Here is a 54,659-nt window from a genome sequence, read left to right on the forward strand (position 1 = left end):
GTAATAACCTTGTTCGGAATATCAACAATGCTTTGAAGAAGAACAGGAACCTTCTAGAAGCTATCGTGCCCGAGGGCGAGGTGATGGCCAAAGCCCATAGAGACAAGCTGACTCAGGGCGGCTTCCAGTTTCGCTACATGACGCATACCTATACGAACCGCAAAGGCAATATCTACTATTACTGCTACGACTACGGCTACCTGCCGCTGGAAAACGATTGGTTTTTGGTGGTAAAGGGGAGGGAGGAGTAGCTTCACGGGTAGTAACCTCGGATAAATCCAAGGTAGGGAGGTTGATGATACACCTCGTTCGGGGTATGTTTCACTTTTTTTAATTGTAACTTTTGGTTTTGTTTCTCACCACCCACCCAGAATAAATTCAGGGTTTAGGAAATGGGTCGTACCTACGGCACTTTGATTATGGTGATCTAATTGCCAGTGCCATCGGCACGGTTTTCTAGACAGCCTGGAATTTATTCGAGGCTGATTGTGATGATGAGGCGTAGGTTCTTTGGCGTAACCTCGGATAGATCCAAGATTACATGGATTTATGAGATGTGGAGGCTGGGGAACGCTCTGGTCGTTCGGATTATAGATTTTTGCTGATGTTTCTTACCATCAGCCACCCAGAATAAATTCAGGGTTTGGGAGATCGGTCGTACCTACGGCACTTTGAGTACGATGATACAATTGGTTAGTGCCATCGGCACGGTTTTCTATGCAGCCTTGAATGAATTCAAGGCTGCTTGGGTCATCAAATAGGCTCTTTAAACAAATATTCGCTGTCATAATCAATTTCGAATCGTTCCAGAAATTCAATGTATTCTTCAATGAAGCTCTGCTTGTTGTGATGGGCTTCCTGGTTTTTGATGTAGTTGAAGACATTGTTCACCTGCGATTGATTGTATGAAAACGCACCAAAGCCTCCCTGCCATTCGAAGCGTTGCGGGGTGAGCTTGTTGTCATTGATCCATTTCGATGACTTGGCCTTGGCAGACTTCATTACATCAGAAATGGCAAGTGAGGGTTTTAAGTTAAAAAAGCAGTGTACATGATCGTCGACTCCGTTTACGATGATGTTCTTGCATCCCGTCTCGTTGATGAGGTTTCCTATGACTGCCATCAGGTCAGCTCTCCATTCTTTTTGGACAAGTGCTTGCCGAAATTTTACAGCAAAAACAGTTTGGATATATACTTTGTTGTAGGTGTGGGGCATGGGCTATTTGATTCGATTGATAAATTAAAATACAGATATCCCGATCATAGAACAAAAAGATCGCACCCCAACCTTTTATTTGGGAAATTGGCTTGTAACCTTTTCCTCCCACCTAAGTACTCACTCCAGCCGAAGGAAGGGCCAGCAACCAAAGTTGTGTGCCTTCTGCAACCCTTCTCTTTCCGGCTTGTCACTGGAAATAGACTAGTCAAAAACTCAACATCATGCTTAAGAATTTCCTCATCGTTGCCATTCGAAGCCTTGGCAAAAACCGTCTCTATTCGATTATTAATATTTCAGGGCTTTCGGTAGGTTTCACGTGCAGCCTGCTCATCTTGCTGTGGGTAGCCGACGAAACCTCATTCGACTCTTTTCACCCTAAAGCAGACAGACTGTATCAGGTATGGGGAAATGCGGAGTTTGATGGCAAAATCAACTCGTGGCGGTCGGTGCCGTTGCCAACTTATGAAGCTTTGAAGGATGCTCACAGTGGCATAGCCAACACCACGGTGGCCGATTGGGGCGGCACTCACCTGCTCAAAGTGGGAGAGAAGCGGATGACGCAGCAGGGCTATTACGTCGGGGAGGAGTTTTTGGAAATGTTTGAGTTTCCCCTGCTGGTAGGGGATGCTGCAACTGCGCTGGACGACCCGTCTTCAATTGTCATTACAACGTCTTTGGCCAAGTCACTTTTCGGAGACGCTGATCCAATGGGTCAGGTCATTCGGGTGGACGATAAGAGTTCATTGAAAGTAACCGGCATTCTCAAAGACATACCCAATAACTCTTCCTTTGAGTTGGAGTACCTGATGCCCTGGAAGCACAGAGAGGCCATCAATCCCTGGGTGGTTGAAAATAAGACCAATTGGGGCAATTACTCTTTTCAGGTATACGTGGAGTTAGTAGATGCCAACAAGCGTGAAGAGGTAGTGGCAGGCATTGAAAACATGCTTTATGAACACGGCGAAACGGAGCTGATTACCAAGCTGTTTCTTCACCCACTTTTGAAGTGGAGATTGTACTCCTCTTTTGAAAACGGAAAGATCACCGGAGGCATGAGCGACTACGTGAGGCTGTTCACGGCAATCGCTATTTTTATTCTCGTTATTGCCTGTATCAATTTCATGAACCTTTCCACCGCCCGCTCCGAACGCCGGGCCAGGGAAGTGGGTATCAGAAAGAGCCTTGGCTCGAGAAAGGGGCAGTTGATTGCGCAGTTCCTGGGTGAGTCACTCTTTCTGTCAATGCTTTCGTTTTTTATCGCTGTGATCATCTCTCTTTTGGTGCTGCCAGCTTACAATAACCTGGTAGAAAAGGAACTGGTGATTGACTTCACTTCATCTCAGTTCTGGATCTACTCAATCGTTGTGGTGTTTGTAACAGGTATACTTTCAGGCAGCTACCCGGCATTTTACCTCTCTTCATTTAACCCGGTTCGCACCCTGAAGGGGTCTTTTTCTGTGGGTAAGAGTGGTGCAACACCAAGAAAGGTACTTGTTATCATACAATTTGCTTTTGCCATTATGCTGATGATCAGCACAGTGGTGATATTCAAGCAGATTGAGCTGGCTAAGAACCGGGAGCTGGGCTACAAGCAGGAGAACCTGATCACCATTCAGAACAATGAAGAGATAGCGAAAAACTACTACATCTTCAAGGAGGAGCTGGAGCAGTCCGGTTATGTAGAGTCTGTAACTCGTTCTAACAGTGCCATTACTGATATCAACTCCAACAACTTTTTGGGCTGGCCCGGCAAACCAGAAACACAGCGGGTGATTTTCACAACGATTGCCTGCGAATACGACTATGCCAAGACCATGGGCATTGAAATGCTGATGGGGAGGGATTTTTCTAAGGAATTTACAACAGATACTGCTTCAATCGTGATCAACAAGGCGGCTCTTGATTTGATGGGACTTGAAGATCCACTGGGCACACCGCTGGATCTTTGGGGTGGCAAACGGAAGCTGATTGGCGTGGTGGACAATGTGATGATGGGCTCACCTTACGATCCTGTCAAACCTATGTTCATGATTTTGGATCCCAATTGGACGGATGCCATTACGGTGAGGCTAAAAGCTACGGATGACTTGCAAGGGTCGCTGGCGGTGGTAGGCGACATCTTTAACAAACACAACCCCGCCTACCCATTTGAGTACACTTTTGTCGATGTGGAATTCCAGAAGAAATTCACTACCATCAATATGACTCAAAGGCTGGCAACTATCTTTTCCTTTCTTACCATTTTCATTACAGGATTGGGACTGTTTGGCCTTGCCTCATTCACGGCGGAGCAGAGGATCAAGGAGATTGGGGTAAGGAAAGTGCTTGGCGCTTCAGTGTTCAGTTTGGTAGCACTAATTTCCAAAGACTTTACCAAGCTTGTGCTTATCGCTTTTGCCGTGTCTGCCCCAATGGCCTGGTACCTGCTAAGCAAATACCTGGAGCGTTATACTATACACACTAATATAGACTGGTGGATATTTCCGTTGGTTGGTATTGTAGCTCTTGGCTTTGCTTTGGCAATTGTTTCGGATCAGGCAAGGAGGGCGGCGCTCACCAATCCTGCCAGGTCGCTGAGGAGTGAGTAAAGTTTAGTCAGAGAAACCGGGAATGCGTGCTTGATCGATATACCAGTAACCATACTGGTGTCTGAAGCCAAGTAATGCACTACCGGCAAAAGAAACTTTTACGCCATTTGGAGTAAATGCGGAATAAGCCAGGTCGACGACAACCCTGGCTTTTTTCTTTTTTAGGCTAAAATCAACTTCTGTGATTTCTTCCTTCGTTACTTCAAAGTTTTTCCAGGCGGCCTGAAATAGTTTTATTTTCTCGACAAAGGCTTCTTCCGAAACCTTCTCCTGTCCACTTTGATGCAATTCCTTGCACAGGATGTATTTTGCAAATTCATTCCATTCACTTTTCAGTAGCTGATAGATAAACTCCTCTGTATGCTGCGTGAGATCGTGGTTATGATTGGGGTAAAACTCCTCATAGGTAAAGTGGCTCACCATTCCATCCATACGAACATCGTCCATTTCATATATGAAAAGCTCATCAACGATAAACTTGTAAATAACACGGTCACTGTAGCCATCCAGGTAGTCGAGGCAAACCCCATGCTCGCCCATGTACTCAAGTAGCTCGTTGAGCTTTTTGGTAATTGAGGCGTCGTCAAGATTCTCTTCGGCTTCGAAAGCCGGCTCACCAATGAGTTTGTAGACAGAAATTTTTTTAGCGTTTTTGTGCAACTCCTCGAAGTTTTGAATGTAGTTAAGCCATTCATTTTCTATCGTGGGGCTCAGCTCTGTCTCTGAACCTTCAAAAAATTTGGCTCCTTGTTCTGCCATCATCTTCAACTTGAGAAGGCTGTTCTCCTGCCGAATTTTTTCTTCGGGGGTTAGCTCGTTTTTATCTTCCTCCATTAGATAGTGTTGTTTCCTCATTTAAGCTAAGAAAAATTTTCGGAAGGAACAGTCGAAATAGACCCCAGATGAATGGAGACTGTAATTAGCAATGTCGAATATGGGACGGTGAATTGGAGGGGGGGGGTTGATTGAAAAAGTCAATTTTTATCATTGACAGCAATTCTTTAAAAGTAGCTCGAAACTCCTATCTGTACACCACTAACAAGTGCCGGTGGGTTCCCCAGCAAGTCTGTTTGCTGCATGTAACGGTAGTTGGCCCGCAGTACTGTCTGTGCTGTAGGCCGGAAGCTTATCGCTGGCACAATCGCCCAAAGGTGTTCTGAGATATTGCCGCCTGTTTCCTCAAACTTACCGGCATTCCAGTCTATATACTCCAGCCTACAGGCCACGTTCAATACGGCCTTCTCAAAACCCAGCATTGGCCGGTTAAGAACGGGTTGCACAATGTCGATAAAGCCACCTCTCTGCTTGTTGCCGTAAGTCTGGCTGTAGGTTTCGGGCACATCTACCATCACCCAGGCCCATTCACCCACGATATATGTTTTGCTGAACGGCAGCGTGGTGTTGACGTCGACGGCCACCACATCAAGACGCCTTTTGTCGTCAAGCACAAGGCCATCGTCTTCAAACTTGTTAAACACCCCACCCATGTACGACAGGCCGATTTCTCCTACCATATTGTGCCTTATCGCAAACTTACCGGTGACCAAAGGCTGCCCATTGCTGCTTTCTTCAAACCTGTCCTTATTGGCCTTTGAAGCAGGCAGGAATGTTTTGTTTTCAGCATTGCTAATGATGGAATCGTCGAAGCCGTTGGTTACGTAAGTTTCGTAGCCAAATGCCCAGTCATTTACATATTGCTTGCCATAAAGGCCAAAACCGACATTACTCCAGGTAGCTGGCAGCATTTGGGTCATAGCAATTGGTCGATCCACGAATTCCCATTTTGGGCCGTCGTGGTTTTGGTTGAAGGCCCCGATTGGATTCATGACCACGCCCCCACGTAAATTAACCAGAGGATGAAAGCTAAAATCCATGGCTGCAAATTCTATGGAAATCTCTTTGCCACCTTCCTCCAACTCTAGCTCCGATAGAAACTTAATCTTTCTATGGATGGTGGATGCGACAAACAATGTCATTCTTGGTATGCGGAAGGTGTGTCCTTCCGTGACACCATCTTCACCCATGTACTGGTAGTCGGCTTCTACATACCCACCAAGAGAAACGGGCATTTTCCCCATCTGAAGAAACGGCCTGTTGTAAACGGCGTCCATGTTCATCCCTTTTGCCATGGTGGTATCAACAGGTGATCGTCGCAACAAGGCGCTGTCTATTTGGGCTTGTACAGCTAAACTTAGGTTGAAAAATATCAGGGTAATGAAAATTGATTTCATGAGAGGTCAATTTTTAACATATCATTCTCCTCGTCAATGAGGAATCTTCTCAGGTTTTTGTCCGCCGGGCCGTTTTGTACCGCTCCGGTACTGGAAAATTCGCTGCCATGAGCAGGACATTGAAGCCGGTCGCCAAACACTTGCAGTTCTGTTCCCTGATGTGTGCATCGCATGAGTACGGCACTGAAGTCCGTATCCGATAACCGGTAAACACAGATCGGATATTCCAGCTTTTCATTTTGCACTACCACATACCTCCTGAATGCCTTTTGTCCCTTTTTCTCTTCTTCAAAAGAAGAGAGGGGAACCAGTAAAGATGACCCGGTTATCTGTCCGGTAATGTATTTTGTTCCGGCGCAGCTTTGCAGAAGGCTTAGGCCTCCAAGCATACCCACACAGCCAATGCCACATGTTTTGATAAATTTTTTTCTGTCCATGGCTACAGTGATTTAAGAAATTTGAGGATAGCATCTTTGTCTTCTTTGGCCAGGAACTCAAACTGCGTTTTACTGAATTGCCCCTCACCGCCATGTAGCAGGATAGCCTCTTCGATGCTTTTTGCCCTGCCGTCGTGTAGCAGAAAATAGCTACCCCCTTGTGAGTTGGGTGAAAGCCCCAATCCCCAAAGAGGCGGTGTGCGCCATTCGTATGTTTCAGCGGAGCCTTCTGTGTAACCATCATCAAGCCCGGGCCCCATGTCGTGCAGGAGCAGGTCGGTGTAAGGGTAAAATTTCTTGTTGGAAAGCGCTTTGATACTTGTTTCCGGGGTTGTCCACTCTTGAATATGGCAATTGGCACATCCAATTGACGAAAACAGCGCTTTGCCTTTCACCACGTCAGCATCAGAGCTCGCCCGGGGTATGGGTTCCTTGAGCGTTTGAAGATAAAACACCAAATCGTGAACGACCTGATCAGACACTTCCGGATCGGTAGGCAGGTGAGTGTGTGGGTCAACGGGCTCGAAGGTGGTAGTAACGCCGATGTCCTGGTTATAGGCGTTTACGGTTTGATGAAGCAGGTCAATAGCGGCCGCCTTTTTCCCGAACCTGCCAATGTACTTGCGGTCAACAGCTATATGAGTTGCAACGGGCTGAAAGTAGAGCGGAGGAGTGATGTAGTTGGGCACGCCCGAAATGCCATCTCCGTCGCTATCGTCGGGGTCAGCATTGGCAAGAATTTGCGCATCTGTCAAAGCTTCAAGGAAACCGAGGCCAGTATTGGCGGGTGGAGTAAATCTGGAGAATGAGACTCCATCAGGAAGCTGCTCTGGCTCATATCCTGGCACGGCCCTGTTTTGCAACTGTGGGCCGCCTTTTCCAATGAACGGGTTGATTCCAGGAGCTGATTGACCAAACCGAGTAAGGGTCGTAAAGGGGTGCCCTTTGCCATCTCCGGCGTGACAGCTCCCGCAAGATGTGGCGACAAATAAGGGGCCAAGCCCGTTAGCAGACGAGAATACTTCGGCATTAAAAGCAAAATCACCGTTAAGGAATCTTTTTCGCTCAGAATTGGAAAGCCCTTCTACGGGTCCATCAAGCAGTGTATTTTCTTCGGGTGCCTCAGGAATGATCCCCTGGCAGCCACTTAGGACAAGGCAAAACAAACATAAAAAGCATAACGACTTAGTTAATTGCATTTCGACCAACCTTTATTAATTATTAGACAAATATACTCGTTAAATTTTCAAATACAATAAAATTAATTTAGGTTAATCTAAAAATATAAAAGCAAAACTACCTTTTTGAGAACTAATCAGATTATTTTTTGATGAGCCGCTGTTGCCAGCTTTGCGAAGGAGTTGACAGGCGGATGGTGTAAACACCTTTTGGTAGCAAACCGATTGCTATTTCAACAGACTGTCCCGGGCTGGTATCCAGGGAGCGACTAAGAACCTCCTGCCCAGCCATATTGATGATGGATATAACAGCGTCATTTTGCTGCTTGAGAAGTTTAATAGCTATGGTCTCACTTGCCGGATTTGGGAATAAATTGAAGATGTCCGCTGCAGTTTCAACCCCAGTTACTTCCAATACCTGGTACGCCATTGACACAGAATCCGCACAGCCTTCTTCATTGTGGGCTATCAACATCACGTCATAAATCCCAGCGGAATCGAATGCCAGCAGGGGCTGCTGGGAAATGTCTATCAGGCTTCCGTTGATCACCCATTCCCATGAAGTAGCGCCTGGCGACAGGCTTGTAAAAGTGGCAGTTCTTTGTTTTTTCAGGATGAGGACTTCCGGCTCAATAAGGAAGTCTGCAGAGAAGTCGTAAGGATATATTGAAACTTCAACAGGGTCACTTTCTATAATAGAGTCGATCCCTTTTACAATTAGCTTCACAGTGTCCGTCACGTTCAAAACATCGAATCTACTTCCCTTGTGCAGTGGCTCCCCGGTGTTTGCTGAGGTAAAAAGAAAGTTGCTCCCGTTTTCCGGCACCAGAGTGAAGTTTTCGCCGGGGCAAACTGGGCTGTCGGACACTATCGGTAGCGCCGACTTGGTGAAGCTCAATAGTTTTGAAACTGATGAGGTACATCCCTGCTCATTGCTGGCCAACAGTCTGATGGTAATTTCGGTTTGCTCTCCCAAAATCAATTGGCTATTCATGGTGTCTCCTATGAGGCTGTCGGCTAAATACCATTGGTAGCCAGTGGCATTGCTGCTTTGATTGACCAGAAGGATCGCCGATTCGAACTGAGTAGTATCAGGGAGATAGGTGAAGTCAACGATGGGTCGATTCAGCTGTACAGAGACCAATACCTTGCGGCTTTCAAAAAGACTGTCTGCATTGGCCACGTAGAACGAAGTGTCTTTATCAAGCAGCCCGGAGGTGAAAAAAGCACCTTCGAAGACTGCGGCCTGGCTGGTCGAATCGGTATAGACTTTTATTTTTGTGGCATTTGCAGCCTGAATAGTTGCGGAGGCATTTGCGCAAATTACTATAGCATCGATGACCGGCTGTGGAGCTCTGTTAGCCACCAAAACAGCTTTAGTGGAGTTGGAAACACACCCTGCTTTGCTGCTCGTTGTTAGTGTTATGTCATAGGTACCAGGCTCGTTGTATTTTGCCTGAGCATTTTCTAAAGTGCTTTGGGAACCATTGCCAAAGTCCCAGGCCCAGCTCACTGCTTTTTCGCTTTGGCTGGCGAGGCTGATGGTGGGGCTAACACCTGGCTCAAGCAGAACAGTGTCTGAGCTAACACTGAAATTGGCGTCGAGGCCGTCCATATTAACCTGCACAGAAAACAAGTCGCCTGTGTAGTTGTTGTCAGCGTTTCGTACGAAGAAGGTGGCGGGTGATTTGATGGTATCTGTCAGGTAGTCATTTCCGTGAATCAGCAGCGTGTCTGTGGCTCCGGCGTCTGCGAAGAAATCAAATGAAGTGCCACCGGACAGGCTGATGATAACCGGAGAATCCTTACAAGCCAAAACCGTTGCAATGGTTCTGGGATTGTTTTGGAATTCAGCATACCTGAGGCGAGCTCGTTGCACGGCGGTAATAAGGGCATTTTTTGATTCCCCAGTAACCCAGGCAAAAGCTACTTTTTCACTCTTAAAGGCGCCAAGGTTCCCGATCTTCACACCATTCATTTGTGCGGTGTTATTGCCTGCTCCACTTTGGCCGGCAGTTGTTTTGACCATTTCTGCACTCAGCCAGGCAAACTTGAGCGAATCCGAAAGCAGCGAGTCGGTCACGGCTATGTTTTCGTTCAGGTTATCGATGTCGGCTGCATAAAAAGTTGGAGTATTGTTTGTGAGCAGGGCTATCCCGCCATAGATATTGTCTTCGTCAATGTAGGTAACTCCAAGTCTTAGAGAGTCGACCCATTCAGTGCGGTTATTGTCGCCGACGCCGATGTTCCAGTTGGTGAAGAGTCCTGCATGAACGTTCTCGATAGCATCTGCGGAGGTGTTTGTGACCCGATACTCAGTGATCAGAAAGTTTCTGTCGTCAGGAGAATTCCAGGACAGGGTTTTCTGTTCCACAAGAGTTGATAGGGATTCACTGAGGGTTGCTGTAAAGCTGTTTTCGTAGTAATTGTCGGCAACCGTTCCGCCGAATAACTTGAGGTGCTTGTTAACGGAGAAATCGTTATTCCTTGTTCCATATACGAGGTTATTGGCAACATTGTCAGCTAATGTTGTATCACTATTACCGAGGAGAAACCCAGCATGGCTAGCCACACTGATATTTTGAAACTTGACCCCATTGCCTGCTTTTAAAGAGTCCATTGTGTAGCCAAGGTCTCCTTTCGAGTTAATGGTAAGTGATAGATTGGAAGACGAGGTAGTGGTCGAATCCGGCTGTGTAGTGAACTCAAAATATTGAGTGTCGGCGTAGCCTGACGCTTTGATTTTCGCTTTGAAGACAACTCTGGAATCAGGAGGAGTATTTTCATCCAGAATAGCAGAAAATGCATAGTTGGTAGAGTCAAATGTGGCCAGGTAGGGGGTAGTCCAGGTGTTGCTGCTTAACGTTACCAAATCACTAAGGGGTTCGAGGGTAATTTCAAGACCTGAGGCCGGCTTGAGCCAATTAATGGCTTGCAAATCATAGTGTACAGTGTCGCCAAAAAAGACCTTCTTCCCGGCTTGCGTATACAAAGAATCTTTCACCAAACGCACCGAAGGAGAAAGCGTATCAGTTAGGGCACTGTACATGTTGAGCATACCCCGGCCCAGCAGACCCTTGTACTGAGCATTACCAGCCAGCCCATCCACCGACGTGCCAGTGATACGCAACTGCTCCATTATCTGGATGGCAGAGTATTTCGGGAAATAAGACCTGAGTAAAGCAGCTGCACCAGCCACCTGAGGCGACGAGAAAGATGAGCCATCAGCAGTTCCATAGGTACTGTTGTTTCTGGTTGAATAGGCGGCTGTGCCGGGAGCTACCAGGTCGACATAGTAGCTATAGGTAGCGAAGGAAGACTTGGTGCCGTCATTGGTGGAAGCAGCTACAGACAATACGTTGTCATAACTGGCCGGGTAAAAGGTAAGCTCGGCGTTGGTGTTGCCGGCGGCAGCCACTACCACCACATTTCTTTCCAGCACAGCATAGTTAATAATGTCTTGCGCTGCCTGGCTATAGTTGCCGGTGGAGCCCCAGCTAAGGTTGATCACATCCATGCCCTGATTGGCAGCGTAAATAATGGCTTCATAATTACCAAAGGAGGTGTTGTCCTCCGTTTTGAATGCCTTCAATGGCACAAACTTAGACTTGAAACCCGTTCCGGCCATTCCTTTGGCGTTGTTGGTCCTGGCCGAAGATAGCCCCGAAACGTGGGTGCCGTGGTCTCCAAAATCTGACTTAGGGTCGCTGTCTCTGTTGGCGAAGTCCCAGCCACGGTAGTCGTCTACGTAACCGTTTCCGTCATTGTCGACGCCGTCGATAGGGTCATTTGTATTCAGGTAGATGTTACCGCTTAAGTCCTCGTGGGTATAGTCTGCTCCGGTGTCAATAATGCCAATGACAATGGTAGAATCGCCAGTCGTAATCCCCCAGGCATCATAGGCTTTGATAGACGAGAGATAGGGCTGCTTGGGGCTTGCTGTGGCGGCGTCCGGGTCGTTGGGTATCAGAAAGAGCTGCTCTTTGAAAACTGGCTCGGCATAAAGCACATTGTCATACCGAAGTAATTCGTTGATCGTTTCCAGCACATTGCCCTCTGCCAACTCAACTTTGTACATGTTAGCCAGGTATTTGCTTGGCCGCTGGAGCGTCCTTGCGTTTGAATTGGATGCAGGATCGAGTGCCTTCAGCTCCTTTATCGGTATCTTCTGGCCAATAGTGGATGGGGCAATATCGGGAGCGGCTTGTAACGTCCTGGCGCCTGTTGAATAGCTGCCGTCTTTGAATTTAATGATGAGCTGATCAGACTGGATATCCGACGCTGATTTGCCCGACGGTAGTTGGTATCTTCTGCTGGGTTGGGCACTGCTTGCCATGGGCCATAAGACCATGAGCAGCAAAAAACTGCCCGGTAACAACACTTTATACCAATGGCTTACCCTCATTTCTTAAGCTGCTAACGCACCTTTACCTTTCGCACTATCTGTGAGAAGAGAGAAGGAAAAAACCGCTTCACATAAATACCGCCCACTTCTTTCACTCCTCCTATGTACACCTCTTCCTTTTCTTTTTCCACTGCTTTCACAATCGTCCTTGCTGCCGCTTCCGGTGCAATACCATTTGCCTGAGCGTCATCCATCTCGTTGAATTTACCCCCGTCACCAGTAACTGAATTGACGGAAATCTGCGTCCGGATAAATCCAGGACAGATGATGGTCACTTTGATATTGTCGTCGTGCAGTTCTGCCCGGAGCCCGTCGTAGAAGCCATGCAAGGCATGTTTGCTGGCCGCATACCCTGTTCGATAAGGCGAGCTGATGATGCCCACCGCACTGGAGATCACGACATGGTGCCCGTTTTTTCTGCTGATCATACCGGGCAGTAGCGCCTTTGAAAGGGCAATGGCTCCAAAATAATTGACCTCCATTACCTTGCGATCAACATCCAATTGGGTGTCTTTGGCCAGTGAGCGCTGACTGATGCCGCCGTTGTTTACAAGCACGTCGACCACACCAAACATGGCTTCTGCTTCTTTCGCTTTGGCTTCAAGACTTGCTGCATTGGCCAGGTCGACTGTCAGTATTTTTACATTTTTCTCAGCCAGGCCCGGCACCGTTGCCAAACAAGCAGCTTTCACCCTCTCCAGTTCTTCCTGACGGCGAGCCGACAGAATAAGTTTCGCTCCCCTTCTGGCCATTTCATAGGTAATCGCCTCTCCAATTCCTGAAGATGCACCTGTGATCCACACTACTTTGCCTTTTACCTCAGCCATACGCTACTTTCTTTTTTTCCACTGGGTGAATGAATAATTATAAGGATTTTTTTCGTCAGAGGACATGTCTTTTCGACTAACTTCTTTCCAAATGTGTGTGTCAGGAAGAGGATATTTCACATTTCCCTCCACAATTACATCAATTTCTGTGATATAAAGGATGTCGGAAATAGGCTGTGTTTGCTTGTAGACTTCCCCCCCGCCAATGATATAAAGCTCTTCTTCTCCGGCTGCTTTGGCTAACGCTATGCCTTTTTCTATAGAATCAACAACATGGGCGCCCTCCAGGCTGAAGTTTTTGTCTCTTGTTACAATAATAAACGTTCTGCCTGGGAGGATTTTACCAAGCGACTCGAAGGTTTTCCTACCCATGAGCACATGATGACCCATTGTTTGGTCCTTGAAGTATCTGAAGTCCTTGGGCATATGCCACAGCATTTTATAGTCATTGCCGATGACACCATTCCGGGAGACTGCTACTATTTGGGATATGATCATATTCTATTGCCTCTGAGAAATTCTTCTATGTCCATTCTTTTCTTGCCTTCCATCTGCAAATCCTCGATGGAGATATACCCATCTGCGGTTTTTAGATAGAGGTACGTCTTGCTGTCACTCAGCATTTCTTTTTCGCCCTTTTGGTTGATTTTTCGTGCTTTGTAAACTTTCACAGTTTTGCCCATCAGGCTTGTCCAGGCGGTGGGGTAGGGCGATAGGCCTCTGATGAAGTTAACCACCTGCTCCGTCGGTTGTTCAAAATTGATCTCACAGGTTTCTCTGAATATTTTTGGTGCCGTAGGCGTGTCTTCGAAAACTTCCTGCGGCTTTTCCTTGTAGTTGCCTTCTGCAATGGCTTCGACTGTTTTTAACACCAGTGCGGCTCCCTTATTCATGAGTCTTTCATACACTGTACCAACGTTGTCCTCATCGCTTATCGGTTCTTTTTCCTGAAAAAGGATATCGCCAGTATCAATTTCGTGTTTCAGAAAAAAAGTAGTGACACCCGTTTCTTTCTCGCCGTTGATAATAGCCCAGTTGATGGGTGCTGCGCCACGGTATTTGGGCAAAAGCGATCCATGCAGGTTGAAAGTGCCTAAGGCCGGCATTTGCCATACTATTTCGGGCAGCATGCGGAAGGCAACTACTATTTGCAGGTTGGCATCCAATGCCTTCAACTCCGCAATGAATTCTGGCGACTTAAGGTTGGTTGGTTGCAGGATATTGAGTCCCTTTTCTTCAGCATAGGCCTTAACAGCCGACACACCCAACTTTTTACCCCTCCCTTGAGGCTTGTCAGGTGCTGTAATCACCCCAACAATATTCCACCCATTGGCTACTAAAATATCAAGACTTGGTACGGCGAATTCTGGCGTACCCATAAATACTATTCGAAGATCCTTTGTCATGAAGGCTGTTTATTCAAAATCATCATACAACAGATGTTTCTTTCTTATCTGCTTGTATGCATTAAGCTTTTCCTGCCAGGTGGCTTTGATCTCAGCCTCACTCATTCCTTGCTCAATTTGTTTACGAAGGTCAGGAGTTCCCGCCAGAAGGGCGAAGTAGTTGTTGAAAAAACTGGAGTCGGCTGGCGTTTTCTTGTAAAATGAAATGAGATAGGAAAGATCCACGGCATTGGGTACGGGAGCTTGCCTCATGTCGATACCATAACAAAGTTTGTCCTGATGCTTTGGATCCATCGACATGCCAGGAATTGGAACAGGAGTAAATTGAAAGTCGCCAAACTCAGGCGAAGGGTAGCCCAATACTTCAAAGGGAAAATGAGTACCTCTGCCCAGGCTCATCATCGTGCCCTCAAAAAGGCAGATAGACGGATACCAGGCGATGGAGTGATCCGTCGGTAGATTGGGCGATGGGCTTACAGGCAGATTATAAGAGCTGCTATGTGTCCAATTTGCCAGCTTGATCACTTGCAAGTCGGCTTTAACGCTATTTTCCAGCCACCCCTCATTGTTGATCATGGTGGCCAGCTCACCCATGGTAAGGCCATAGGCAATAGGAATGGGATGGAGGCCAACAAATGACTTTTGGGCTTCTTCCATAACCGGCCCGTCAATGACATTGCCGAGTGGGTTGGGCCTGTCAAGCACTATAAATGGTAAGCCGTTTTCTGCGCAGGCTTCCATGGCATAGCTCATGGTGCTGGTATAGGTGTAGAACCTGGCCCCCACATCCTGGATGTCAAAAATCACTACATCAAGCCCTGAAAGGTCTTCCTTTGTAGGTTTGTTGTGGCTGCCATACAGGGAAAGGATGGGGATTCCTGTTTTCGAGTCGACTTCATTTCCCACCTTGTCGCCGGCGGGGGTGTCACCCCTGAAGCCATGCTCCGGTGCAAATATTTTTTTAATGGCAATCCCTCTGCTGAGCAGTGAGTCAACCAGGTGCGTTTCACCCAGCATCGTGGTATGATTCACCACCATACCCACGTTTTTATTTTGCAGGATTGGCAAGTATTCTTCCATCTGCGCTGCGCCAACTTTTATCTGAGAATCAGCTACCTCTTCCACTAGGGCCTTCTTATCTCCTTGTTTTGCCGCATCAGAGCCGCAGGCAGTCAGCATAATGCTAAAAAATGCAATCCTAATCATAGTGTAAATGTGAGGCATGTCTTTATTTTTGTGAGGGTCGAAACTAATTCTGCTGGCAAAATTAATCATTTTTGAATCTTTCCTACTTTATATCGAAGCGAATAAACAAAGACCATGAAGGGTCATTTTCGGCCTCTATTGGCAGGATCGCTATAGCGAGCATTGCTGTAGGCCTGGCCAGCGCTTTAGTGGCTTTTTTGATCCTAAGGGGGTTTCAGACTACGATCGTTGACAAGATATATGGTTTTGCGGGGCACATGCAGATTTCAAGGTACACCTTGAAATCCAACAATTTTGACGAGCCCCCAATAAGCCTTACGTCTGACTTTTACACTCACTGGAAGGAATATGACTTTGTTTCTCACGTGCAGCCTATTGGCTACAAGATGGGGATTCTTAAAACTGAGGATGCCGTTTTGGGTGTGGTGTTCAAGGGAGTGACCATCGATTTTGATTCAACCAAGTTTGCGCCAAGCCTCCTGAAAGGTCATTTCCCCCACTTTTCTGACAGTTCTTATTCTCTCGAAGTGTTGTTGAGTAAAAGAATAGCCGATAAGCTGGAGAAGGATGTTGGTGATGAAGTGATCATGTATGTGGTGCAAAATCCTCCCAGGTTCAGAAGGTTGTCGATTGCAGGCATTTATGAGACAGGTCTCGAAGACTTCGACGACAGGATGATTTTAGGGGATTTGGGCCTGGTGCAACGGCTCAACAACTGGCCCGATTCGTTGGTCGGAGGCTATGAGGTGTTTTTACGTGATCCTTCCGACATGGAAGCTGCTGAAAATGAGATGTACGACGTGCTGGATTCGGACTTGTACGCCGATACGGCCGATAACAAGTACTTTCAGATATTTGAGTGGCTGCAGATGCTGGACAGGAATGTGGCCATTTTTCTGGTGCTCATCCTTTTTGTTGCCAGCTTCAACATGGTGTCTTTTCTTCTCATCCTCATTATGGAGCGCACCAACATGATTGGGGTACTGAAAGGCCTCGGTGCCACAGACCTGACGGTAAGACGAATTTTTTCGTGGAATGGCATGCGACTTATTGCCAAGGGGATGCTTTGGGGCAATGTGATAGCCGGTGGGTTGGGCCTGCTTCAAAGTCAATTTCACATCATACCACTTGATGCTGCCAGCTACTACATGCACTACGTGCCTATCTATTGGGACTGGTGGGCGATTGTGTTGGTAAATATCCTCACTTTTGTGGTAGTGAACCTCACGTTATTTATTCCCACAACAGTCATTATCAACATCAGACCCATTGCTGCTATCAAGTTTGACTAAGCTTCTACCCGCAGGTATTTCCTGAAAAGGCTATAAATTCTCATTTGCAGCACGCCGAGAACAGCTTCCTGAAAAATGCCCCGGGTCATTTTGGATTCTCCACGGCTTCGGTCGGTAAAAATGATCGGAATCTCCTTAATTTTGAAGCCATACTTCCAGGCTGTGAACTTCATCTCAATCTGGAAAGCGTAACCAACGAACTTGATTTTATTGAAGGGAATAGTCTCCAGCACATGCCGGCGGTAGCATTTGAAGCCCGCAGTAGTGTCTGACACAGGTATACCGGTAATGAAACGAACATATAAACTGGCGAAAATAGACATCATTACCCGGCTTATCGGCCAGTTGACCACATTCACCAGCCCGTCAACGTACCTCGAGCCAATGGCAACATCAAAGCCATCCTTGTCGCAGGCGTTAAAAAGCTTCGCAAGGTCTTTAGGGTCATGAGAGAAATCGCAGTCCATTTCAAACATGTATTCGTAGCCCTTATCCAACCCATATTGAAATCCGGCTATATAAGCGGTGCCAAGCCCGTGCTTGCCCTCTCGTTCCAGAATATGAAGCCTTTCTGGCCAAATACTCTGCATGTGCTTAACGATGGCTGCGGTGCCATCCGGAGAGCCGTCATCCACGATAAGCAGGTCAAACTGCATGGATAAATCAAACACCGCTTCGATCATGAGAGCGACGTTCTCTTTTTCGTTGTAAGTTGGGATAATGACTAAGCCTTTATTCACAGTTTTTGCTAGTGAACGCCAAACATATTAAAACCATTTCGTTTCTTGAATATATAAAGTGAATTTGCCGCTTTTTTAACGATTAAATACCGGGATCAGTTTATGAACAAAGCCATATTTCTAGATAGGGATGGAGTAATTAACGTCGAAAGGGGCGAGTATACCTTTAAGCCTGAGGACTTTACCATCGAGGCGGGTGTGAAAGAGGCTTTAGAAATTTTAAAAAAGAACGGTTACGTAACTGTTGTTATCACCAACCAGGCCGGAATTGCTAAAGGTATCTATGCCAGGGAGGACGTGGAGGCTTGTCATGCGAAGATGCATGAGCAGTTGCCGGGGCTTATCGGCGATGTGTTTTATGCGCCACACTACCCACCTATCTCAGAATCGCTGGGCAGAAAGCCGGGCTCCCTGCTTTTTGAAAGGGCCATTGCTTTGAATAATGTTGACCCGCAGCTATCATGGATGGTGGGCGACAACGACCGGGACCTGGTGCCCGCCAGAAAGTTGGGAATGCATACGATTGGCATAGGGGCTCCAGAAAAGTTTCCCTCCGCTGATGCCTGCGTAAGCAGCCTTTTGGAGGCGGTCACCAATGTCATTATGAAATAGACTAGCGGTAGCAGAAGTTAGCTGGCTATTTGTAGCCAAGTATTTTCAGCATGCTGTCGCTTTCCTGCTCTTCTCTGAAAAGTTTGGTTGTTACTGTTCCTCTCTGGTCTCTGTCGATGATGATGTGTTTGGGAGCGGGAATCAGACAATGCTGAATGCCCCCGTATCCACCCAGGGCCTCCTGGTAGGCTCCCGTGTGGAAGAACCCGAAGAAAAGCGTTTCGTCGTCTTCAATCACAGGCAGGAACACCTCCGAAGTGTGCGCCTCTGAGTTGTAGTAGTCCATGCTGTCGCAGGTAAGGCCGCCGAGGTTTACTTTGTGGAAGTTGTTGTCCCAGTTGTTGATGGGCAGCATGATGTATTTTTGATTCAATCCCCACACATCAGGCAGGTGAGTAATGAATGAGCCGTCCATCATGTACCAAAGCTCCTTGTCGTTTTGCAGCTTTTGGTCAAGCACTGAGTAGATCGTGGCACCGCTTTCGCCTACGGTAAACGAGCCATATTCAGTGAAGATATCGGGTACCGGCACATTGTTCTTATTGCAAATCCACTGAATGTTTTCAACGATCTGCTCGGCCATGTAGGGGTAGTCGAATTCAAACGCCAACGAGCTTTTTATAGGGAAACCGCCGCCTATGTCGATAGTGTCGAGTTCGGGGCAGGTCTTTTTTAGCTCGCAGTACATGTAAATGAACCTGCTGAGCTCCGACCAGTAGTAAGCAGTGTCTTTTATGCCGGTATTAATGAAGAAGTGAAGCATTTTGAGCTTCGCTTTCGACTTACCGTCCTTGATTCTGTTTTTGTAAAAGTCGATGATGTTGTTGTACCTGATGCCAAGGCGGGAGGTGTAGAACGCAAAGTTCGGCTCCTCATCAGCAGCCACCCGGATGCCGATTTGAAACTCATCAACTGTCACGCCCGATTCGTATTTATCAAGCTCTCCCAGGTTGTCAAGAATGGGTACACAGTTTTTGAAACCGTCGTTGATCAGGTCGGTAACATACTCAGTGTAAAGCGGCCTTTTGAAGCCATTGCAAACCACAAAGGTGTCTTTGGAAATCTTACCCTTCTCAAACAGGTTCCTAACGATGGGAATGTCATAAGCAGACGACGTTTCGATGTGAATGTCGTTTTTAAGGGCTTCCTCCAACACAAATGAAAAGTGCGAGGACTTGGTGCAATAGCAATAAGTATACTTGCCTCCGTACTTGTGTTTAGCTATGGCGTTATTGAAAATTTCTTTTGCGTACTGTATTCGTTCACTGATTTTCGGAAGATAAGTGAGCTTGAGAGGCGTGCCATATTGTTCTATGACATCCATCAGGTTCACTTCGTTAAACAACAATTGATTGTTTTCTACTCTAAATTCTTCAGTCGGGAATTCAAAGGTCTGATCAATCAGATCGAAGTAGCTTTTCATCTAAATCAGTGCGGTTCTTGATTACATTTAATATACCAGGTGCCGTGCTATAAAGGGCACAGAAAAGCAAATATAAAGGTATAGGTCTGCCATTAACAACAGTATTGCCAAATGATCTGGGCTAGCACCAATTTTTTTATATAATCGCTTATTTTTCAGGCAATTAGTGCAAATGAAGAAAACGTTAACATTTCAGATGCGCTTTGAGGGTTTTCATGGCTTAGTTGTGAGTTTTGGTGACATGCGCAATTTTGCTGCGTGTTTTTGCGAATATTTAATAATTGATGCGATTTCGATGCTGAAAATATCTTAAATTGCACCGTGGATGAATATTATTGGCATCCTTATCCTAACTTTATGTCTTGCTACATAGGTAAACAACTGGAACCCAACCAGGCGCTCAGAGTCAGAGCGTTGCCGTGCAGAATATACCTGCCCTACTATCATTTTTCGTATAACTAGCCCCGCCTGATTCTGGAGCGCTCGATAGTTCTGCTTTTTTGACATCGCAAAGCAATGGGCGTTCGTAAACTGGTTTTCAAAGCTTAAACAACATAATCCCATTACAATGAAAGAGATTTTGCTCATCGAAGTTAAGTCAGAACTCGGTGCAGGCACGAGAGGTGCCAGTTTGGGCATCGATGCTGTAAAAATTGCCAGCATCGACCTTCAGTCAGATTTTTTTGCCAGGTACGACTCCGTGAACGTTCGTACTGATAACAGCCCGTTGTTCACTGGTTTCATTTCACCATCAGCCAAATATGTGAACGCTATTATTGGTGTGGAAAAGAGAGTGTGCAACGCTGTTTGTGAGGCACTGGAGTTTGGTCAACTGCCCCTGGTGCTGGCAGGCGATCACAGTACAGCATTTGGCACTATCGCAGGCGTAAAAAAGGCATTTCCGGACAAGAGACTGGGCGTGATTTGGGTAGATGCCCATGCCGACTTGCATACGCCTTACACAACGCCGTCAGGCAACGTGCATGGCATGCCTTTGGCCATGGCGCTGGGCACCGACAACCGAGACGTGCAAACCAACGAACCGCCGGCCGAGGTTGCTCATATTTGGGAGGAGATCAAGAAAATTGGGGTAGAAGGCCCTAAGCTGCACCCTTCTGATGTGGTATTTATTTCAAAACGTGACACTGAAGCGCCTGAAGACTACCTGGCTGAAAAACATGGTATGCGTAACTATACTACTGAGGAGGTAAGAAAATATGGCCCGAAGAAAGTAGCAGCCATGGCGCTTGAGCAACTGCGGGAGTGCGACATGATTTATGTGTCATTTGACGTCGACAGCCTTGATCCTTCTGTGTCGGTGGGTACTGGCACCCCCGTGCCTGGTGGATTGACGGTAGAGGAAGCAAAAGTGATCAATACTGAGTTGGTGAAAAGCCCAAAGGTGCTGTGCTGGGAAATGGTGGAAATCAACCCAACGCTGGATTCAGAAAACAAGATGGCCGAAGTAGCTTTTGAGATTATGGAAGCGACAGCCAGGTCGTTTGAAGATTCGAGGATGAAGCCGGTCTTGGTTTAATACAAGAATTGCACTACTAACTTAAAACAACAAAGGCTGCGTTATTCATGCAGCCTTTGTTGTTATTTTTAGGTAGCGTTGCTAAGCGCCCCGGATAAGTCGGAATATCAGTGATAATACCAGCAATACTACAAACACATAGAACACTATTTGTGCGATACCTGCTGCGGCTCCGGCTATCCCGCCAAAGCCCAAAACTGCGGCTATCAATGCGATAATCAGCAGTCCAATAATCAATCTTAACATAGCTTTTAATTTTGGTTGAAAATAAAATGATCTCCCCAATGCTAACGGCTCAAAACAGCCTGGGTTGGGAGTATAAGAGTTATGTTATTGATTATCAGGTAAATAAAATTTTATAAAATAGAAATATAGAAAGAAAATATTGAATATTTTCTTGTTGATGCATTCTCTAAAATGGCTTCGATTCTACGGTAAAAGTCTGGTTCTTCTACTCTTTCAACCAACCCATACGAGCTGCCCAGTCCCGCAGGTAAGCCTGCCGAAATTTGTTCACTGTTTTTGCACCGGCTCTGTTGTTTTCGATAAGAGAATCTGCGGGGTTGTCAGTCCAATAATTGGGGCCGTGGCTAGTCTTTATAAATGAACCACCCCAGCTTTCTCCTTTAGGGTTGTCTAAGTCACCATTGAGGCAATAGAGCACCGATGGCGTGTCGCCCATTTTGATGTCTTTTTTCTTTTCCCAAAATAATTCTCCCAATGCGCCATGGCCTTTTACGTGGTTTTCAACAAAGGTGAGATTACCCATGCTGTTGGTGGTGTCGCCGCCCATGTACATGCCCCGGAAGGTGGTATTGTTTTCAATCCACCACAGGTCAGGGTGGTTGTCAAAAAGGTAATCTCTCGATTTTGGATCCATCACTGTGTTCCACGACCCAATGGAATATACTCTTATATTGCTTTTGATGGAAGGGTCGTGGTGTACCGCCTGAGCTACATCGGTGATTGATCCCCACACAAGGATGTACAACGGCTGGCCAGCGTTTTCTTTGGCCTTGTCTATTATCCATGAGGCGCCTTCGCTTAATTCACCTGGAATTCCAGTTTGGAGCGAATCGGTGGCCCCTTGTTTGGTGATGCTGAGGAGGTACTCCGGGGAAGGAAAGCGTGTGGAATGCTTTTTAAGCTTTTCAAAATCAGCGGCATAGGCTGCAATTGTTTCCTCTATGTGCTCTTTTCTCCCAGCATCAGGGGGCGAGCTAATTAAGCCGAGGAGGTTGAATTGGTCGGCATAAACAAATAAATGAACGAGCGACTGGTAGTCATCGGGGTCGCTGCCGCCAATGTCTGTGGAAACGATGATATTTGGCAGGTCAGTGACGGGTTTGGAATCGTTACAAGCTGAGGCAAGTACAATTGTCGCCAAAAGCAGCAGTTGCATGGGATAGCGGAAGATGTTTTCAATTGACCTGAGAGGTGGTAATTCTTTGTGGTGTGTCATGGTTAAAGATGAGATACTGAAACTTCTTCTGGTGAAAATGCCAGATAAAATATAATTTATACAAGAATTATTTGACTATTTTTTATGTAAGCAATACCTTTACTGATTGGCTATTATTTTTTAGATACATTATACCTCTCTAGACGCTGGACAAACAGGTGTATGAACTTTATTTGCGTTTGTCTTTAGGCTAAATTATATAAGTTTTACTCATTATGGCTGTTCGACCTAACCTAAAAGCAGCAGTGGGGCTGATATTGCTATTGCTATCAGGCACTGTTTCTGCACAGAATTTTTCTGCCGGTGTAAATACCGAAAACCCCAACCCAAGGGCAGTGCTACACCTCGTTTCCCCAAACGGCGACCAGGGGCTCCTCATTCCTCAACTTACCACAGCGCAAAGAACAAGTATGGCGGGCGGGCTCAATGCTCAATCCAATGGATTGCTTGTGTATGACAATGAGCAGGGGCTTTTCTACTTCTGGCTGAATAGCGGATGGATTGCCCTGTCAGTTACTGACAATCAAACCCTTGCTGTGTCTGGCACCAACCTTACCATTCAAAACGGCAACTCGGTGGACTTGGCAGCCACAGGCTTTCTTTTGGCTGAAACTGACCCAACAGTGCCTGATGCCATCAAAGACGGCATCGACTGGACGGAGTTGACCAATATACCGGCTGGCTTTGCAGACGGAGTGGATGAGGTCGGAAGTTCAGCAGGCGACGGCACCACTATCTTAGGCGATGGAAACACGACACCATTTTCTGTTGGGGTAATAGACATAGCCCAGGTTACCGGCCTGGCGACGATTGCAGCCAGCGGCTCGTTCAACGACCTGGCTGACGTGCCGACCACTTTGGATATCGACAATACTGACGACCTTTCTACTTCTGCCGTTCCGGCCCCTGGCGATGTCTCGGGGAGCTTTGCGCTGGGACTGGTGGTGGATCAGGTGGGGGGAGAGGCAGCTGCTGATGTTGGTGCAGCGACTTTTTTCGTGATCAACAACCCTTCAATTGATCCTGATTTCAGCGACGATCTTACTTTGTCTGATACCCCTTCCGGCGGCGATGTGAGCGGGGATTTTGGAACTGGGTTGGTTGTTGACTTTGTGGGTGGCGAGGCAGCTGCTGATATTGGTGCAGCCACTTTTTTCGTGATCAACAACCCCTTTATTGACCCTGACTTCAGCGACGATCTTACTTTGTCTGATACGCCTTCCGGTGGCGATGTAAGCGGTGATTTTGGAACTGGGTTGGTTGTTGATTTTGTAGGAAGCGAAACTGCTTCTGATGTTGCAACTGCAACAGCTCTTGTGATCGCCAATCCGACTCTTGACCTGGACGCTACTGATGATTTTGATGGGGCCTATGGCAGCCTAACAGGTGTTAGCGTGGTGAATGCCGATGTTAATGCGGCTGCGGCGATAGCTGGAACGAAGATCAACCCCAATTTTGGCACTCAAAATATTAGCACTACTGGTTCGGTAACGGCGGGAAGTTTTGTTGGCAATGGCAGTGGCTTGACGGGTGTGCCTTTTACAGAGTTGGACCCTACTGTCCCGGCCAATATCAAAGACGGCATTGATTGGACCGAATTAACAGGAATTCCTACTGGGTTTGCTGATGATATTGACGATGGAGTTACCGACCTAACCTCATTCGACACAGATGATCTTACCGAAGGGGCTGGTAATTTCTACTATACTGATGCCAGGGTAGGCACTTATTTGACAGGCAGCAGCGTGACTCAGTTCACAGATGTAACTAATGCCGGCAGTGGGCAGATTATCACTGGAGCTGAACGGACTTTGCTGGGCACGGCTTTGCAGACTGAATTAGACCCTGTTTGGGTGGCAGACAGAACGATTTTGGGTAGTGTTGGCACTATTAACACAGGAGGTAACCTTATTGACTGGAGTCAGCTAAAGGGGGTACCAGCTGCCTTTAGTGATGGAGTTGACGATGGAGTCACCGACCTAACCTCATTCGACACAGATGACCTTACCGAAGGAGCTGGTAATTTTTACTATACAGATGCCAGAGTTGGTACCTATTTGACAGGCAGCAGCGTGACTCAGTTCACAGATGTAACTAATGCCGGCAGTGGGCAGATTATCACTGGAGCTGAACGGACGTTGTTGGGCACGGCTTTGCAGACTGAATTAGACCCTGTTTGGGTGGCAGACAGAACGATTTTGGGTAGCGTTGGCACTATTAACACAGGAGGTAACCTTATTGACTGGAGCCAGCTAAAGGGGGTACCAACTGCCTTTAGTGATGGCGTGGATGAAGGGTCGACGCTCGTCGACGGCAGTATCTGGGTTGGCAATGCTGGCCTGCCGTCTGCCGTGGCAATTTCAGGAGACATGACTTTGTCAAATGCAGGTGTTGCAACAATTGCCGCCAACGCTGTTGACAACACGAAAATTGCGGCAACAACTATTACCAACAACGAAATTAGTGGCGCAGCAGCCATAGCTGGCACCAAAATCACGCCCGATTTTGGCACACAGAATATTATCACGTCAGGTAATATACAGCTAAACGCTGGTGGTGGCACTGTATCTATCGCTGCTGACGCTGCAACATTGACTCATTCTTTAGTTTTACCTCCCGACAATCTGGCGGGTGTGTTAACGAATGATGGGGCAGGAGCTCTGAGTTGGGCACCGGGAGGGGGGATCACTTCTGTCTTCTCCGACAATGGTGATAATCTAACTTTTGGAACGAGTAACCCAGTGCCAAGTGTGCTGCCCGCTACTGACTACCAATTAGGCGCTGTGGCAGGTGACTTTACTTCCGCTGGTCAGGCCCAGTTGACAGCCTGGTCATTTCAGAACCCCTCTCAGGTCACGTTGGTGAGTGCTGGAGGCAACCAAAGTGCTCCTGCTGCGCTGGCCCTCGGTGATCGTATTGGTGACATCGTTTTTGTAGGATATGATGGTGCCAGTTTTCTTAGGTCTGGCATGATTCGTAGCCAGGCAACGGAGGCATGGTCAGGCAGTGCCAGGGGCTCCTCCCTTTCTTTTGAAATTATCCCGAATGGAACAACGGTTCAATTTGAATCGATGAAGTTGGAGAATAATGATGTTACAATGTTTGGCACAGGCGCCTTGAAACTACCAGGTGGCACAACAGTGCAACAACCTGGCACGCCTGTACCTGGAATGCTAAGGTATAATACAACCAATGCAGCTTTCGAAGGATACAATGGAGGATGGGGTCCCTTGGGAGATTTTGTTGCTGATATAAATAACAATTACCTGGGTGGAAACGCAGGCATTGCGTTGGCGGGAGGTACACAAAATATACTTATTGGTCCTGGCGCTGCAAACGCACTAACAACCGGCTCAAATAATTTGGTTATGGGATTCACAGCCGGTTCCGCTTTACTTAGCGCTACCGATAACATAATACTCGGACGGAATGCTGGTACTGGCGTGACCGCATCTGCCGACAATATTTTAATAGGGCGGAATGCTAATTCTACAAGCAGTATAGAGAATATTGCCATTGGGCGCTCATCAACCTCATCCGGAGGTTCATCTGTGGCCGTTGGTCGGTTTACAACGGCTGATTTAAATGGAGTGGCTTTAGGTGCACAGGCAGAAGCAAGAGAGGCTGGTTCAATTGCTCTGGGTCAGGTGGCTACAGTAGCTGCCGGCGCTACCAATTCAATAGCCATCGGTAATGGGGCTACCGTGCCAACCACAATTAATAGCTCCATCGCTATTGGCGCTGGAGCGCAGGCAAATGCCATTCGGAGCATCGCCCTCGGTGCAGGCACCGTTGCTACAACAACCCAAACGGCTATCATTGGTGATGGTGTTTCCAACAACACAACCTTCGACGTTGGAATAGGCACTGCGGCACCTGGGGGCCGCCTTGAGGTGAGAACAGCTGCCGGCGGAGGCACCAAAAATGGTATTATTGTCAATCAACAGGCTGATTCCGGTTTTGGCTTACTTATTACTCAAGGCAATACATCTAATCCAAACAACGCTCTTTCAGTAACTAACAGTGGTACCGGTGTTACTGCCCGTTTCCAAACCGTAAGTGCGAGTAATTCGGTTGCTGCCGTTACTGCTCAAAGCTCCGGCACTGGAGCTTCTCTTCAGGTTGATAAAATAGTAGACGGCAATGCTCTAGTAGTCAGTCACAACGCAACGGTAGGCAATGGAATACTCTTGGATATGAATGGTGCTGGCTCTCTTCCAGCCATGGTTATAACGAACACCACGGCTGGAGGCACGTCGCTTGATGTTGACGGGGGTGTGCTAATAGGCGGCAGTGCCTCTATTACAGGAGCATTCACCACTCCGCCCAAGCTAGAATCAATAGTCTCTAATGCACTTCCTATGCCTGCGTCCAGAGTCGTTCGAGTAAATATTTCAGGTACTATTAATCAAATAGGCGCAGGCCAGGATGGTCAGGAAGTAATATTAATTGTTGGGGCCGGAGCGCCAACCGTGACAATGAATTCGGGCTTTGCTGGGTCAGGCGGTATGCTACTAGATAGCCCAAGTTTTGTTATGGGCCAAAACTCTACCTTGCACCTCTTGTACAATGCCGATTTATTGCGGTGGGTTGAAATTTCGAGGTCAATCAACTAATGAATAAGGAATGAAAAGCATCATTAACCTCATTTTTATTCTGGCCACTTTTTCTGGTTGGGCCCAATCCTTCAACCTCGGAAGCGACGCCGCCCTCTTCGTAGGCGGCGACGCCAGCTTTTACTTTGGCGGCAACACTACGTTGAATGGAAGACTAAATAATCAGGGGCAGGTAACGAGCTTCAGCGATATCAACTTCGTGTCGAACACGGATGTCGGTAGCATCAAATTCATTGGCACGGCCGACCAGGAGCTTATTGGAGAAGAGCTAATTTTCTTTGACTTTACCGTAGACAAAGACGGACAGCTCATAGTAAACCCCAGAAAAGTGACTGTTAATGGCACTATGAGCATGGCCAGAGGGGTGATCAAAACCGATGCTGATCAGGAAGTAGTTATTAAAGGGAGCACAACCTCCGGTGGTACCGGGTATATTGAAGGCAGAGCGTTGGGTGTGCTTTCTAATGGTGAACTTACCTTTCCTACAGGCATCAACGGATTTACTAATTACATCACCTTCAGTGGCTTCGATCCAAATATTACATTCGAGGTGAGAATCCTGCGTCCGGATGGTTCCACATTGAATCCCGACGAGGACATTGTGGGAATTGCCGATCAGGTAGAGTGGCAAGTGGTGTCGCCGGAGGTGCTGGCAAGTGCCTTTGTTAGCGTGGATTTTTCTGGCATCGATCTGGAGAATTTTCAAAATGGGGAGCAGATACGGTCCGAGAAATATGAAGCGGCGTTAGTTATGTACACTGCAGATGATACCTTATACCATAGCGTTCCGGGTGTCTTTGTCGATGGCTCTGACCCACAGTCGGAGTCGTTTGGCAGGTTTGAATCGACAGAGCGCATTCCCATCTCAAGTGAGGTCACTCGCCTGAACATAGCGCTGATACCAGTCATCATCAGGCCCCACTTCTTTGTCCCCAACTCCTTCGCACCCAATGGTGAACTGGACGAGAATCATTTGTTCCGGCCGTTCTACTCTGGTGATAAGGTGACAAGTATTTATATGCAGGTGTTCGACTCGTTCAACAAAGAGGTATACCTCTACAGCCAGGCGGGAGACGATGTCGATCTTTCGCTGATGGGGTGGGATGGCACCATGCCATCGGGAGTGGGAGCGCCCAATGGTGTGTATTACTATACCATTCAGCTGCAGGGCGAGACAGAGAATCATAATCAATCGGGCGCAGTACTTTTGGTGAAATAATATGAGAAAGACTTTTACTGCGCTACTACTTTTTGCTTCACTCAACCTCCTGGCTCAGGAGGGACAGTTTTCGCAATATTTTGCCAGCTCGTCTTTTATGAGCCCGGCCTTTACAGGAGCTATCCCCAACCTTTCTCTTAATTCCAACTACAAAAGAGGGGGCAGCCCTAATTCAGAAAACTTCTTTGAGATGGTGCAAACCACCTTCACCTACCCGTTTCAAAAGCACACCAGCAAATCGGTACAGGTAGGTGGAGCAGGGATCAGTTTTTTTCAGGAACGCCGGGGTTATCAGGGGCTTTACAGTGCCAGAAAGGTGCTTTTGAACGGAGCCTACAATATCAAGCTTGACCAGTTTTCAAACCGTTACTTTATTTTTGGCCTACAGGGGGGCGCTGTGCAGCAGCGAATCAATGGTAACCAATTGCAGTGGGGTTCTCAGTTCAATAAGTACTTTGGTTATGACGACACCAGACCTGGGGAGGGCATTCCTGTCTCTTCCGTTTTCTATCCGGTCTTTAATTTTGGGGTCATGTATACGGCTTTCGACAACCAGAATCTTTATATCAGAGACAAGAGCTTCACGTTCGGTGCCAGCATCGATAACCTTAACCGACCTATCATCGACTACCAAAGTGTTGAGCCCAGCCGCCTCAATTTCCTTTATAAGGCTTTCGGTTCGGTGAAACTACCACTCGCACCTCGCTGGCACATATTCCCGTCTTTCTATGCGCTGTATTCCCATGGCAATACGCAAGTAAATGCAGGCACCTACCTGTCTACGTTTCTTAGCTCTGTGCGCTCCCGCACTGCGTTTCTTATGCAGTTTGGAGCGTGGTACAGAGTGGGAGATTCGGTCATTGTGCTCACTGGCTTTCAAGTGGAAAATATACGGCTTGGGTTTAGTGTGGACCTGAATGCCCAAACTTACAACCTCGGCACGGAGCTGAGCAACGACCTGCCAACGTATGAAATCTCACTCACTTATAATTTGAATTTGTCTCGACCGCTGCGTAATATGACGAGCCCCATTTTCTAGCCAATGAGAAAAGTAATACTTATCGCTTTCATTTTATCAGCCCACATCGGCTTCTCGCAGTCGGTGCCTAAGCTGGTGGAGTTTGCGGAGGCACACTTTGAGGCACATCAGTACCTGGAGGCCATTGAGTACTATGAAAAGATTGTTAGTATCGATAAGCAAAACATTGAGTCGAGGTACAAGCTGGCCATTTGTTATCAACAGACACTTCAGTACGATAAAGCGGAGGTAGCATTTGTTGCGTTGGGCAACCGACCCGACCATCCTTTTCGGGCAAGGTCACTTTACTATTATGCCACTTTGCGCATGCACGACAGTGCCTATGAGGAAGCCGATTCCGTTTATAATGTTTTGATCTCCATGCCTGATGCGAGTCCCGAGTTGATTGACTTATCCAGAAACCATAAGGAGGGGTGTTTGCTGGCCATCAGGCAAAAGAAAATCGATCGGGGATTTAAGGTGGATGTGTTAGAAGGTATAAACTCAAAATTTCATGATTTTGGTGCAGTTGTAAATCCAGGCAATCTCCATTTGGTATTTGCCACTACCCGCAACCTGCCAGGCGAGCAGTTTGAGGGCAGTCAGTACGATGGGCTACTGCCTGACCTGGCTGCCTATGAGCACCGCCGCAACAACCGCTGGGTATATGCTGGAGGAGATCAAAATTTTGAAAATATTAATACACATTGGGCGGAGGGATCCGGCTCTTTTACCGCCGATGGAAAGAAGTTCTATTTCTCATCCTGCCTGGGAGAGGCTGCTTCAGACTGTTCGATCTATGTTAGCTATATGGAGAAAGACAAATGGACAAAGCCCGTGGTGCTGAATGAGTACGTCAACGAGCCTGGGTCGGAAAACAAACATCCCTATATCACCAGCTCAGGGGACACGCTGTTTTTCAGCTCAGATCGGCCTGGCGGAGCCGGGGGAGCCGATATATGGATGAGTTTGACAGGGGCGTATGCCGAATCATGGTCGCCAGCCATTAATTTGGGTAAAGTAATTAACTCCTCGGAGAACGAAATAACACCTTACTACTCTGAGGTGTTCAGTTGCCTGGTGTTTGCCAGCGATGGCCATGTAGGCTATGGTGGTTACGACCTCTATGCAGCAAAAGGGCAGTCCTTTTTTGAGCCCCATGTCTACAATCTGGGCGCTCCGTTTAACTCCACCTGGGACGATACTTACTTTAATATTTCCGACTCCGTTGGCTTCCTCACCACCAACCGGCTCGATGGGAAAATACTGGATCTTTTTTCCTTTCAGGTCAGCGACGAAAAGTTGTTTTTATCTCTTCTCATTTCCGGAGAATCGCTGATAGATGCCCGTATTATGTCGAACCTGAGAGATACCCGATCGATTGATATTGTGACGCTCAGGGTAGAGGACTATCAGGGATATGAGCTCTACGAAGCGGTCAACTTTGAGAAGCCAAAACCCGACCTTATAGTTGAAAAGCAAATGGGCGCCCGGCCCAAAAAGGTATACGACCCTGCTGCAATTGCCGAAGGGGGCGGTACGCAGGGAGCAGGGTCACAACGAACAGGAGCCGGGCCGTCTTATCTGCCGTCAGGCGCTGGAGGCAGGGCTAGCCTGGGCTTTTCCGGTGGCAGGTCGGAGCCTTCCAGGGATCAGTCTTTTGAGAAGATTCTATTCGATTTCGGCATGGCGGTGTTACGACCACAAGCGAAAGCAGCCTTGAATAGCATGGTGGAGCAAGTGAGCATCGATGACATCAGCAAGATCAGCCTGTTTGGTTTTGCTGACAATCTTGGTGGCGAAGAGTACAATATGGAGCTCTGTAAGAAAAGGGGAGAGGCTGTAAAGACCTATCTTACGACTCTTGGCGTGCCAGCGGAGAAGGTCTTTGTTTACCCACGGGGTGAATTAACGCCTGAGGGTGACAGTGATCACTGGTTCAAAAGGATTTTGCGGAGAAGGGTGGAGGTGCAAATTGAGACGAACACACCCGTTAGCCTGCTTTCGGCAAGCACCTACATCCTCAGAAAGCCTAATGACCTTATGGAGATTGCCAGGCAGCTTGGGTACGAATCGGACGCTTTGATCGCCTGGAATGGTCACCCAAAAAAGCCGTTACAAAAAGGCAGCACTATCCGGGTGTATGAACCAGCCCCAAACCCACCAAATATGGCCAATTTTATCACTGAGGAGAACTTATTCGAATTTCTTCACAAGGTGGAACTCAATGCTCCCCCTCTAGAAGTTTTTAGAGACTAGAATATAAGCGCCCCAGTCGTAAGGGTTTTCATACTCCTTTCTAAACAGCCGTCTTGCGCTGAAGAAAGCGTCCTGTGGATCCTCAAGTGACAACAATTCCTGATAGTAGATATTCATAAACCGACGAGCGGCATTGTCGTTGATTTTGACGAGGCTGAGCAAAATATTCTTGGCCCCTGCTACCAAAAAAGCACGTTGTAGACCGAATACTCCCTCTCCATTTTTCACGGTACCGAGCCCGGTCTCGCAAGCGGCCAGCACAATCAGGCTGGTTTGATCCAGCACAAGGTTCATGGCTTCGTAGGCGGACAGCAGACCATCGTTATCGTCGGTCTCTTCTTCCCTGGAAAGATAAATGCCACTGCTGTGAAGCGGGTCAACATGATTGGGGTCGTCGTTGAAGTAGCCGTGGGTGGCGATATGGATCAGCCCCGGATTCGATAACCGTTTCATTTGGCCCTCTGTGGCGTCATTGAAATAATAGGTATCCGACTTCCACTTTCTCACATCAAGGATGCCGGTGATGTCGTTGGCTTCACGCTCGGCCCCAGGCAGCTGAAGCAGTTTGTGTGTTTCGCCCAGCCGGCCAAAGTTAGGGTTGCCGAAGATCTTGGCATCTCTTACGAACTTGGTGTCTTCTGAGTACAGCAGGTCTTTTCCGCTAGTGATATGAATCAAGTCGTATTCATCGGCAATGTACATATCACGTTCATTGTCGAAAAAGATGACAGGGTTCAACTTATGAAAAAGACCATCAGGTGAAAAGTAAATGGTTTTCACGTCTTTCAAATGCGCTCCAATCGGTTTCCAGAACACGTTGTAGCTATTCACATCCTGCACGCCAAACTGCAGGGCATTTTTGTACAATGAAAATGCCTTGGCAAAGTCTGTTTGCTTGGACCAGGTAACTGTTTCCAGCACATTACCCGGCTTGATAACAAAGGCGGCATAGCGCTCCCTTTCTTCGAAACCCTGCTTCAGCTTTTTGTCACTTACCTCCACAGAATAATTCCTGAATTGAATGATATCCACCATGGCTGCGCCTTCTTTCATTACCTCGCTCAACTCGTTCCAGGTGTGGTACGACGACTTCTCCTGATCGGAGAAGATTTTGAACGATAGAGAAAGCTCTTTTTCAAGCTGAGCCGATTCTGCCTCCAGCAGACTTATCGAAATATTTTGTCTTATCCTTTCTTCTTCCGTTAAAAGATACGCCTGGGCTAGCCTGTATTTTTTGTCCCGCCAGTCGTTGTACATACTAACCACCTTTTCATCACCACTTCCCTGGATGAGTTTCTTCATTTTTTCGGAGGCATAGAAGAGAACCCCCTTGGTATTCAGGAAGTGGTTGAGCGCATCTTCGGCATATTGGCCACTGAAAAAGCTTTCAGAAAAAGCAAGCGAACAGAATCTTTCAATATTGTATCTGGTCTCATCAAAATAGAGCTTTCGCTGCCGGTCTGTTAACACAGGGAACACATCCTGCATGTGCTTTATTTCAGAATCGAGCGCTTCGTTAAATACGTCCATGGCTGCCACCGAATCTTCCATTAGCAAATGATAAATCCCGAGGTCGTTGAGGCTTTTGATATACAGCGGATGGTATCTGCCCAGCGCTTTCTCACGGATTTGCTTTGACTGCATCAGCAGCTTGCCAGACAGAGAATAGTTGCCCAGCTGCATGTAGAGCAGGGCTACGTTGTTCAGCGAAGTGGCGTAGTTTGGATGATTAACGCCCGACAGCACCTTGTCCATGTCGAGCACCCTGGTGTACAGGTTGAGAGATTCGCCCAGCTCACCCTTTTCTTTCAAAATGCCAGCCAGGTTGTTCAGGCTGCTGGCGTAATCAGGGTTCATGGTGCCATAGAGGGCCTTAAAGCCTTCGGAGCTTTCGGTGAAACACTCTTCGGCTTTTTCCAGGTCGCCTTTTTTCATGTAAATGGCACCGAGGTTGTTGAGCATGTAGGGCCTGATATTCCGCAGGTCTTTTCCGGTTTCCAGCGCCTGATCCATGTACGATTCGGCAGATTCGAGGTCATTCAGCCGGTAATACAGATAGCCCAGCTCATTCAATGTTTCCAGCATTTCATCGGGCTGGTCTCCATAAATCTCCCTCTTTCTTTCGAGGTTGTGCAGCAGGTAGTTTTCCGAGTCGGAATAGTCGCCTTGCTCGATTTTCAACGATGACAGCCTGTCAATCGCTTGAAAATACAGCCACTCATGGGTTCCCTGGGCAAGTTCAACTGCGCTTATCAGTTCTTCTTCTCCGTGTTCAAGGTCGCCGAAATGCCTGTAAGTAGTGCCCAGTTCAATCTGGAGGGTAATTCTAATTGAATCATTCTTTTCGCCAATAAAGCTAACAGCTTCATTAAGTGCGGCCAGGCTTTTTTCGAAATCGCCGGTTTCACGGTAGTAAATGCCTTTGTTCAGCAGGAATCGTGTTTGCGCTTCATGATTGTTGAGGTACCATTTATTTACTACCCGCTCTGCGAGGTTCAAGTACCTGCCCGACGTTTCAAAATCTCCTGTCTCCTGATTGATGGTGGAAAGGTTATAGTAAAGCCCGAGGAGATCTTTGTGGATAGAGTCTTTATTGACCAACTCGTGCTTAAGACCGGCTAACAGGCTGTTAACGCTTCGCTTTCTGTCGTTAAGGTCCCAAAAGAGCAGGCCTATATTGTTGTATAGAGCCGCCAGGCCAATTTCTTCTACACACCTGCCCGAGTCAAGGTCGACCAGCAGTGCGTTGGCATAAAACTTTGCCTTCTCAGGATAGCTGTGCTTGTACCGCTCCACGCTGTCGTACTTTTGGATGCAGGTTTGTCCCACAGCCGACAGGGCAGGCAGCATTAGTACAAGTACAAAGCTAAAAAGTTTCGTCATTAGCACGTCTCAGGTCAATAGGCTCTAATCCATTAGCCGACAGTAAGTTGCTGTTTGGCCGGTAAAGAACCCGTAAGTTAACATTATTTGATACTTCAATTGTGTAAAGAGTGCAAAAGACCTACTCATTTGTGTGATTTAAGGAGGTGGAGCATTTCAATGCAGCAGCAGGCATCAGTGAAGTGGTTGAGTTAATATTTGATTACTATTGGTGTCCGGCTTTTTTCAGGCTATCATATACCGTACATTTGCGCCCCGACTCCCTTTTTATCTTTTCTTAACCGTTTCATTTTCTAAATATCTTCGTTGCATGTGGTTGCGAACCAGTTGCGAATTGACCTTCAGTATAGCTGAACCGACTCCCTTTATTCTCATGCTCAGGCCAAGAAGCGGCGGACAGCAATGGGTTGCCAGAGAGGAATATGCCATCCTGCCGTATGTGCCGGTGTTTGAATACACCGACGACTATAAGAATCTTTGCCAGCGACTGGTGGCACCGGTGGGTGATTTTGTGGTGCGAACGTCGGCCAATGTGAAAACCATAGATCTGGTGGACACAGCGCCTGGTGCTCCCTTTGTTGAAATCCAGCACCTGCCCAACGAGGTGCTGAGCTATCTGCTACCAAGCCGCTATTGCGAGTCCGACAGGTTTGGAGAAATGGCAACGTCCATAACTAGTGGGAGCCTTCCTGGCTACGACCAGGTGGCGGCCATTGAAGACTGGCTGCGCAGCAACATCCGTTATTTTTCCGGGAATAGCGGTCGCCCGATTTCAGCTACTGAAGTCAATCAGCAACAGTCAGGCGTTTGCAGAGACTTTGCCCATCTTGGGATAGCTTTGTGCCGCAGCCTCAGCATTCCTGCCCGCATGGTGGTGGGGTACCTTTATGGCCTCGAACCAATGGACTTGCACGCCTGGTTTGAAGCCTATGTAGGTGGCAATTGGTACACCTTCGATGCGGTACAAAAAGGCACTAAGGGTGGCTACGTGGCCGTGGGCTATGGCCGTGATGCTGCCGATGTGGCCATTTATAACCAGTTTGGCCCTGCTGTTTTTCCGATTACCCAGATTGTGGGTGTAGAGCAGATTGAGAACCCTGATTAGGGAGCGGACTTACCTGCCACTTCAGTGGCTTGAGTACTTCGTTTTGGAGGCGACTAAGTCGGTAGGTAAAATAGAGTAAATCTTTTAGGTGAAAAGTGCTTAGTGGTAAGTTCGTGGTCAAAAAGCTCAGTAAGAGGCTATTTCCTTTTCATTACCAGGGTCACTTTGTTCCAGTCGGCAGCCGCATTAACTACTTTTCTGAATTCCTCGAATCTTTCTTGCGGGAAATAGATTTCATTATAGAACTCGTCAATGGTGATGGATAATAAGGCATTATGAAGTTGATGGGTGCTCTTAAAAGCATAGATGACTCTGGCGCCCTCTTCAACCTGAACATTCATGTCAATATCGTCGGCGTTTTCGATCAAAAAATCAGGCGGTAGATGGATTTGTATTTTGCGAAAATAGCTCCTGTTATTGGTGTTCTGTACTCTGGTAATCCGCTTTTCGTCCTGGTAAAGCTCACTTTGCGGCCCGATGAGTTCACCGACTTTAAACAGCATGATGTCACCAGCGAGTTCCAGATAAGAGGGGGCCTTATAATTCGCAGTTATGACGAATGGATCATTCCAGTTTTGGTAGGTGAATGTTTTATTATCCAGACTTACATTTTCCACCTCTGCATCGATTGCCAAAAATTCAATCATTTCCTCCAGAAGGTCCTGCTTTTTCTCAGGCTCAAGAAACTCATAGATAGATTTAAGATAAGATGCTTGTACCCCGCCAAAACTTCTCTGTACCTCAATTATTGCTGCGCTGAGATCGTCGGGTATCCTGACGCCGATGGATAAGTTGTCAAACTCCACGGTGTGATCGGGTTCAGGTATCCACCTGACTTCCGCAACCGGGTAGGTGAAGTCTCTTACCTTCATTGGGCGAATGTAGAGGCCGTTTGTGGCTGTTAGGTTTGATGGAATATTTCCCAGACGAAGCTCAAACGCATACGGAGCGAGGTAGGAGCCTAGATCAGGCAAATAAATAACGTAGTCGTTCAACGAACTCCAGGTGTCAAAATCTTTGTCGAAGTAGACCTCCGAACGAGACTGCGTGAGTACTATTTCATGGCTAACACCCAGCTCGGTAAGTAATGCTGCAAAGAGAATCGTGAGGCCTCTTTCATTCCCAAATTTTTGTCTTAGTATCGTGCTTAAATCTTCTGCCTCCGAGCCGGCATTTTCATTGAGGTAAAAATTTGTTTTGACATAGTGCTCAGTCTTTGATATTTTTTCTTTCGCTGTTGCCAACTTATCCACTCCCACAACTTTCAGCAGTTTTTTCACATCTTTCATCTCCGCAGGATCAAAACTGTAGATCTGATTGTAGATTCTTGACGCAGCATCGTTCCAGGTAAAAAGTCGATTTTTACTTGATGCGGAATTGTAAGAAAGCTTGAAATCCAGCCTTTGCCGACTGCCATCAAACGATGAGAAAGCTTCCTCCGGGAGATCTTCAATATAATCAGCGTGTAGCGTATAACGATTGAATGACTTTGATGTATCGCTTTGTGTTACCTGGGGTAGTCCATTGTAGCTCCTAAATTCAAATTCAAGATTTTCAGGACACGTCAATGTGAAGGAAAAGTCCTTCATAGGGTATTTGAGCTGCGCAAATTCACGTCCGAAATAGCGGGCAGTTATCTTTTTTGTGTAGAAGTATTCTACTTCGCCGCCAATTTCAGCCCCCTCGATGGCAAAAATCTGATATCCACCCTCTTCTTCATCCTTTACTTCACGAATATTACTTTCATCTAACAAAACAACCTTGCCTGAAGGAGTAATGGTTCGTGCCTTTACGTCGATAAGTTCAATCATGTTTTCAGTAGGGATGTAGATTCTGTTTACCCTCTGAAGTGCTTCATCGTTATTTACCCGAATGATCTGATGGTCGGTAAAGTAACATACGGGCTCTTTTTCAGTTTCTTCGTACAGGTACTGGTATTGAATGGTTTTTTTCAGGTAGAGCAAAGGTAAATCTGCCTCTGCCTTATCTAAGCTGGTGAGCGCTCGGTCGGGCGTCCATGTGTATTCTTCAAACTGTTGCCCCATCGAGCTGTTTGAAAGGAAAACGAAACAAATAAATATGCTGACGGGATAAATATTTTTCATCTTACTCTGTTTCTTTTTTACTGAGAATGACTACCTGCCGCATACTTTCGGAGTAGTGTTTTATTGCTTCGTTCCAAACGGAAAATTGCTGTGGATGCAACTGTAGGTATTTAATCTGATAATCTCTCTTCTGCACAATTCTGTTTGCTTTCTGGGTATAGGTTATTTTATAACTAAAAATGTCAGTGTCTATGCCTGAGTCCTGAGGAACAAAGCTTATGGCGTAGCCTTCAGGAATATTAAAAATAGCTTCGCTGGAATTCACGTACTGATATTCGTTTTCCAAAGAATGAACCCGGTCCGGTTTGATGGTGCTGCCCGCCATACCCTTATCCATGTTCATGTTGAAAAAAATCTGATTCCCTGTTGTTCGGTAATAGTCCTCCACTCGAAATTGGTAGTCGAGTGCGATGGGCTCGTCTCGGTTGTCGAGGTGAGCTATTTGATAACTATCTACAAAGAATTTATTGCTTCCTCTGCTTAAAAGGCGGTTCACATAATTATCAACGCTGGTTTTGTTGGACTTTATCATTTTGTATGCGTTGAATACTCTTGCATGGCCTGTGAGTTGTAATTTTCCTTCTCCCTTCACCATCCCTTTTTCAATTGAATAGGTATAGGAATCGCTCATTATGCTTTCGCTGGGGGTTTGCACCGGTACTGTGACTAATTCGTAGTGATCTTCTTCCACAGCCACCAGCGCTTCCTTCCCCTGAATCATAGAAGTGGGGTAACCGAACGGAATGTACTGCCCGGTGGCATCCAGAAAAATCCATTCTTTTCCGTGCTGGTAGGCAGCGATCATGTGGTTATCAACCATCGGGCTTGGGAGTTGGGAGTATTTGTAGGGAAGATCACGTGACCCAATCCATACAAACCTGGCATCAATGCCAAGTTGGTGCAGCATGCTTATGATTATACTTGACATGTCCTTGCAGTCACCATATCGGTTGTTGAGTACATAGCTGCCGGGGTGGGGAATCAGCCCCCTCATACCTTGTTCAAATGCGATATACTTGATGTTGTCCTGCACCCAGTAAAAAACCTTCCGCACCTTCTCTAACTCGGTATCTTCAGGGTTGACTATTGAATCAAGAATACCCCTTATCGACGGGTCGTCTTTTTTCAGGTCGTGAATGAACCCCCGGTACCAGCTGTAAAGATCCTGCAACGAAGACAATACATTGACCTTTTCATTTTCAGAGGACGTAAAGCTTCGGATGACCGGAATTAAATGCGGCTCATCGTAGCTTAGACTAGGACTATTGGCTTCAAATTTGATTTTCGGAATATTCTTGCCGCTGAAGCGAAAAATTCTCTTTCCACCAATACTTTTTTCTTCTCTCGAATAAATGTCCTCAAATCGGTGGAAGGTATAAAAGTTAATGTCTATTCCATCATCTACCGTTACCACGAACTCCGACTCGATGACAGGAATAAATGTAGCTGGTCGGTATTGTCCCAAAAAATGCGGATCGGTAACCGTCTCGGTATATGACAGTTGAGTTCTTGCCCCAGGCTGGATTGCGGGAAAGAGAAAGTTGATATATTTGACGTCGTCGTAAAATATATTAGAATCTTTGTCAAACGATTCTTTAAATTCCTTGACTTGCTCAACTTCATATTTCTTTTTAGCGGGAACGAGAGTTTTTGCATCCAATTGGCTAACCCTTATAAATGAGCTGCTGTAGATTTTTCCCTGCGCATAGGGTTTCGAATTTTCGCCCAAATGAAGCATCTCCTCATAATGACTCGTGGTAATCATCAGCGAGTCATTTGCCATTGAGATATTCATATGCTGCTTAAGAACAAGGTAGATTGCCTGCTCATCGGGATACAAGCTTTTGTACCTGGCAAAGGTCGCTTCCGGATCGCCAGTTTGCCCGTACAGGTTGCTTAACGCACCTGGGAAGATTACAAGCAAGAGACCTATAAAAAGCTTATTGGTATAATTCATCATTCCAGTAGTAATTTCTTTTTTTCACCTTGCCGTCAGCAGAAAACACAATCTCTTCACCATTTTGTTTACCCATATGCCAGTTTACGACCTTGCGTAACTTACCATTTGGAAAGAAAAACTTCTGAACACCTTCCAATTCATCGTACTTGTAATGTGACTCACTACTAAGTTGACCGTTTGCAAAGAAATGTCTGTATGGTCCCGACAACTCTCCATGCGAGTAATGCCCTTCTTCCTGAACGGTTCCGTTAGTTTCATAATATTTCAGCGACCCGTGGATCAGTCCGTCTTTATACTCCTGCAAACAACTTAGTTCCTTGTTGGGGAAATAGGCCTTGAGTGTAAAATCTCCAGACGGATCGAATGGGAATATTTGACTAATATTTCCATCGGGCAGGAGGTGTCGATAACCCACCACATGGTCATTGTCGTAAACTTTTTCTACCTGTAGTGTACCGTTCATGCTGTAATAATGGCAGCTTCCCTCTCTCACGCCATTTTTGTAGGAACATTCCGACTCCACCTTGCCGTTTTCGTAATAATGAATGCTTTTTCCGTTCCTTAAACCATTTAGAAATTCAGTTGTGGAGGACACTGAGCCGTTGTCGTCGTACCATGTCCATAATCCGGACTGTTTGTTGTTAAGGTAGTTGCCGGTAACCTTCAGCTTCCCCTCCGATCCAAAAAATTCGTAGGTGCCGTTGTATTCTGCATTTTTGATAGGGATTTTTGTTGTCACACGCCCATCAGAGGCGTATACCAACACATCGGTTGTGTATTCACCGCAGACGCTTTCGGATTTTTGCCGAATTTTTCCACTAATATATTGAAGCTCATAGGTGCCGGAGCCATTCTTCAAATGGGTATTATAGAAGGGTGATCCAAGCGTGTCATAGAGTACAATTTTTTCCAATATGCCCTGATCATAAGTGTATTCACTGAAAGACCTCCCTTTGAAGTCATATTCACGTACCGGACCATGAAGTTCACCTTTCAGGTAATACGATTCACGTTCCAACGTGCCATCCGGGTAGTAGTAATGCCATGTCTGAACGGGCATATCATCCTGCTGCCAGCCTTCTGATTTTACCTTTCCGTTAATATAGTATTCCCGATAGTAGCCGTTAGCCTTTTTGTCAGAATAAGTGTTGTGCTCCCTCACCTGCCCATTTTCATAAAAGCTTTTAAATTCTCCGTCCCAGCTGTTGTCGACGGCCTTGCCTTGCTGGCTTAATTTACCGTTATAATGACGATAGATGAGAGGGCCATTCAGCTTTCCACTTGTCAGCGTTCCCTCTGCCAACACATGTCTAAGCGCATTGTAGCTTTTGTAAGGCAGGTTTCCTGAAACGCCGGCTTCATGTGCAATAACAACCCCTTCTGAATCGTAGTAGGTGTATTCTACTACCCGATCCTTTGAGTAAACTACTTCGCCATAAAGGCGCCCTTTTTTGTCAAAAAATTTATAGTCACCGTGACTATTGCCTTCTTGATCGTACTGTTCAATTTCGGTAAGCAAACCGTCCTGATTGTAGAATTTCCATTCGCCAGTCCTGTTTCCGTCCAGAAAAGCCCCTTCGAATCTTAGCTTTCCATTGTCATGAAATCCTTTCCAATCTCCGGTTTCATTGCCTTCGAAGAAAGCCCCGTGCTCATCCTTTGAACCATTCTGATGAAAGCTGCTAAAGGGGCCGTGGCGTAGATTATTTGCGTAGGTATAGGACGTTTTTAGATTTCCAGATTTGTAGTAGTAGTCGTATGTTCCTTCCAACGACCCATCCTGACTTTGCATGGCGGAATACTTTTGCCCACTACTGTAGTAAACCACCCCCTGACCGGTATTGGCTCCATTTTCATAAGGCTGGATTTCCGATACCTGACCACACGCCATATAGTACGTGAGCTCTCCATTCAGTTTGCCATCCGAAAAGGGAGCCTCAGTGGAAAGTCTCCCCTCGTTATCATAGTATACCACATTTTCAATCACCCGACCATTCTCATCGTATACTTCCTTTCTTAGCAATTCGCCGTTTTTGTGATAGAAAAACCAATCTCCAATTTTCTTTCCGTCTTCGCTGTATTTTCCAATACTACTTTTCTCCCAGTTGTCATAATAGATTACCCAGGGGCCAACACGAGTGTCATCATCCACTTGTTCTCCAAAGGCGTTCACTCTTCCATTGCCATAGTACCAAACAGGGAACATCTTTGTCTCGCCGAGAAGTGTGATTTTTTTACTGAATTTGGCGCTGGCCAACTCCTTATTTGCTAAGTCGACATAGGCATCGTTTTCTTTCTGGTGACTTTTTAACCACATGCTCACTTTTTCATTCTTTGTGGATGAAAGTAGCTTGTAGATGAAAAATGTAGAAAGACCCTGTTTATGTAACTTGAGATAGAATGGAACGTAAAATCGCATCCAGAAATCCTCACTTTCAGAATTGTAAATTAAGTTTTCGAGAAGCATCGTGCTGTATTTAACGAGGTAGGCATTGAAATCCACCGAAGTTTTGAACCTCTCGTCTAATGGTGCTTTTGACCTGAGCAACAGCTCGATAGAGTAAAAATCATCATTAATTTCATGTGCAACGAGGGTGCCTTCCAGGCGGTTTGCGCCGTTAACGAGGTTTTCCAGCATTACCAGTGCGCTGTTGTCATCCGGATTAATCGCCAAATAGGTCATTAAGCTCAGCATAGCTTTCGTTCGCAACCCTTTGAGAATCATTATGCGGGCGAGCATAATATGGGCATTGGAATAGAATGGGCTAACGCTCAGGCATTCCTTTAAATGGTCTTCGGCCAGCGCATATTGACCTAATCTAAAGTAGGCAACACCAATATTGTTGTGCATCATATGGTGTGTGGGGTACCTGCTCAGGCCTTTTTTATAGATCTCGACTCCTTTTTCGGCATCCCCTGCATTGAGCCAGGCATTCCCCCATTCTAAAAAATTGGTGGCATTGTACTCGTTGTTTGTCGCCGTAAGACGTGCGCCCAATGCTTTGGCAGGATTAATGTCATTTGCCGCTCCGTAAGTAACAAGCAGTTCGGCTTGGGCAAGAAAATAGCTTGTGTCGTTTTCGGGTATATGCTTTAATAATTCGACGGCGCCAGCATAGTCTTCATTGCTACGGAACTCTCTGACCTTTTCAAAAATTTCCAGTGGCTTTATCAGGGGAAGTGTGTCGTTTTGGGCCTGCCCGAAAATCGGCATCAGCAGCAGGAAAACTATTGGCTGGTGTCTAAGCATTGGTCGTTATTTTTCTGTTTGGAAAGTAACTTTTTTTATTGAAAAATGATTTTTATCCCTTGTTTTTATTGCGCAACTCAAGGCCATAGCTGAGTGCTAATGGGAAATAATGATCTGAAACAATCGTTCACACAGGGTTACTAACGCTAAAGTTATTTCCGATTTAACCAAAGCTAGCATGATATACAAATTGTAGTTGCTGTGCGTGTGGGCACAGGAAAAGACATTCTATGGTATATTGAAGGCAGTGGAAGGGAGTTGAGTTTTACCTTCTTTCAGTCAATTTGTGTGGTTACTATTTGCGTGGTTCGCCTCTTGGGATTGGCGTCAGGATATTTTACCTTACTGAGGTTATTTGCCAGCCAAATCAATTGAGTTTCCCACAAGAAGCTCTTGCTTTTACCCGCCATCCATTGTATCAATCTCCTACTACCGCACCTTTCTAAGGTATCTTAGAAACGACCTTTCAGAAGGCTCATGCCCGAGCGATCACAGATGAATTTAGAGGAGCAGTTCCTGGAAGGCATTTTACAGGCTGACGGTCATTTCTCTTTTTGCTCCACCGTCCATTCTATGCCCCAGCGTTTCACATATTCCTGAATGGGGCCGAGGCCCACTTCCTTTCTTCTCTGGTTCACGTACTCGGGGTCTTTTACCTCATACACTATTTGCTGCCCGCTCTCCTTGTCACTGGTTATTTGGGAGCCATATGTCTGTGGTTGGCCGTTGCGCATCTGGATCCTGTCCTCCAACAGCGCCAGGTGGCTGCCACTCGATTCTCCTTTTAATACCGATGCTTTCAGCAAAGGCAGGTATCTCTCCTGGGTTTCGAGTGGGGCATGCTGAATCACAAGCCACAGGGTGATATTGGCTTGTCCTCCCACCAGCGGTATGCCCACCCAACCTCGTTCTTCAATAATTTTTACCACTTCCGCCTCATTAAGGCTGTCTTGCTCGGCAACCAACTGCCAGAAATACTTCATTTCATCAGAACCCTTCCCGAATTTCTCTTCTGCATCCACATACAGCTGTCTCAGTGTCTGGTCTTTGACGTATATTTTTTCCAGCTGCTCCTTTAAGGGTTTGTCAAAGTCTTTTTCATACTCGTCCAGATTGGCTTGCATCTTCGCTAAAGTCGCTTCCCAGTTTTGATGAGTATGTAAGGATATCAGGTCTTTGTCTCTCTGGGCATGTTTTACGTTTTTCCAGCCTTTGTCTGCCGCCAGGTCAAGATATTTTGTCGCCTGTGCTGCATTGTCAGCCAGGGCCCACGCACATGCCGCATTGTAGTATTGACTGGCCGTGCCCTCTTTTAATGCAAACGCCTTGTCGTATGCGGTGCTTGATTCAACGTATTGCTTTTCATCGTAGAGTTTGCTCCCATTGCCAATCAACTCGTCGAACGTTTGAGCCTGGAGAGGTAAGACAATAGTGCAAATGACAAGTGTTAAAAGTAACTTCATAGCTGGAGGTCTTGTGTTGATGAAATAGCCATAAGGAGGGCCATACCCAACGGAGATGAATAAGTGGATCGAAAAGCTAAATATTCATTCTCCAGTGGTAAAAGCTATTCCATGTGGCCGCTGAAAAACAAATTATATGCACATGAAATGCTAAGATATAGTTATCAACTAATTTCTTAGTCAGATTGTGACTATTTTTGTAGTTGCCTGGTTCTGGCGGGTGTCTTTACAAGCCAGCATCCGTGTGTACTGAACCTATCTAAATATTGGTGTCCAGCAAGTACTTCAAAGCTCTTCAATCTGGCGGTTGGTGTTCCTGCTGGTTCTGAGTTCATCTATGAGTTCATCTGCAGATTGTTCAGAATCCCAAGCTCCAAATGAAGAACGAATCTTCGATTTGGATGAAGTCCGGGATTTTATAGAAGCTGTGAGCCGGTCAATAAGGTTGAGCTTCATAGACGGGTTCATCCGTTCCAGAAGGCCAAAGTAATTATTCAATATTTTTTTCTCAGCTGCGTCCATACAGTAAAGTTACAGAATTATGCAATCAGAAGATTTCTGAGTCGCACATCTGAAAATGAACCGGCCCATATTCCCATTGTATCATTAAGTGAATCTAACTGATTTTTGACGGCGGTAAAAACAGTAAATGATCCAAACTGCATTTTCCATGGCGGTCACCCGGCTTTTACTCAACTTCCATTGTATCATTCTCCCACTACCTGTACCTTTGCACAGCATTTTAGAAACGGCCTTTCAGAAGGCCCATGTCCGAGCGATCACAGATGAATTTAGAGGAGCAGTTGAAGGAAGGCATTTCACAGGCCTTCAAAGAAGTATTTAACCACGAGCTAGCGGCAGACGACGTTGCTTTTCAACCTACCAGAAAGGAATTTGAAGGCTCACATACCTTTGTCACTTTTCCCTACCTGAAAGTAACGGGCAAGAACCCTGAAGAAGCAGGTAAGCTGCTGGGCGACTACCTGGTGGCTCACGTTGGCGTGGTGTCGGCCTACAATGTGGTGAAGGGATTTCTTAATGTGACCATGAGTGACACGCTCTGGGGCAAAACACTCTCAGAAGTATTCACGAACCCATCTTTCGGCATTGCACCGCCTCACGGTGGCAAAGTGATGGTGGAGTTTTCTTCGCCCAACACCAACAAGCCGCTTCACCTTGGCCACCTGCGTAACAATTTCCTGGGCGACTCCACTTCCCGCATACTTCATGCCCATGGCTACGAGGTGTTCAAGGTAAACCTTGTGAACGATAGGGGCATTCATATCTGCAAGTCGATGCTGGCCTATAGCAAATGGGGGAATGGTGAAACACCTGAGTCAGCAGGGCTGAAAGGTGATCACCTGATAGGTAAGTACTATGTAATTTTCGATAAGGAATACAAGAAAGAAATTGAGGTGCTCAAAGCACAGGGAATAGATGAAGAAGCGGCCAAGAAAAAGGCACCGCTTATTCTGGAAGCGCAAACGGTGCTGAAGCAGTGGGAGGAGAATGACCCCGAGACGGTGTCTCTTTGGGAAATAATGAACGGCTGGGTGTACGAAGGCTTTGACGCCACTTATAAGGCAATGGGCGTGAGTTTCGACAAGATGTACCAGGAGTCGAATACATATCTGCTGGGCAAAGACATAGTAGACGAAGGCCTTGCTAAAGGTGTGTTCTACAAAAAAGAGGATGGCTCTGTTTGGGCCGATCTTACCGAAGAAGGACTGGACCACAAATTGGTACTCCGCTCGGATGGCACGTCGGTGTACATGACCCAGGACCTGGGTACCGCCGATATGAAGTATGCCGACTACCCGTTCAACAAGTCCATCTACGTGGTGGGCAACGAGCAGGACTACCATTTCAAGGTGCTGTTCAGTATTCTGAAAAGGTTGGGTCGCAGCTATGCCGATGGGCTTTATCACCTGTCGTATGGCATGGTGGACTTGCCGTCGGGTAAAATGAAAAGCCGGGAGGGCACCGTGGTGGATGCCGATGAGCTGATCCAGGAAATGCTGGATACCGCAGAGAAGCACACCACCGAGCTCGGTAAAATAGAAGGTTTCACAGAAACAGAAGCCAAAGAGCTTTACAATACGCTGGCGCTTGGTGCCTTGAAGTACTACCTGCTAAAGGTAGACCCTAAGAAAAGAATGCTCTTCAATCCACAGGAGTCTGTAGAGTTTCATGGGCATACCGGCCCCTTTGTGCAGTATACCCACGCCCGTATCACGGCGATTTTGCGAAAGGCAGAGCAGCTGAGTATCGAACTGAAGGGTTTCGATCCGGCAGCATTGGAGCTTGAAACCCTCGAAGCTGAAGTGATCCGTGTGATAGCCGACTTCCCTGACAAAGTGAGAGTGGCGGCGGAAGAGTTAAATCCTGCGGTAGTCGCCAATTATGTGTTTGAGCTGGCCAAGGAGTACAACAGGTTCTATACCGAGCATTCCATCTTCAATGAAGACAACCAGGACAAGGTGAAGCTGCGGGTGATGCTGTCTCTTGTAGTTGCCAGAACAATTAAGACTGGAATGGGGTTATTGGGAATAGACGTTCCGGATAGGATGTGATTTTACTTGAAAGCGAACGTCATGCCTGCGCAGGCAGGCATCTCCAATAGATGCCAAATGTTACTTTTGACAGTTGAATAAAATCATCACCATGAAAAAACTACTCTACCTTCTCATTCTTCTTTCTTCCGCAGCTATGGCACAAAGCTCCTTCTACGACTTCAAAATGGCCTCTATCGATGGCGAAACCATTGACTTCTCCAAATACAAAGGCCAGAAGGTGCTCATTGTGAACACCGCATCAGAATGCGGCTACACCCCTCAGTACGAAGACCTGCAGGCACTGCATGAGCAGTTTGGCGGCAAGGTGACCGTGCTGGGCTTTCCGGCCAACAACTTTGGTGGACAGGAGCCAGGCTCCAACTTGCAAATTGCCCAGTTTTGCAAAAAGAACTACGGCGTCAGCTTCCAGCTTTTTGAGAAAATCGATGTGATCGGTAAAGATCGGGCGCCGTTGTATGCCTGGCTGGAGAAGCAGACTGGCAAGGTGCCTACCTGGAATTTCTGCAAGTACCTGATTGATGAAAATGGCAAGGTGGTTCAGTTTTTCCCCTCAGCTGTCAACCCGATGGACGAGCAGGTGACTGGGTTGTTGTAAGGCGGTGTCGGCACGGCAGCAAAGGCAAAGCCGTTGGCGGCCGTCAGACACCGATTCGAAGTCTCAACACCACCAGCCGGTAATTGCGATCCGCCGGTTGGCGGACAAGCAATCTGCTAGGTAGGATACCGCTTCGTAGTTGGCAGATTGCTTCGTCACTCGACCACTTTTTACAGAATCAGGATTTGGACACGTCCCTCGCAAAGACGGTCATGTGAGGGTTTGCGTTACAAATCGCATGCAGTCACCGAAGATCTGCGGCCAACTGCTCCTCTTCAAAATACCCGCTCTTCTCTACAAACCGCTCAAAGTTTCGAATGGTTAGCATTTCCTTCACAGCTTTTTTCTTGTCTTCCGACTTGTCATAATACGCCTTCACAATCTGGTAGCCCATCCAATATCCCAGGTCATCGGGCCTGCCGTCTTTGGCTCCGCCATACATCCAGCCATTCCAGCCCTCTTTCCATTTTCTGTGCATGATTTTCTGAAACTCTGCCTTCAGTTCGCCCTCATGAGCGTTTCCATACTGATAAATTTCTTTGTAAGGGCGAGTGCCAGTCACCAACTCGCAAACGAAATCAGCGCTACCTTCTTTGATCGATTGCTCCAAAAGGGTGAATGACTTCAGCTTGAAATAGTACCTCTGCTGGTAGTGGATCAACTCATGAACAACTACTTCCGGGATCATGTCGGAGTCCTCATACATCTCTACGCCAATCAGTAGCCCTTTGGCCGATATGGTACCGCCGGAATTGTTTCTTCCTATCAGAAAATACACATCAGGAAAAATGGTTTTTGGGTACAGTGCGCCCAACTTGCTGAAGTAGCTTCTTATTTCATCTTCCTTCGATGCAAGTGCCTGGCTGCCCGTTCTTATGTTCTCATATTGCTCCCTGTTCTCATAAATAGCCTTTGTCAGGTTGTTGGCATTCCCTATCCGCAACTTGATGAAGCTTTTTAGCCCGGCGCTGGCTTTGTTCAAATATTGGGTTTCGTAAGTCATCGCCTGGTTTTTGCCACTATCCTTGTCGAAGGCACTCCAGAAGTGATCGATGTCAGAGGTGACCATCTGAGCTGCTTCTGGTTTTTTGCTGGCGTACATCTTTTTTGATACGCCACAGCCAATGCTGAGGGTACCCAGAAACAAGATGACGAAAGTGTTGATGTATAGGTTAAAAAGTAGCTTTCTCATGTAAAAAATAACTATTGTTAAACGTTGCAATCAAAAGACATCTCTTTTTTCTAATAGTTTCTTTGCTATTCAAAAACAGCCTTGTCTTTCCCTTCAGCCTTGCTGATGTCCGATAAGCCCAACTGTACTTTTTTCTTACTTATTTTCTAACTATATAGATAAGGGATAACGGTTTCATTGATGCCGCCATGCCAAGTTTCCTTTTTGCGTTTTAAATAAACACCTACTTAAATGAATACTTTTAACATCAATCGCCGGCATTTTCTTAAAGGGGCCTCGGCAACCCTGGCATTGTCCACTTTTGGGTTCCGGGGTATCGATCTCATCAATCCACAAAAGCCTTTTAGGGTAGCGCTAATAGGAACAGGCTGGTATGGAAAGAGCGACCTTTTTAGGTTGATACAGGTAGCCCCTGTGGAGGTAGTTGCCTTGTGCGATGTAGACAAAAACATGCTGAACGCTGCGGCTGACCTGGTCAGCAAGCGTCAGAAGTCGGGCAAGAAGCCGAAGCTGTACGGCGACTACCGCAAGCTGCTTTCGGAAAACGAGCTTGACATTGTGCTGATTGGCACGCCCGATCACTGGCATGCCTTGCAGATGATTGACGCTGTAAAAGCAGGCGCCCATGTGTACGTGCAGAAGCCCATCAGCGTCGATGTGCTGGAAGGTGAAGCCATGGTAGCGGCCGCCAGAAAATACAACAAGGTGGTGCAAGTGGGCACCCAGCGCAAGAGCACCCCACACTTAATTGACGCTAAGAAAAACATTGTAGACGCAGGTTTGCTTGGGACTATTCGTCATGTAGAAATGTGCTGCTATTTTGCCATGCGCAACAATTCGAACCCACCGCTAGAGCCAGTGCCTGATTTTCTTGATTACGAAATGTGGACTGGCCCTGCGCCCCTTCGTCCTTATGATGGCATTCCTCATATCCGCTGGTGGAGAGCGTTTATGGAGTATGGCAACGGCGTTACTGGTGATATGTGCGTGCATATGCTCGACACTGTTCGCTGGATGCTGAAGCTGGGCTGGCCAACGAAAATTAGTGCCAATGGAGGCATTTTTGTCCAGAAAGATGCAAAATCGAATATAGCAGACACACAGGTGGCCAATTTCGAATATCCAGAGTTGAACTGCGTGTGGACGCACCGCACCTGGGGTACACCGGCTGACCCGCAATACCCATGGTCATTCAAACTATATGGCGACAAAGGCACGCTTTCTGCCAGCACCATGCAATATGATTTTGTGCCTGTGGGCGATGGAGAAAAGATCCACAAGGATGTGGTGTATGAAAGAGAAAAGTATCCTGAAGATTTGACAGAAGAGCGCATTGAATTAAATGCCGCCCCTGCCACCAGATTGCATATGCTTGACTTCCTGAATGCAATTGATAAGAAAAGCAGACCCGTGGCCGACATTGAGGAAGGGCATATCTCTACGGCAAGCTGTATCCTGGCCAATATTTCGATGGAGTTGGGAAGGCCGCTGTCGTACGATCCCAAAACAATGACCGTACCGGGCGATGCTGAAGCCACTCAGAAGTTACAAAGGGCCTACAGAAATCCGTGGGTGCATCCTGATCCTAAGAAGGTTTGACATAAATAGAATAGGGGCGATGAGCCCCTTTTTCTTGCAACCCCTCCAAGAGGTTTTGAACCCTTGGAGGGGTTTAGTATGATTAATTCACCACCACCTTCCTGCTCACCGTTTTCCTTGAGTCGGTAGCACTTAGTAAATAGACTCCAGTTGATAGCAGCCCTTCTGTGTGAACAGTCATTTCATTGCCTTCGGTAGTCAACTCATGCACCAGCTGTCCTCTCAGGTCATATATTTTCACCATAGACTGGCTTTCAAATCCTGACAGCCGGATAGTAAGCTCGCTGGTGACAGGCATGGGAAAAAGCTGGACGTCTTCATTTGATCTATTGTCTGCTACGGCAGTCACATCATAGAACCTGTACATGTCGGGCATTTCATTGCCAAAAATAGCCGCTGATGAACTTTGGAAGGCAATGAAGCTTGCTTTTGCAGCCTTGCTGCTATTGGCGTAGGGCACGTAAGGAAACGACCAGGCCGCATTGATCCAGGTAAGCACCCAGGCGATGTTTTGGGATCGGCCGGTTGGGTCTCCTGTGATGGCAGGCAATATTGTATCCAGCCAGTATCGGGCTGCATCATCTCCGTTGGAGACCCCTCCGTTGGTTCGGTTGCCAGTTTCTGTAAACACTGCTACTTTGCCGCTGGCAAATGAGTAGTCGACAATAGGGGCCAATATATTACGGAGGCCGGATATAGTGACTTCATACGCATCTACTCCCACGATGTCGACATAGTCGTCGCCAGGGTAGTAATTGAAATCGACCGGATTGTTGGGCGACCAGGCAAAGAGCACGGTGTTCGTCCGTTCTTCAATGTACTGTTGCGTGAGCCGGTAAAGGGCCTTGTAAGTTTGCGGAGTAGTGGCTTTGCTGCCCCACCAAAACCAGCCGCCATTCATTTCGTGCAGGGGCCGGAAAACGATGGGGATGTTTTCACCATCGACCACCAGCTCGTTATTGATAATGTCAATTACTTTGTCGAGTTCTCCCAGGTACCAGTCTTTGTCGCCGTTCAGGTCATCCACAATATTGCTCACAAGGTCTTTCACATCATCCTTATATTCATAGCTGTTAGTGCCCCTGGCACTGAGGTGCCAATCGTAAGTGATGACATAGCCTTGCTGGTAAGCCCATTTCACAGCCTCTGTGTGGTAGCGTCTTTCTCCTTCCGATTTCTCCAAATAGTAGTGAAAATCGGACCCTAATACAGCAGGGTGTGTCCCTGTGACGTCTTTACTGTCCGATGATTCCTTGTCTCCGTGGGCTGAACCAGAAGCGTAACTGAAGCTGTTGAAAAACTCCTGACCGAAAAGGAATTGGTTGCTGGCTTGTACCCTTCGCAGGTTTTCGTAGAGATGAAAGGTTTTGTCAGAAGCATCCGGATCGACCTGACCCAATGCCCGGGAACAATAAATGGATAAGCCGAGACAAAGAAGGGCTAATGGAATCAGTTTCATAAACCAAAGTGTTAGGAGGTAAGTTACATATTGTTATGTGGAATCTAAAAACGGGAAATGACAGGATGACTCGACTTTGCCTGGCAAGTCGAACAATTTCCCAATTCCTCCTTACCTTTGTCTCATGCAAATCAAACCCTGGATTTCGGCCTTCAGGCTTCGCACGTTGCCACTGGCGCTTTCGGTCATCGCTATGGGCTCGTTTCTGGCTGCAGCCAATGGCCAGTTTCGCTGGTCAGTATGGTGGCTGGCGGCTCTTACCACTTTGCTGCTCCAAATTCTTTCTAATCTGGCCAACGACTACGGCGACTCAATCCATGGAGCCGACAAAGGTGACCGCAAAGGCCCCAGCCGGGCAGTGCAATCGGGGCAAATAACGCCGGCGACAATGAAAAGGGCAATGGTCATCACTGCGCTTCTTTCATTTGCCAGCGGACTGGCATTGTTGTGGACTGCACTTGGATCCGAGCTGAAACTTCTGCTTATTTTCCTCGGGCTGGGCATACTATGCATCCTGGCAGCCATAGGCTACACCAACGGAAAGCGACCGTATGGCTATGCCGGCCTGGGCGATATTTCTGTACTTATTTTCTTTGGCTTGGTGGGAGTGGGCGGCTCTTATTTTTTGCACACCCAAACCATTGACTGGCCTGTACTGCTTCCGGCTTTGTCTGTTGGGTTTTTCTCTGTAGGTGTGCTCAATGTGAACAATATTCGGGACATAGAAAGCGATAAAGCGGCTGGAAAATATTCCATACCTGTGCGTATTGGTAGGTCAAAGGCTGTTATTTACCATTGGATACTGCTAACGGCGGGTCTTTTTTGCGGTGCCATGTACGTTTTACAAAATGCCGGAGGCTACACCAGCTGGCTGTTTCTCGTCAGCTTGCCACTCTTCTGGAAAGTGGGCAGGGGAGTGCAAACCATAGAAGATCCAATGCAGCTCGACCCATTTTTAAAAATGATGGCTTTGAGCACAATGCTTTTTGTCATCACCTTCGGAATAGGCATTCTGATTTAAATCAGTTGCCAGTTTGTTTAAAAAGCTTAGTAAATGCTGAGGTATTTACTATTTTTAGGTTCATTCTAACATTACAATTTTTACGACATGAAGAATATCCTCGTTCCAACCGACTTTTCAAAACAAGCCAAATATGCTTTAGACTTTGCAGCTGTTATTGCTAAAAAAGCTTCTGCCAAAATCAAACTCGTTCATGTGCTTGAAGTGCCCAGTAGTTCTGCTCTTCATGTAACCGGTGAAGTCGAAAGTGACGACCCAATGGAGAAAATATTCACCATCAAGCTGATAGAAAGCTCCGAAAGAAGATTGGCTGAGCTTGCTGCGAGCGTGTCGGGAGTAACGGTGGAAACACATATTCATTCTGGCAACCCTTTCCAGGTTTTGACCCATGAAATCAACGACAGCAATGTTGATTTGCTGGTAATGGGAACTTCAGGCTCTTCCGGAATCGACGAGCTGACGGTTGGCTCCAACGCCGAGAAAATGGTTCGTCATGCTACCTGCCCGGTGATTACTTTAAAAAGACCTGTGACGATTGACATTAAAGACATTGTGTTTGCTTCCGATTTCACTGAAGATCAACCTGCTTTGATTGAGCAGCTTAAACTGGTTCAAACATTTTTCGGTGCCAAACTTCATGTTGTAAAAGTGAACACCCCTCATGACTTCCATCCATCTCACGACGATATTATCGCCATGGATGCTTTCATTAAGAAATACGGACTTGAAAACACCTCAAGAAGCATTTACAATGATTTGAATGCTGACGAAGGGATCATGCACTATGCTGGTGATATAAAGGCAGATATGATTGCCATGGGCACCAGTGGCCGGACCGGTATTGGTCGATTCTTCCTTGGAAGTATTGCAGAGGACGTAGTTAATCATGCTGAAAGACCAGTATGGACCTACCGCCTTCATAAATAATAGAGAAGGTTTAGTTCATGTCGAAAAAGAACAGCCATAAGGACAGGGTAGGAATTGTATACTCCACTGCGTCGGACTTTGATTATACCACGGATCAGGAGGAAGAGGCGGATACGCTGCCGGCCAATCAGCAGGTGCTGAAAATCTTTTATGAGAACAAGGGCCGGGGAGGAAAGCAGGTAACGCTTGTGAAGAACTTCATTGGAACCAATGCTGACCTGGAGACACTTGGTAAAAAATTGAAAGCCTACTGTGGCACTGGCGGCAGTGTGAAAGATGGCGAGATTTTGATTCAGGGAGATTTAAGGCCCAAGGTTGCTGAGTTTCTCAGGAAGCAAGGCTATCAGGTGAAAGGAGCTTAGAGTTATTGCTTAAAATATGTTGTAAAACATAAAAACCCCGGCACACAATGCCGGGGTTTTATTTTTCCCCGAAGGGAATTTGATCGCATAAACCAGTGAACCATCGACCAGATGGCCGGTTTACTGATGAAAGGGACTTATGCTGCCGCCCTTTCGTTGTCGTTGTGGAATTACTCTTTGATGATTCTGTAGGATTTTACTTTCCCTTCGGTTGAGACCTGCAGTACATACACCCCTCCGGTCAGGCCAGCCAAACTGATGGATTCTGTGTCATGCAGGCTTTGGCTAACCAGGTTAATCACTGTCCCACTCATGTTTATTAAGCGCAGCTCGGTTCCAATAACTAAGCCCGAAATATGTACTTTATCGACAGTTGGATTAGGGTAAACACTGAGGTTTGCAAACACCTCGGGAATACCTGTTTTTGTTCCCTCTTCGACCGTCACCGTTACTGTCCACTCCTGCGTGCTGCCATCCTCAGCAGTAAC

At 46.8% G+C, this 54,659-nt stretch carries 39 protein-coding genes (1 of these 39 running past the window's edge); 16 read left to right on the forward strand and 23 right to left on the reverse strand.

Going from position 1 to position 54,659, the window contains the following annotated elements:
• A protein-coding gene (locus tag RIG68_RS01120; RefSeq protein ID WP_350117884.1) for a hypothetical protein crosses the window boundary here: on the forward strand, positions 1 to 251 show its 3' portion. Its footprint begins 124 nt before the window's first position; only the last 251 of its 375 coding nucleotides appear in the window; its start codon lies off the left edge, out of view; it ends in the stop codon at positions 249 to 251.
• A gap of 502 nt (positions 252 to 753) precedes the next feature.
• Here the strand turns inward: RIG68_RS01120 and tnpA are convergent.
• Complete coding sequence (gene tnpA / locus RIG68_RS01125; protein ID WP_350117886.1) at positions 754 to 1,215, reverse strand: IS200/IS605 family transposase; 462 nt, start codon at positions 1,213 to 1,215, stop codon at positions 754 to 756.
• A gap of 224 nt (positions 1,216 to 1,439) precedes the next feature.
• Here tnpA and RIG68_RS01130 point away from each other — a divergent pair, with 224 nt between their 5' ends.
• Positions 1,440 to 3,806 carry an ABC transporter permease gene (locus RIG68_RS01130; RefSeq protein WP_350117888.1) on the forward strand — a complete coding sequence of 789 codons (2,367 nt, stop codon included), beginning with the start codon at positions 1,440 to 1,442 and terminating at the stop codon, positions 3,804 to 3,806.
• 3 nt (positions 3,807 to 3,809) lie between these two features.
• Here RIG68_RS01130 and RIG68_RS01135 read toward each other — a convergent pair whose 3' ends face one another.
• From RIG68_RS01135 to RIG68_RS01175, 9 genes are all read right to left on the reverse strand, one after another.
• Positions 3,810 to 4,640 (reverse strand): hypothetical protein, encoded by an 831-nt coding sequence (locus tag RIG68_RS01135; RefSeq protein WP_350117890.1) that lies wholly within the window; start codon positions 4,638 to 4,640, stop codon positions 3,810 to 3,812.
• A gap of 167 nt (positions 4,641 to 4,807) precedes the next feature.
• Positions 4,808 to 6,037: a hypothetical protein gene (locus RIG68_RS01140; RefSeq protein WP_350117892.1), complete on the reverse strand. Its 1,230-nt coding sequence runs from the start codon at positions 6,035 to 6,037 to the stop codon at positions 4,808 to 4,810.
• Positions 6,034 to 6,474 carry a Rieske 2Fe-2S domain-containing protein gene (locus RIG68_RS01145; protein WP_350117894.1) on the reverse strand — a complete coding sequence of 147 codons (441 nt, stop codon included), beginning with the start codon at positions 6,472 to 6,474 and terminating at the stop codon, positions 6,034 to 6,036. The genes RIG68_RS01140 and RIG68_RS01145 overlap by 4 nt, the downstream gene beginning before the upstream one ends.
• A gap of 2 nt (positions 6,475 to 6,476) precedes the next feature.
• A complete protein-coding gene (locus RIG68_RS01150; protein WP_350117896.1) occupies positions 6,477 to 7,673 on the reverse strand; it encodes a di-heme oxidoredictase family protein in 1,197 nt (398 codons plus the stop codon).
• Between the two features lie 121 nt (positions 7,674 to 7,794).
• Positions 7,795 to 12,057, reverse strand: coding sequence for a S8 family serine peptidase (locus RIG68_RS01155; protein WP_350117898.1), 4,263 nt, complete (start codon positions 12,055 to 12,057; stop codon positions 7,795 to 7,797).
• 11 nt (positions 12,058 to 12,068) lie between these two features.
• On the reverse strand, positions 12,069 to 12,884 hold the full coding sequence (locus tag RIG68_RS01160) for an SDR family oxidoreductase (RefSeq protein WP_350117900.1): 816 nt from the start codon (positions 12,882 to 12,884) through the stop codon (positions 12,069 to 12,071).
• A gap of 3 nt (positions 12,885 to 12,887) precedes the next feature.
• Positions 12,888 to 13,382: a dihydrofolate reductase gene (locus RIG68_RS01165; RefSeq protein WP_152000927.1), complete on the reverse strand. Its 495-nt coding sequence runs from the start codon at positions 13,380 to 13,382 to the stop codon at positions 12,888 to 12,890.
• The gene (gene fmt / locus RIG68_RS01170; protein ID WP_350117902.1) at positions 13,379 to 14,290 is read right to left on the reverse strand and encodes a methionyl-tRNA formyltransferase; all 912 of its coding nucleotides are present in this window, start codon (positions 14,288 to 14,290) and stop codon (positions 13,379 to 13,381) included. Before fmt ends, RIG68_RS01165 begins: the two co-directional genes overlap by 4 nt.
• Positions 14,291 to 14,299: 9 nt before the next feature.
• Positions 14,300 to 15,496 (reverse strand): exo-beta-N-acetylmuramidase NamZ family protein, encoded by a 1,197-nt coding sequence (locus RIG68_RS01175; RefSeq protein WP_350117904.1) that lies wholly within the window; start codon positions 15,494 to 15,496, stop codon positions 14,300 to 14,302.
• Positions 15,497 to 15,567: 71 nt separating this feature from the next.
• Between RIG68_RS01175 and RIG68_RS01180 the strand changes: the two genes are divergently transcribed.
• Entirely contained in the window at positions 15,568 to 16,788 is a 1,221-nt protein-coding gene (locus RIG68_RS01180) for an ABC transporter permease (RefSeq protein ID WP_350117905.1), read from the forward strand.
• On the opposite strand, the gene RIG68_RS01185 is transcribed toward RIG68_RS01180, so the two are convergent.
• Positions 16,785 to 17,528: a polyprenol monophosphomannose synthase gene (locus RIG68_RS01185; protein ID WP_350117906.1), complete on the reverse strand. Its 744-nt coding sequence runs from the start codon at positions 17,526 to 17,528 to the stop codon at positions 16,785 to 16,787. The two genes, RIG68_RS01180 and RIG68_RS01185, sit on opposite strands and share 4 nt — an antisense overlap.
• Positions 17,529 to 17,630: 102 nt before the next feature.
• On the opposite strand from RIG68_RS01185, the gene RIG68_RS01190 reads away from it, so the two are divergent.
• A complete protein-coding gene (locus tag RIG68_RS01190) occupies positions 17,631 to 18,140 on the forward strand; it encodes a D-glycero-alpha-D-manno-heptose-1,7-bisphosphate 7-phosphatase (protein WP_350117908.1) in 510 nt (169 codons plus the stop codon).
• 25 nt (positions 18,141 to 18,165) lie between these two features.
• Here the strand turns inward: RIG68_RS01190 and RIG68_RS01195 are convergent, their stop codons facing one another.
• Complete coding sequence (locus RIG68_RS01195) at positions 18,166 to 19,563, reverse strand: type III PLP-dependent enzyme domain-containing protein (protein WP_152000932.1); 1,398 nt, start codon at positions 19,561 to 19,563, stop codon at positions 18,166 to 18,168.
• Positions 19,564 to 20,131: 568 nt separating this feature from the next.
• Here RIG68_RS01195 and rocF point away from each other — a divergent pair.
• A complete protein-coding gene (rocF, locus tag RIG68_RS01200; protein WP_350117910.1) occupies positions 20,132 to 21,100 on the forward strand; it encodes an arginase in 969 nt (322 codons plus the stop codon).
• Between the two features lie 81 nt (positions 21,101 to 21,181).
• On the opposite strand, the gene RIG68_RS01205 is transcribed toward rocF, so the two are convergent.
• Positions 21,182 to 21,346 (reverse strand): DUF1328 family protein, encoded by a 165-nt coding sequence (locus RIG68_RS01205; protein WP_350069588.1) that lies wholly within the window; start codon positions 21,344 to 21,346, stop codon positions 21,182 to 21,184.
• A gap of 205 nt (positions 21,347 to 21,551) precedes the next feature.
• The gene (locus tag RIG68_RS01210) at positions 21,552 to 22,562 is read right to left on the reverse strand and encodes a DUF1593 domain-containing protein (protein WP_350117913.1); all 1,011 of its coding nucleotides are present in this window, start codon (positions 22,560 to 22,562) and stop codon (positions 21,552 to 21,554) included.
• A gap of 215 nt (positions 22,563 to 22,777) precedes the next feature.
• On the opposite strand from RIG68_RS01210, the gene RIG68_RS01215 reads away from it, so the two are divergent.
• Genes RIG68_RS01215 through RIG68_RS01230 form a run of 4 tightly spaced genes read left to right on the forward strand, consistent with a single transcriptional unit; the run spans position 22,778 to position 31,674 of the window.
• A complete protein-coding gene (locus tag RIG68_RS01215; protein WP_350117915.1) occupies positions 22,778 to 27,178 on the forward strand; it encodes a beta strand repeat-containing protein in 4,401 nt (1,466 codons plus the stop codon).
• A 10-nt stretch (positions 27,179 to 27,188) separates the two neighbouring features.
• A complete protein-coding gene (locus RIG68_RS01220; protein WP_350117916.1) occupies positions 27,189 to 28,397 on the forward strand; it encodes a T9SS type B sorting domain-containing protein in 1,209 nt (402 codons plus the stop codon).
• Between the two features lies 1 nt (position 28,398).
• Positions 28,399 to 29,436, forward strand: coding sequence for a PorP/SprF family type IX secretion system membrane protein (locus RIG68_RS01225; RefSeq protein ID WP_350117918.1), 1,038 nt, complete (start codon positions 28,399 to 28,401; stop codon positions 29,434 to 29,436).
• A gap of 3 nt (positions 29,437 to 29,439) precedes the next feature.
• Positions 29,440 to 31,674: an OmpA family protein gene (locus RIG68_RS01230; RefSeq protein ID WP_350117919.1), complete on the forward strand. Its 2,235-nt coding sequence runs from the start codon at positions 29,440 to 29,442 to the stop codon at positions 31,672 to 31,674.
• Here RIG68_RS01230 and RIG68_RS01235 read toward each other — a convergent pair.
• Positions 31,654 to 34,557, reverse strand: a complete 2,904-nt coding sequence (locus RIG68_RS01235; RefSeq protein WP_350117921.1) for a CHAT domain-containing protein — start codon at positions 34,555 to 34,557, stop codon at positions 31,654 to 31,656. The two genes, RIG68_RS01230 and RIG68_RS01235, sit on opposite strands and share 21 nt — an antisense overlap.
• A 334-nt stretch (positions 34,558 to 34,891) precedes the next feature.
• Between RIG68_RS01235 and RIG68_RS01240 the strand changes: the two genes are divergently transcribed.
• Positions 34,892 to 35,662, forward strand: coding sequence for a transglutaminase-like domain-containing protein (locus tag RIG68_RS01240; protein WP_350117923.1), 771 nt, complete (start codon positions 34,892 to 34,894; stop codon positions 35,660 to 35,662).
• 137 nt (positions 35,663 to 35,799) lie between these two features.
• Here the strand turns inward: RIG68_RS01240 and RIG68_RS01245 are convergent, their stop codons facing one another.
• From RIG68_RS01245 to RIG68_RS01265, 5 genes are all read right to left on the reverse strand, one after another.
• Complete coding sequence (locus RIG68_RS01245; protein WP_350117925.1) at positions 35,800 to 37,767, reverse strand: DUF3857 domain-containing protein; 1,968 nt, start codon at positions 37,765 to 37,767, stop codon at positions 35,800 to 35,802.
• A gap of 1 nt (position 37,768) precedes the next feature.
• Positions 37,769 to 39,727 carry a DUF3858 domain-containing protein gene (locus tag RIG68_RS01250; RefSeq protein ID WP_350117927.1) on the reverse strand — a complete coding sequence of 653 codons (1,959 nt, stop codon included), beginning with the start codon at positions 39,725 to 39,727 and terminating at the stop codon, positions 37,769 to 37,771.
• Positions 39,708 to 42,977 carry a hypothetical protein gene (locus RIG68_RS01255; protein WP_350117929.1) on the reverse strand — a complete coding sequence of 1,090 codons (3,270 nt, stop codon included), beginning with the start codon at positions 42,975 to 42,977 and terminating at the stop codon, positions 39,708 to 39,710. Before RIG68_RS01255 ends, RIG68_RS01250 begins: the two co-directional genes overlap by 20 nt.
• A gap of 542 nt (positions 42,978 to 43,519) precedes the next feature.
• Positions 43,520 to 44,440: a DUF6624 domain-containing protein gene (locus RIG68_RS01260; protein ID WP_350117930.1), complete on the reverse strand. Its 921-nt coding sequence runs from the start codon at positions 44,438 to 44,440 to the stop codon at positions 43,520 to 43,522.
• Positions 44,441 to 44,725: 285 nt separating this feature from the next.
• The gene (locus RIG68_RS01265; protein WP_350117932.1) at positions 44,726 to 44,962 is read right to left on the reverse strand and encodes a hypothetical protein; all 237 of its coding nucleotides are present in this window, start codon (positions 44,960 to 44,962) and stop codon (positions 44,726 to 44,728) included.
• A gap of 263 nt (positions 44,963 to 45,225) precedes the next feature.
• On the opposite strand from RIG68_RS01265, the gene argS reads away from it, so the two are divergent.
• Together argS and RIG68_RS01275 are read left to right on the forward strand one after the other, a co-directional pair.
• The gene (gene argS, locus RIG68_RS01270) at positions 45,226 to 47,013 is read left to right on the forward strand and encodes an arginine--tRNA ligase (RefSeq protein WP_350117934.1); all 1,788 of its coding nucleotides are present in this window, start codon (positions 45,226 to 45,228) and stop codon (positions 47,011 to 47,013) included.
• Positions 47,014 to 47,104: 91 nt separating this feature from the next.
• The gene (locus tag RIG68_RS01275) at positions 47,105 to 47,611 is read left to right on the forward strand and encodes a glutathione peroxidase (RefSeq protein ID WP_350117936.1); all 507 of its coding nucleotides are present in this window, start codon (positions 47,105 to 47,107) and stop codon (positions 47,609 to 47,611) included.
• A 244-nt stretch (positions 47,612 to 47,855) separates the two neighbouring features.
• Here the strand turns inward: RIG68_RS01275 and RIG68_RS01280 are convergent, their stop codons facing one another.
• A complete protein-coding gene (locus tag RIG68_RS01280; RefSeq protein ID WP_350117938.1) occupies positions 47,856 to 48,803 on the reverse strand; it encodes a gliding motility protein GldB-related protein in 948 nt (315 codons plus the stop codon).
• A 231-nt stretch (positions 48,804 to 49,034) separates the two neighbouring features.
• On the opposite strand from RIG68_RS01280, the gene RIG68_RS01285 reads away from it, so the two are divergent.
• Positions 49,035 to 50,402, forward strand: coding sequence for a Gfo/Idh/MocA family protein (locus tag RIG68_RS01285; RefSeq protein WP_350117940.1), 1,368 nt, complete (start codon positions 49,035 to 49,037; stop codon positions 50,400 to 50,402).
• A gap of 82 nt (positions 50,403 to 50,484) precedes the next feature.
• Here the strand turns inward: RIG68_RS01285 and RIG68_RS01290 are convergent, their stop codons facing one another.
• Positions 50,485 to 51,861, reverse strand: a complete 1,377-nt coding sequence (locus tag RIG68_RS01290) for a glycosyl hydrolase (protein ID WP_350117942.1) — start codon at positions 51,859 to 51,861, stop codon at positions 50,485 to 50,487.
• A 124-nt stretch (positions 51,862 to 51,985) separates the two neighbouring features.
• On the opposite strand from RIG68_RS01290, the gene RIG68_RS01295 reads away from it, so the two are divergent.
• The 3 genes from RIG68_RS01295 to RIG68_RS01305 all read left to right on the forward strand — a co-directional run bounded on the left by RIG68_RS01295 (position 51,986) and on the right by RIG68_RS01305 (position 54,171).
• Positions 51,986 to 52,882 carry a 1,4-dihydroxy-2-naphthoate polyprenyltransferase gene (locus RIG68_RS01295; protein ID WP_350117944.1) on the forward strand — a complete coding sequence of 299 codons (897 nt, stop codon included), beginning with the start codon at positions 51,986 to 51,988 and terminating at the stop codon, positions 52,880 to 52,882.
• A gap of 87 nt (positions 52,883 to 52,969) precedes the next feature.
• Positions 52,970 to 53,809 carry a universal stress protein gene (locus tag RIG68_RS01300; protein ID WP_152000952.1) on the forward strand — a complete coding sequence of 280 codons (840 nt, stop codon included), beginning with the start codon at positions 52,970 to 52,972 and terminating at the stop codon, positions 53,807 to 53,809.
• A gap of 17 nt (positions 53,810 to 53,826) precedes the next feature.
• Positions 53,827 to 54,171: a translation initiation factor gene (locus RIG68_RS01305; protein WP_152000953.1), complete on the forward strand. Its 345-nt coding sequence runs from the start codon at positions 53,827 to 53,829 to the stop codon at positions 54,169 to 54,171.
• 170 nt (positions 54,172 to 54,341) lie between these two features.
• Here the strand turns inward: RIG68_RS01305 and RIG68_RS01310 are convergent.
• Positions 54,342 to 54,659: T9SS type A sorting domain-containing protein (locus tag RIG68_RS01310; protein ID WP_350117946.1), on the reverse strand; the 318-nt coding region annotated here is incomplete at its 5' end.

The sequence above is a fragment of the Imperialibacter sp. genome (assembly GCF_040222385.1).
In the GTDB taxonomy this organism is placed as follows: Bacteria; Bacteroidota; Bacteroidia; order Cytophagales; family Cyclobacteriaceae; genus Imperialibacter.

What these genes read in the sequence shown, in the direction of transcription:
- RIG68_RS01255 (WP_350117929.1), bottom strand. Translation starts at nt 42,977, where the DNA reads ATGCTTAGACACCAGCCAATAGTTTTCCTGCTGCTGATGCCGATTTTC.
- RIG68_RS01130 (WP_350117888.1), top strand. Translation starts at nt 1,440, where the DNA reads ATGCTTAAGAATTTCCTCATCGTTGCCATTCGAAGCCTTGGCAAAAAC.
- RIG68_RS01145 (WP_350117894.1), bottom strand. Translation starts at nt 6,474, where the DNA reads ATGGACAGAAAAAAATTTATCAAAACATGTGGCATTGGCTGTGTGGGT.
- RIG68_RS01155 (WP_350117898.1), bottom strand. Translation starts at nt 12,057, where the DNA reads ATGAGGGTAAGCCATTGGTATAAAGTGTTGTTACCGGGCAGTTTTTTG.
- RIG68_RS01210 (WP_350117913.1), bottom strand. Translation starts at nt 22,562, where the DNA reads ATGACACACCACAAAGAATTACCACCTCTCAGGTCAATTGAAAACATC.
- RIG68_RS01290 (WP_350117942.1), bottom strand. Translation starts at nt 51,861, where the DNA reads ATGAAACTGATTCCATTAGCCCTTCTTTGTCTCGGCTTATCCATTTAT.
- RIG68_RS01300 (WP_152000952.1), top strand. Translation starts at nt 52,970, where the DNA reads ATGAAGAATATCCTCGTTCCAACCGACTTTTCAAAACAAGCCAAATAT.
- RIG68_RS01280 (WP_350117938.1), bottom strand. Translation starts at nt 48,803, where the DNA reads ATGAGAAAGCTACTTTTTAACCTATACATCAACACTTTCGTCATCTTG.
- RIG68_RS01260 (WP_350117930.1), bottom strand. Translation starts at nt 44,440, where the DNA reads ATGAAGTTACTTTTAACACTTGTCATTTGCACTATTGTCTTACCTCTC.
- RIG68_RS01160 (WP_350117900.1), bottom strand. Translation starts at nt 12,884, where the DNA reads ATGGCTGAGGTAAAAGGCAAAGTAGTGTGGATCACAGGTGCATCTTCA.
- argS (WP_350117934.1), top strand. Translation starts at nt 45,226, where the DNA reads ATGAATTTAGAGGAGCAGTTGAAGGAAGGCATTTCACAGGCCTTCAAA.
- RIG68_RS01215 (WP_350117915.1), top strand. Translation starts at nt 22,778, where the DNA reads ATGGCTGTTCGACCTAACCTAAAAGCAGCAGTGGGGCTGATATTGCTA.
- RIG68_RS01265 (WP_350117932.1), bottom strand. Translation starts at nt 44,962, where the DNA reads ATGGACGCAGCTGAGAAAAAAATATTGAATAATTACTTTGGCCTTCTG.
- RIG68_RS01295 (WP_350117944.1), top strand. Translation starts at nt 51,986, where the DNA reads ATGCAAATCAAACCCTGGATTTCGGCCTTCAGGCTTCGCACGTTGCCA.
- RIG68_RS01135 (WP_350117890.1), bottom strand. Translation starts at nt 4,640, where the DNA reads ATGGAGGAAGATAAAAACGAGCTAACCCCCGAAGAAAAAATTCGGCAG.
- RIG68_RS01140 (WP_350117892.1), bottom strand. Translation starts at nt 6,037, where the DNA reads ATGAAATCAATTTTCATTACCCTGATATTTTTCAACCTAAGTTTAGCT.
- RIG68_RS01285 (WP_350117940.1), top strand. Translation starts at nt 49,035, where the DNA reads ATGAATACTTTTAACATCAATCGCCGGCATTTTCTTAAAGGGGCCTCG.
- RIG68_RS01245 (WP_350117925.1), bottom strand. Translation starts at nt 37,767, where the DNA reads ATGAAAAATATTTATCCCGTCAGCATATTTATTTGTTTCGTTTTCCTT.
- RIG68_RS01165 (WP_152000927.1), bottom strand. Translation starts at nt 13,382, where the DNA reads ATGATCATATCCCAAATAGTAGCAGTCTCCCGGAATGGTGTCATCGGC.
- RIG68_RS01205 (WP_350069588.1), bottom strand. Translation starts at nt 21,346, where the DNA reads ATGTTAAGATTGATTATTGGACTGCTGATTATCGCATTGATAGCCGCA.
- RIG68_RS01175 (WP_350117904.1), bottom strand. Translation starts at nt 15,496, where the DNA reads ATGATTAGGATTGCATTTTTTAGCATTATGCTGACTGCCTGCGGCTCT.
- rocF (WP_350117910.1), top strand. Translation starts at nt 20,132, where the DNA reads ATGAAAGAGATTTTGCTCATCGAAGTTAAGTCAGAACTCGGTGCAGGC.
- RIG68_RS01195 (WP_152000932.1), bottom strand. Translation starts at nt 19,563, where the DNA reads ATGAAAAGCTACTTCGATCTGATTGATCAGACCTTTGAATTCCCGACT.
- RIG68_RS01150 (WP_350117896.1), bottom strand. Translation starts at nt 7,673, where the DNA reads ATGCAATTAACTAAGTCGTTATGCTTTTTATGTTTGTTTTGCCTTGTC.
- RIG68_RS01230 (WP_350117919.1), top strand. Translation starts at nt 29,440, where the DNA reads ATGAGAAAAGTAATACTTATCGCTTTCATTTTATCAGCCCACATCGGC.
- RIG68_RS01250 (WP_350117927.1), bottom strand. Translation starts at nt 39,727, where the DNA reads ATGATGAATTATACCAATAAGCTTTTTATAGGTCTCTTGCTTGTAATC.
- RIG68_RS01275 (WP_350117936.1), top strand. Translation starts at nt 47,105, where the DNA reads ATGAAAAAACTACTCTACCTTCTCATTCTTCTTTCTTCCGCAGCTATG.
- fmt (WP_350117902.1), bottom strand. Translation starts at nt 14,290, where the DNA reads ATGACAAAGGATCTTCGAATAGTATTTATGGGTACGCCAGAATTCGCC.
- RIG68_RS01235 (WP_350117921.1), bottom strand. Translation starts at nt 34,557, where the DNA reads ATGACGAAACTTTTTAGCTTTGTACTTGTACTAATGCTGCCTGCCCTG.
- tnpA (WP_350117886.1), bottom strand. Translation starts at nt 1,215, where the DNA reads ATGCCCCACACCTACAACAAAGTATATATCCAAACTGTTTTTGCTGTA.
- RIG68_RS01190 (WP_350117908.1), top strand. Translation starts at nt 17,631, where the DNA reads ATGAACAAAGCCATATTTCTAGATAGGGATGGAGTAATTAACGTCGAA.
- RIG68_RS01225 (WP_350117918.1), top strand. Translation starts at nt 28,399, where the DNA reads ATGAGAAAGACTTTTACTGCGCTACTACTTTTTGCTTCACTCAACCTC.
- RIG68_RS01305 (WP_152000953.1), top strand. Translation starts at nt 53,827, where the DNA reads ATGTCGAAAAAGAACAGCCATAAGGACAGGGTAGGAATTGTATACTCC.
- RIG68_RS01220 (WP_350117916.1), top strand. Translation starts at nt 27,189, where the DNA reads ATGAAAAGCATCATTAACCTCATTTTTATTCTGGCCACTTTTTCTGGT.